This is a genomic window from Bradyrhizobium erythrophlei (assembly GCF_900129425.1).
Classification (GTDB): domain Bacteria; phylum Pseudomonadota; class Alphaproteobacteria; order Rhizobiales; family Xanthobacteraceae; genus Bradyrhizobium; species Bradyrhizobium erythrophlei_C.
The window spans coordinates 2,810,105-2,867,425 of sequence record NZ_LT670817.1; the positions used below are offsets into that span (position 1 = coordinate 2,810,105).

The following is a 57,321-nucleotide window of genomic DNA, read 5'->3' on the forward strand; positions in this document are numbered from 1 at the left end:
CGGAGATCAGCTTGTCGGAATCGTAACGCGCTCCAATCTCCTTCAGGCCGTTGCGGGACTGGCGCGCGACATCCCGGATCCGACTGCCGACGATGATCACATTCGCAACCATATCATCACATCTATCGAGAAAACTGACTGGGGGCCCTTTGGGCTCGGCGTCATCGTGCGTAACGGTAATGTTCATCTCAGCGGTGTGATTACCAACGAGCGTTCTCGGCAGGCAGCGATTGTTGCAGTGGAGAATGTTTCTGGTGTCAGGAAAGTTCACGACCACCTTTGCTGGGTCGAGCCCATGTCGGGAATGTACCTGAACTCCCAGGAAGATGAGACATTGTTGAGAGCGAACTGAGATGGTCTTGGCTTCGCTCGCCGTTCAGTTGCTCGCTCCGTCGACCGTCATGTTCGTTTGATGGGCAGAAAAGGACGTATTTCATGACCGAACATCATTATCATGCGGCGATCTGGATTGATCATCGTGAAGCTCGCGTGTTTCATTTCAGCCCGACCGACGTCGAAACACTTGTCCTGCACTCGGATAATCCGAGCAGACACATCCATCACAAGGCAAACTCCATCGGGAGCGGGCACGCAACGACAAGCCCCGACTATCTTCGCGAGGTAGCTGAATCGGTCGCTGATGCTGGCGCAGTCCTCATCACTGGGCCAGCGAACGCAAAGACGGAGCTGGCAGAATACATCCATTTGCATAATCCGAAGCTGGGGAAGGCCATTGCTGGCGTAGAAACTGTTGACCGTCCAAGCGATGCGCAGCTTGTCGCCTATGCGAGAAAATATCTCGCGGCGACGGACCGAATGCAGCCATAGAAGTTCGCATCAGAAGATGGTCGCAGACAGAATTAGACTGTGCGGCTTCGTGAAGGCACAATCATGACATCGGTTCCCCGACTTAGGTCTTACGACGGCTGGCAACTTCTCTCGAACGGCTTTCGGCCGTTTTTTCTGCTGGGATCCATCTACGCGGGTCTTGCGATCCTGGTCTGGCTCCCGGTCTTTATGGGCGAACTCACTCTGACTACGACCTTTGCGCCGCGCGACTGGCATGTCCATGAGATGCTCTACGGCTATCTTCCTGCGGTAATCACCGGGTTTCTGTTCACTGCGATACCGAATTGGACCGGGCGCTTGCCCATTCAGGGCGGACCGTTGCTTGGCATTGTCGCTCTTTGGCTCGCAGGCCGTGTGTGTGTGTGTGTGACGTTTTCGGCTGAGACCGGATGGCTGGCAGCAATGCTTGTCGACGCGAGCTTCCTGTTGCTTGTTGCTGCTGCTGCGGCTCGTGAAATCGTTGCGGGACGCAAGTGGAGCAATCTCAACATCGTGGTTCTGATCTTAGTTCTTTTTGTGGGTAATTTTGCCTTCCACCTCGAAGCGCATTTCAACGGTACCGCCGATACCAGCATCCGCATCGGCATCGCGGTTGTCGTGATGCTTATCTCGCTTATTGGCGGGCGCATCATTCCGAGCTTCACTCGTAATTGGCTCGCGCGCGAGAATCCTGGTCGTCTTCCGGCACCTTTCGCCCGTTTTGATATCCTGGTCGTGGCGATCAGCGTCTTAGTGCTTGGATTGTGGGTTATCTGGCCAGACGGCGCAGCAGTGGGATATGCCCTTGTATTGGCCGGCTGTCTGCATGTCATCCGCCTCTGCCGTTGGGCTGGCGATCGAACTTGGCGAGAGCGTTTGGTACTCATTCTGCACGTCGGCTACGCCTTCGTTCCGATTGGATTTCTGCTAAATGCGGCGTCTGCTTTTGGCATGGTCCCTGCGGGAGCCGGAATCCACGCCTGGATGGCGGGAGCCGCGGGTGTCATGACGCTTGCGGTGATGAGCCGGGCGACGCTGGGTCATACCGGTCAGAAACTGATCGCGTCCGCTTCGACCCAAGCCATATTTGCGGCGGTAATTGTCGCGGCTCTAGCGCGTATATGCGCGGTAGTCGAACCGGCTCATAGCGTACCGCTTCTTGATCTCGCGGCTTTCGCCTGGGCGGCTGCCTACGTCGAGTTCGCGATATCCTTCGGGCCAGTACTCATCAGCTACGATAAACGGTGACCGACCAGGCAGGACGTGACTGCATAACCGTGGCCTCTGCCGGGCATCGTTCAATTGTTGTAGAAGAGGGCAGTCATTGCCGCGTTTTCGATGCTGGCTGCGGTGCAGTGATGTCAATTGTTCGATTCTCCGACCTCCGATGGTAGCGGCACGTTGTTCTCAGGGATGGCTGGCGGATATTTGTACGGCCGACCAGTCCAGATGACGAACCACTGATTCGCGATCTTCCGCGACACGTGAGCAAAGAAGACTTGCGACTTCGCTTCTTCGATTCGATCAAGGAATTCTCGCATCAATTCATCGCCAAATTAACGGATCTCGATGGTCAGCGTGCGATCGCCTTTGTCGCCTTTGATGAAGCCAACAGTGAAACCCTCGGCGTCGTCTGGCTCTACTCCGATTCAATCCACGAGACCGGTTCGTACGCGATCCTGCTGAGATCTGATCTCAAGGGCAGGGGCCTGGGCTGGGCCTTGATGCAACTGATCATCGAGTATGCCAAATCCGATGGCCTGAGCCGCATTGACGGCCAGATCCTCCAGGAAAATGCGGTCATGCTAAAGATGTGCCGGGAATTAGGATTTAAGATCGTGACTGATGCGGAGGATCGCGGCGTGTGCGACGTCACGCTCATGCTTTAGAGCCTTCAGGCAGCGAGCAACAGTGACCACGTATGACGAGCGATTTGCTCGTCTTCTTGCGAGACTAGAACCTTTACGGAGCTGCGCGATGCGGCAAGGTTCTGCGTCGCGTCGAAGTTGATTCCAGCCCACGATAAACCAGCACAGATCGACGCGCGCACCGCGTCGTCGTTTTCTCCAATGCCGCCGGTGAAGACGATAACATCAACTCCGCCGAGAACGGCAATCATCGCAGCTATTTCCTTGCGGACGGAATAGCAGAACATATCGATAGCCAATCGTGCGCCCGGATTGGATGACGCTGCGTCATGGAGACTTCGCATGTCGCTACTAATGCCGGAAATTCCCGTCAACCCCGATTGGTGATCGATCAGGTCTTCCAGCATAGCCGCGTCGAGCTTTTTTTCACGCATCAGATAGACCAGAACACCCGGGTCGAGATCGCCACTTCGGGTGCCCATGATCACCCCGCCGCTGGGCGTCAAACCCATACTGGTATCGATCGATTTGCCATCCCTGACGGCGGTGACGCTGGCGCCGTTGCCGAGATGAGCAATGATGAGACGGTCGGGGACAGGGGATGTTAGCTGGTGCACGATCGATTCGCAGGAAAGGCCGTGAAACCCGTAGCGTTGGATGCCTTGCAATTGCAATTCCTGGGGGATCGGAAGCACGCGGGCAACGTCAGGCATTCCCGCATGAAATGTAGTGTCGAAACAGGCTATTTGCGGGAGTCCCGGAAAATGTTCCAGCGCGAAGCGGATGACCGACAAAGCGCCCGGGGTGTGCAGCGGCGCAAAAATAGCGGCGGCGTCCAACTGCTGAGTTACCGTCTCGTTGATCAGGCAGTGTTGGCGCAGCCTCGGTCCGCCATGCACGATTCGATGTCCGATAGCGGCGGGAGCAGGCATTTTTGAGCCATCAAGAATTTTTCCGATGAGGATAATCGCTTCCCGTTGGCTTGGAATGGACGTGGTATCGTACGTTAGTGTGCGGCCTTGCGAATCCCGCACGTGGAACTTGCTGGTTGCCTCGCCGATTGACTCCGCCGTGCCGGAGATCAGCGTCTCGGTCCGTGAGGAGTTGACGCGGTACAAGCCGAATTTGAGCGAGGAAGAGCCGCTGTTCAGGGAGAGGGTGATCACTTGTGGTTGCGTATTCGTCACGGCTTCTCCGGAATCGAAAGTGCTAACGCCGTCCAACGCCAGTCACGGACCTCAGGCATGTCGTCACCGTGCTCACTGATGTAGAGCTTGTGACGCTCCATGGCGGTCCAATAGCGTTCTGTGGCTTTTTCTATCTGTTCGCTAAGCCTCGGAATTCGCCGAATGGCGTCCAGCGCAAGCTGATAGCGGTCGAGATTATTCAGAACGACCATGTCGAAGGGAGTCGTGGTGGTGCCTTCATCTCTGAAGCCACGCACATGAATATTGTCATGGTTATGCCGTCGGTAGGTCAGCTTGTGGATCATCGCGGGATAACCGTGGAAAGCAAAGATCACCGGCCTGTCGGTCGTGAACAGCTCATCAAAATCCTGATCTTCAAGCCCGTGCGGGTGCTCGGATTGCGGTTGCAACACCATCAAATCCACCACGTTGACGACACGGATTCGGATGTCTAAAACATATTCTCGCAAAAGAGTGACAGCCGCCATTGTCTCCAACGTCGGCACGTCGCCGGCGCATGCCATCACCACGTCAGGGTCGCCAGCATCATTGCTGGCCCATCGCCAGATTCCAGCGCCGGCCGTGCAATGGCGCGTTGCTGAATCGATGTCGAGCCACTGCCACTCCGGTTGCTTTCCGGCGATGATCAAATTGATGTAATTGCGGCTGCGTAGACAGTGATCCGCCACCGACAGCAGGCAGTTTGCGTCGGGTGGCAAATATATGCGCACGACATCCGCCTTCTTGTTCGCGACGTGATCGATGAAGCCTGGATCCTGATGAGAGAAGCCATTGTGGTCCTGCCGCCAGACGTGCGACGTCAGCAGGTAGTTCAGCGAGGCTATCGGCTTGCGCCAGGGGATGCTCTTGCTGACCTTCAGCCATTTCGCATGTTGATTGAACATCGAATCGATGATGTGGATGAAGGCCTCGTAGCAGGAGAACAAGCCATGGCGTCCGGTCAGCAGATATCCCTCCAGCCAGCCTTCACACATGTGCTCGCTGAGCATTTCCATGACGCGTCCATCGATGCTGAGATCGATATCGACCGCCTCGACATCCGCCATCCACTCTTTGCCGGAAACTTCGTAAACAGCCTCCAGCCGGTTTGATGCCGTTTCATCCGGGCCAAACAACCGAAAATTCTGCTTCCCGAGATTGAGCTTCATCACGTCGCGCAGAAATGTTCCGAGCACCCGCGTTGCTTCCGACCTGACGCTACCGGGCTGGGGGACCGCCACAGCGTAGTCGTGAAAGTGGGGCATCGATAGCGGCTGTAGCAATTCACCACCATTGGCGTGCGGATTAGAACTCATGCGCCGGTGACCCGTCGGCGCCAGCTCGGCGAACTCCTCGTTGAATTTCCCTCGCTCGTCGAACAGCTCCTGCGGCCGATAGCTCTTCATCCAGTCTTCAAGTTGCTTCAGATGTTCGGGATTTTTGAAATCCGCGATCGGAACTTGATGCGCACGCCACGTGCCTTCAACGGGTTTGCCATCGACGAATTTTGGCCCGGTCCAGCCCTTTGGCGTGCGGAAAACGATCATCGGCCAGCGCGGGCGCTCGACGCCATCCTTTCCTTCACGGGAGCGGGCGATGCTTTGGATGTGACGAATTTGAGCTAAAATCCGATCGAGCGTCCCCGCAAGACTTTGATGCACTAGCGCAGGATCGTCACCCTCGACGAAATGTGGCTCGTAGCCGTAGCCACGCAATAGCGCGGTCAGCTCCTGATGGCTGATGCGGGCTAGCACCGTCGGATTGGCGATCTTGAACCCATTCAAATGAAGGATCGGAAGCACCGCGCCATCGCGGGCCGGGTTGAGAAATTTGTTGGAGTGCCAACTGGTAGCGAGGGCACCCGTCTCCGCTTCACCGTCGCCGATGATGCAACTGACGATGAGATCCGGGTTGTCGAACGCGGCGCCATAAGCATGTGCCAACGAATAGCCGAGTTCACCACCTTCATGGATCGAGCCGGGCGTCTCCGGGGACACGTGGCTCGGAATGCCGTGTGGCCAGGAAAATTGTCGAAACAATCGTTGCAGTCCGTTCCGGCTGCGCTCAATCGCGGGATAATGCTCGGTATAGGATCCTTCGAGATAGCTGTGCGCCACGATGCCAGGACCGCCGTGACCCGGGCCGATGACGTAGATCATGTTCAGGTCATTGTCTTTGATTAGCCGGTTCAGATGAACGTAGAGGAAGTTTAGTCCAGTTGTTGTGCCCCAATGACCGAGCAAGCGGGGCTTGATGTGTTCAATTTTAAGCGGCGTTTCCAGCAGCGGATTGTCCTGCAGATAGATTTGCCCGACCGAAAGGTAATTTGCCGCGCGCCAATAGGCGTGCATTTTGCGGAGGAGGTCTGGTGACAAAGGGTCTGGCATCACGGTTCCAATTGCTGTGTTGGTGGTTGGGCCACGCTAGAGTGTGTTAGCCGTCCAGGTGATCAAGTCGGTTGCGATGCTTCCGAAAGCGTCATCGAACGCGGCGACGGCGGAGGCCGGATCAGGTTTGTCGAGCTTTTTGCGTTGCTGAAACAGACGTGAAGCGACCACCTGTCCGTCCTTGTTTAATATCCTTGCTGAAAACCCTATCTCAGCGGTCAGTTCGGCCCCCGTGTTGATCTGGAAGCTTCTGACGTCGACGAGGATCTGAGGATTTATTCCGGGAGTGTCCGTCGAGCGTAACGGTGCGTGCGCGACGTCGTAGTTTTCGAAGCTTTGAATGAGCTTGACCTGTAACATTTTCGGAATGCTGTCGGCCCATTGTGCGTTCGCGAATTCCGGAAGCTCCTTGTTGGGCTCCAGCAGGAACCGCTGAGTGTCGAGTAAAAGGATCGCCGTTGGCGTTGGCATCACAAGCTGCTCCTTGAGCGGCGTTTTTGGCGACGCAAAGTCTGAGGGAATGCTAAGGTCGTAGATCGTCTTGGGGTTCGCCGGTTCGCCGCCTCCCGTCATCTTGACGAGGCCGGCCACGATAGAGTCGAGCCCACCAGTATTTTTGGCTAGTCCTTCGGTGAAGATTTTGAGGTTGGCGATCGTGCTCTTGAGGGGCTCCGCATTATCAGCCAGCACGGAATCGACTTGAGCGAGAGCATTGCGCGCAGCCTGCGTCATACTTTGGCCAGCCGCCGGATCGGCGATAAGCGTCTGCGTATCAGTCGACGCGCCGACCTCCTTGCCGCCCTCCAACGCGATCACGGGAACACCGGTCAGGCCCTGGAAATCCAGACCAACCTTTGTGTCTGCGTGCACCGGCGTGCCTGATGTCACGGCAATGGTCGCATCGACCTGGCGAGGACGGCCGGCCGCCAGGCCCAGGTTGGTGACCTCGCCGACACGGATTCCGTTGAACAGCACCGCGGCGCCAACCAGTAGTCCCGATACAGACCCGTCGAATTGAATATGATGAACCGTCCGCGCGCCCGTTCCGGCGGTATTGTGGAGCCAATAAACGAAGGCGAAGACTGCACCGATTGCCGCCAGAACGAAGGCGCCGACGACGATAAAGGGAGCGCGCGTTTCCATTGTCTCAGCTCGATTCTGGTTGCAGCATCAGGGAGCGTTTACCGTGGAAGTAGGCCTTGACCCACGGGTGATCGGAACGAAGCAGCTCAGCCATTGAGCCGATCGCAACGATTTTGCCGTCAGCGAGTGCGGCAACCCGATCGCAAACCGTGTTCAGGCTGGCAAGGTCATGGGTCACCATAAAGACGGTCAACCCGAGCGTTTCCTGCAACGTCCTGATCAGGTCATCGAAGTCACCCGCCGCAATGGGATCCAGCCCGGATGTCGGTTCGTCGAGAAATACGACCGCGGGATCGAGCGCGAGCGCACGCGCCAGGGCAACACGCTTTGTCATTCCGCCTGAGAGCTCCGACGGAAACTTGTCGCCGTCCTCCAGCGTCAAGCCAACCATCTCGAGCTTGGCGGTCGCGATCTCGTCCATGAGCGGTTCGGAAAGGACAAGATTTTCCCGAAGCGGAAATTGAACGTTCTGGAGCGCCGTCAGTGACGAAAATAATGCTCCCTGCTGGAACAGGATGCCCCACATGGCAGCGGTGTGGGTGTCGCGGTCATGGCGACGGTCAATATCGACTCCCATGACCTCGATATGGCCGCTCCGCTTTGGAATAAGCCCGATGATCGTTCGCATCAGGACGGATTTTCCACCGCCGGACGCGCCGACCAGGCCAAGGATCTCGCCCTTGCGAACATCCAGCGACAGGTGGTTGATCACGGTTTGTTGGCCGAAGCCCGCTACGAGATCGCGGACGCGGATCGACAATTGGTCTGCTGATCCGTTCATCGTCACATTCCAATCGAGGCAAAGAATACGGCGAAAGCTCCGTCGAGCACGATGACGAGAAAGATCGACTTCACGACGGAGATCGTCGTCTGCTTTCCAAGAGATTCCGCGCTTCCTTTGACCCTCAAGCCCTCGCTGCTAGCGACGATGCCGATCACCAGTGCCATGAATGGCGCCTTGATCATTCCGACTTCGAAATGCGTCACGGACACGGATTCTTGAAGTCGCGCAATGAATATCGCCGGGTTCATGCCTCCGTAAAACCACGCGACCAGCCCGCCACCGTAGAGTGCGGCCATCGAACCGATGAATGCGAGGATCGGAAGCGCCAGGATCAAAGCAACGATGCGGGGCAAGATCAGCACTTCAACGGGATCGAGACCCATGGTCGACAATGCGTCGATTTCCTCTCGCATTTTCATTGAGCCAAGTTCGGCGGTATAGGCACTGCCGGATCGGCCGGCGACCATGATGGCAACGATTAGGACGCCAATTTCACGAAGTACGAGTATGCCGACCAAATCGACGACGTAAGAGTCAGCGCCGAACTTGCGGAAATGGAAGATGCCTTGCTGAGCGATGATGGCGCCGATCAGAAACGTGACCAAGGCGATGATCGGAATAGCCTGCCAGCCGACCTGATGCAGGTGGTACACCAGAGACTTCAACCGAAGCGAACGCGGCCTTCGCAAGACGCCGAAACTGGCCGATCCCAAGGCCCCCAGCATCTGTAGAAATGCCGACACGTCTTCCGTGGCGCTGAACGTTGAGCGCCCGACAGCTTCCAGCCGCGCAAGGACCGGATTTGGAACGACTCGGCTCGCAGGCTTACTACGGTTGACCTGTCGAACGTCTTCGATGAGGCCTTCGTACCGACTCGCAATGCCAACGACTGTCGCTGGATGGCCAGCCTCTATAGCACCGCGTGACATCCTTTCGAGCAGCCATGCGCCGAGTGTGTCGAGTTCTCGCACATCGGCCATGTCGATCTTCAGCTTCTGTGTCTGTCGGAGCTTGGGCGAAGCGAAATTGACAAGATTCTCAAGAGCGGTTGCATGGGCAGCGGTCCAAGACCCGCTTGGACTAAGTACTAACGTTTCGTTTTGGGTTGCCGCACCCAGCAGGGGAACGGTATTCAATATCCTTGCCTGTAGAAGACTTCTGTGCAGCGTACCAATGCAAACACGCCCGGCCGGTAGTTCAGTATCCGAAAATAAATGTATTTACTCGGCACCTGAGTCTCCCGTTCAAGGTTCTGGGTGCGGCAACCACATCAAGTAAAATGATTGCCGAGATCCTGGAGGTTCACCCGATCTAGAGTCGAATTGCTTCCGGGAAGTGCCTGACATTCATTTACGTAGGCCGTTCGCGAAGTCGATTGATAAGCACTGAGGTATGTTTCGGTTCCATGGCAAGATGATTGTGGATGGCCTGTCAGGATCAATTAGCGTTGAAGGCCGACCGGCCGTGCGTAACAAAGGGCCGTCTATTTGACCTGTGCAATTTCTGGTCAAAATTGCTCACAAATCAAAATAGATAAATTTAGGCCACGTCGGTATGACCCGCGCTAGGTTTGGGCGGCTAGCTGTACGCGCGATCCCATACCGCTAAAGCGGTTTCTGGGTTCGCCTCATCCCATGGCCCGCGCATCCAGACGGCCCGTTCTTCATCGGTGGTCAGGATCACCGGCATGGCCTTGGGATGGATCGGCTCGACGATGGCGTTCGGCGCCGTCGTCAGGAAACCGTGGACGAGGTGAGGGCCGGGGACGGGCTTCGACTTGGTGCCGCGGTCGCCTCTGTACTCTGTCCAGATCCTGGCGAAAGCGAACAGCGGCCGCTCGTCATTGAGTGCGAACCACACCACGTCCTTTTTGCCAGTCGCGGGGTTCGGCTCGGGCGCGTATTCGGAGAAGCTGGATGCCGGCACCAAGCAGCGGTTTTCCGGCTTGAGCCAGCCTCGCCAGTGCGGCGAAGCGGTGTTGCGAATGTTGGTCACCGGCGCCCCGCCGAACTTCGGCGGCGGCGGCATTCCCCATCGCATCATGATCAGCTCGCGCTCGCCACTGGCGTTACGAACGACCGGCGCCGGATAGTCTGGAAAAATCCCTGGCATCGGCGGAAGGTTGCCAGCGCTATCGCGGGTGACACGGAACAGCCGGCGGATCGCGTCCTGATTCTTGGTGATGCTGTAGAGATTGCACATTGACCGAACCTGTAGGGCCAAGGGGTCATTCCGAACCTCAAATCCTAGTGGCATTGCCCACACTCGCAAGAGCCGCTGTAATGCCCTCTCATGAGCACCAAGTCGAGCGAGGTCATTTTCGGTAGTCGTATCCGCGGCGCGAGGATTCACGCGGATGGGGCCCGTGAAGCAGCCAGGAAGGCCGTCCGCGAGGCCGATCGCGCCGAGGCCGAAGCCTGGTCGATCCGAATGGAGGGCTATGGCGGACCGGCGCAGCCATCGCCTACGATCGCGCAATGCCTCAATGGCGGGCTCGGTTGGCTCGAGGTGGAATGCAATCGCTGTAAGACCCGCGCCAGCCTGCCGCTCGATGCCACCCGCCGGCCGCGCCATACGCCGATCTGGAAGCTTGAGGCCGCTCTGAAATGCCGATCGTGCAACAAGGGTCGCTATGCGCCGCCGGTGCACATGATCAAGCTGACCGAGGCGCGCGAGATCACGCCTTATCCTTGGGTGCATCCGGACGAGGAGAGCTGAGATCAAGGCCTTTTTCTTTTTGGGAGCGCCACGGAACGAACTCAACCTGGGAACCGTTGGCTTCTGTTCACGGAAAAAGGGGAGGGTAAGCAATGGCTCAGAAAGCCAATCTCACTCCTGTCGATAAGTATGAGTCGGATCGCCGGGAGGCCAAGAGGCTCGACCTGGAGAAGCATGCGCGATTGGAAGCAGGTTTGATCGATCCGGTGAGCGCCATTCAGCCCGCGCCAACCGCTGAGCATCAACACCGGGAAGGCCTATCGTTCTGGCAGGCGGTCAAGACGATGTTCAAGTAGACTCGTCGGGACGATGAGAGGTGAGGGCGCCGGTTCACGCCGGGCGGGTTTCATTGCATCTTTTTTAACTAAATTCGCTCAATCTCAATTTGCGAACTGGTGTGAGAATCAAGCCGTCATCGGACCGGACACCGATGGCGGCTTTTCTATTCCCCGCAGGAAATCCAATGGCTGCGCTTGTGGTGCATGCTTCAAAAGACGGCGAGAGCACCCGGACGCTCTTCACCAGCCCTGTGCTCACGGTGGCGAAGGCTCGCGGGTTGTTTAAGGCCGGATGGCAGGTCCACGTCGTTGACGCCAATGGCCGCGTCTTCGATCCTGATAAGTTCGACCACCTTCTGAGGTTCGATCCCCCTAAGCCGGCGATCAAATTCTGAGCCCGCCGGTTCACGCCGGCGGGTTTTGTTTTTGAGCGATTGATCGCCGCACGAGGTTGCGCCATGCGTTTGGGTGCATCCGGACGACGAGAGTGAGATAGCTTAGACTCAGCGCCTCCGTATTGGCCGCACGGCATTGCGGCTTTGTTGTCGCCGGCGCTCGCGAAATTGCTCGATCTCCCAAAATGCTATCACAATACATGCGCCAAGGCAGGTCGCGATCAGCACGAGAAGAAAGTCCAGATCGGCAAGCGTGCTCATAAACTAGAATCCTCTCAGCGCGAGCGAACCGCGTCGACTGCGTGAGCCAGGAACATGCTGATGCTGAAAAAGACACACAGTGCCGTGACTACCTCGGTCATCGCCTTGCTCTTCGGGAGATAGGGATTGTGACGCGCGTAACCTGATGTGGGTTCGCAATCCGCTGACACCATTAAATTGAATTTTATTCCGTGCGTTTTGGTCAGGCACACGAGCCAAACGGCATCAAAGGCATTTGACCGATCGTGAAGCCGCTACAGCTCGGGCTATGGCCGCCCGTGCGGACGGCCGAAGAGGATCTACGTCGCGCAATTGCCAAGATACTGGCCTTGAAGCACGTCGCGGATACTCCTAGCAGGCGACGGTCCTGATGCTTTGACCCGCCGGTTCACGCCCGGCGGGTTTTTCTTTGCCAGATAGGGCCCATGATCAGGCCAATCACCGCCCATAAAAAGAAACGGCCCCAGCGCAAGGGGTGAGCTGAGGCCGCCTTACTTGCAGTGTGTGCCGGGGGCGGCCCGGCACGCTTCTGATTTGGCTTTGCAATCAGTGCTGGCACCATTAAATTCTGGTTTAGTTGGTAGCCGACGACCACCATCCCGCCGTTGCGGACTTGGGATCCGAACGAGGAGAGGTGAGGGCGCCGGTTTACGCCGGCGGGTTTTTCGCGCCCCTGTGAACGGTTGCGCAGCAAGCCCATGTGACACTCACACATCCCAAGAATCGGCCCTGTGGGTACGCTGTGGATATGTGCTGCGGACAACGAGCCATGAAACGTTGCTGAGGAAAAGGCGCGGGCTAAGGTCCGCGCCCTTTCTCGTCCACCTGTACCGCGGGTTCCGTGTGCCGACGTCGCCGGTGTTCGGGTTCACGTTGCCCGCGGTCATAATTGGCCCGCAATGCTCGTGGAACGACCATCCATGGGTATTGCGTATGTGTCGCGAACGATATCGGCGTTTGCTGCGGCAGCGCTGCTGCTATCGAGCCTCTCGCTTGGCGGGTGCGCGACTTCAACTGCTGGCTCATCACTGATGGACGCGCGGGCTGAGACGCCGGCGTCTCCGAAAACGACCGGTTATCCGGCCGTGGAAGACGTGCCGCCGAGGCCCGAGAAGCCTGCCATGACGGCCGATGAACAGTTGAAGCTAAAGAAAGATATGTCTGCCACGCGCGATCGCCAGGCATCTCACGGTAAAGCCAGAGGGGGCGCCGCGCGCGCTCAACCCAAGAAGCCCACAACGCTGACACAATAAAGAGCGCGGGCTCAGGTCCGCGCCCACAATGCCGATAGAGGTATCGATCCCGCCGCTTCACCCCGGTGGGTTTTTCTTTTGCTCTTGTCGGCCCCGGCGATCTGCTGGCCCTCCCTCTCCGGCCGCTGGTTTCGAGGTGCGACCGATTCCGTCGGCCGGGAAAATCGAGCGGCCCACCGCCGTTCGCACCGTCCTTGAACGTCCATGGGGATGATACTCATAACAACTCCGGGTTTTCGGTGATTTGACGCCCTCAATCGCCAAACAGCTTCCCAAAGTCGCGCGAATGGCGATGGGCGCAACTGTGTTCCGAATAAGGATAGAGCTGATTTTCCGCCGGTGTTGGAATCTGGTCACACCATCGCGGTCGTGCAGGGGACGTCGCGGGCTCAGGTCCGCGCCCTATTTCAACTTCGTGCCGCCATGCTCATCTTAGCCCGCCGCTGCTTAGCCCGATCGAGCATCCCCTTGACGCTGTCCGGCTTCACGCACAGTCGCTCGGCTATTTGAGCGCGGGTGAGCCCCTGTTCGTGCAGCTTCAGCGCCCGATCAGCTTTGGAGGACGCGCCCCTTTCCGGAATGCCGTTCATCCAACCCTCGCCAGTTCATCGTTGAGGTGCCTTTCCACGTCCCATCGCAGGGCGCCATGCTCGTCTCCTAGTCTCGAATCGTTCATGGGGAATTCTACTGGCCGCCCAGCTGGTGCCAAGGCCAACCTGGGCTGGCGAGCCCCTGCGGTGGACCGGAACGCCCGGCGCCATGGTGGACAGCCGCAAATTCCCGGACGCACCAGCGGGCTTCCTGGAGTCCGGGAAGGGCTATTCAGCCGCCGGGCGCATCGTCGTCCATCTGAGCGCCTCGCCTCGCACGTGACCATGCATAATCCCATTCCGACCACGCCGCATACAGCAAGGGCCAGTTCTTTCCGTCGAGCAATTCCGGAGCGCGCGAAGCGACGAGGCCGTGCAGGCGATCAGCTCTCAGACCATTGCCTTCGTCGGCCGCGGCAACGAAAAGCCGAAAGAAATCGCCTTTGTAGGGCTCCTGATGGAAATAGCCGCCCTGCGTATCCTGAAACCGCAGCCGGTCGATGATCTGGTCTGCAATATTCTCGTGGGCCATGTCAGTTCCCCCCAACGCTGCGAGTAAGTACCAAGCAAACAGCGGTGGCAAGCCCTGCGGCGGCCGTGATCGGCCGGCCTCGGGAGCCCGCAGCGGCCGGACGCACCAGCGGGCTTCCCCGAGTCACGGCGAGGCATCCCAATTGGGTCTCAGTGTGCTTTTGGCTGCGGACCGGATGGCGATCCGGCCGCGTGGGTCGTCGGCGGCATGTTGGCGATCGATTGCTGCAGGGCGTTGAGTTTCTCGGTTAGGGCGGCGATCTGCTCGGCGAGCTTTTTCATTTCCGCCTGCTGAGCGACAAGCTGATCTTGAACGACCTGCAATTGGTCGACAGCCTGCTGCTGCGTGACCTGGAGACCCTTGGTCGTTTCTAGAAGCTCGTCCGAAGGCCGGCGACTCGCTGCTAAAGCGGCGGGAGCGGGAGGCGCCGGAGCGACGGGGCTTCCACCTGAGGCCCACAGGGTAATGCGCGGAGCTGGCCAGCACCGGTATCGACCGCAACATCCGGCTTAACAACGCGGCGCTAAGTCTTGGCCGGTTCGTCAAGTCCGGCGAGCTGGCCGAGGCGGAAGTGATCGACGCGCTGGTTGAGGCATCGATCTCCAACGGCTACGATCAGGAACACGGGCGCAGCGCTACGCTGGCCACCATCGCATCAGGTATGGGCGCTGCCGTCGCGCGGAAAATCGACAAGGCGGCGCCGGGGCCTGACCAGTCGGCGCAAAGCTCCCAATCATTCGAGGTGTTCTGGCACGGCATCGCCTACGACCGCGCCGCGCGCCCGTGGCTGGTCAAGACGCTGATCCCGGCGCAAGGCGCGGGCCTGTTATCCGGCCAATGGGGCACCGCCAAGACGTTCGTGGCGCTTGATCTCGCTGGCGCTGCAATGACGAAAGGGCTGTTCGCCGGGCGCGAGATCGACCGGCAGGGCGGCGTGCTGTTCATTGCAGCCGAAGGCGCGGGCGAGGTTTCGATTCGGCTTGAGGCCATGGCCAGCGGTTACCAGACCGCCGACACCGACGCGTTGCCATTCGCGTGGATCGAGGACACGCCGGATATCAAGAACGATGCGAGCTACAGGACACTGACCGAGATCGCCGTCAGCGTTGGAGTACAGATCAGGGAGAAGTTCAGCGTCGATCTCGTCCTGATTATCGTCGATACCATGTCGGCGGCGGCAAACTGGAAAGATCACAACGACGCCGCCGAGGGCCAGCTTGTCATGAACCGGCTCAATGAACTAGGGCGCGCCACTGGCGCGTTCGTGCTGGCGGTCGATCACTTCGGCAAGGACGCTTCCACCGGCACGCGCGGCACCAGCGCCAAGGAAGCGTCGGCGGATGTCGTGCTGGCCACGCTGGCGGATCGCGATCTCAACGGCACCTTGAGCAAGACCCGGATGGCCGTGCGCAAGTTGCGCGGCGGCAAGACCGGCGAGGAGTTTCCGTTCGACCTCAACGTCGTCCCGGCTGGCTTCGGCGAAACCACCTGCACCATCGGCTGGCGAGCTGTACAGGAAGCCAGCGACAGCGGCGCGACCAGTGAGAAGGTCCGCTGGCCAAAGGCGCTGAGGGTGTTCCGCACCTCTATGCAGGCCATGGTCGTCGAACATGGCAAGTCGATCACGCCATACGGCGGTGAGGGGCCGACCGTGATGGCCGTGGCGCTCGATGTCGTCCGAACCGAGTTCATCAAGGCGTACCCGGTCGGCGACGGCGACGCGCGCGAACAGAAAGCGGCCAAGCGGACTGCCTTCAACCGAGCGATCAAAGACGCGCGTGCGATGGAACTGATCATCTCCCGCGAGATCGTCGGCGTCGATCTGCTCTGGTTTGCCAAGGAATGAGGCCGCGAACGGTGCGAACTATTCGAACTATAATTCGCACAATTCGCACCTCAAGTGCGAACGATGCGAACGGGGGTGTAGAATACACCCGTTCGTTCGCACTTAGAGGCGTTCGCATGGCCAGCATGATCTCAGGGCAAATAGTTCATACCACCATCGGGACAGATTGGCAGCCTTAACAGATACCCTCATTTGGCAGGGTCCTAGGAAGGCCCCCCGGCAATCGAGGGTAGCGCCCGCCCGTGTTGGATCGGCTGGGTACGAAAATTTTCAAGGGCAATAAGAGGACGTTTCTTCCAACGCATCAACAAGCACAGGGATTTTCTAGAATGAGTACCGCAGTCCAAGCCGCCGAACACGTTTTCATCTCTATCTCGCGATTCCGCGATCTGGTCGCCATCGGCACCATCACGCGGGCGTCACCAAACGGCTACAAGCTCGCAAGGGTCCGCGAGGAATATTGCAAAAACGCACAAGCGGTAATGCAGGGGCGAGAAGCGGATGGCCCTGGCGGCCTGACGGAACAGCGCACGAGAATAGCTGCTGCGACCGCCCTCAAACTCGAAGCCGCGAATAAACTCGCGAGTGGTGAGACGGTCCCGATCACGAGTGCAACGGTCATCTATGGCGCGATTACATCGACGATCAAGGAGACCCTGCTGGGGCTGGCTGGAAAGATCGCCGACGGTCTGAGGCCGCACACGTCAAAGGATCGTTCTGAAATCTGGTCAATTGTGGATCGGGAGGTTCGTCAAACTCTGACGGTCCTGGGGTTGCCTCAAACATACGTGGACGCGCTCGTTAAAACGCAGGTGCCACCGGCATCGCCAATCCAACCGGATGAGGAAGTGTCATGACGGCGGAGATACAAATCGATGCCGTCGATCCACCGCTCACATCGGCACCCGTCGAATTTCCGCCCGACACGTCGCCCGATCTCTCCGTGCCGGTGGTCACCGAGTCGGTGATAATCGCCGAAATGCGTGAGACCATCGAGCGGCTAAAGGCAAAGGTCGCCCGGTACGAGGACCCGTTGGCCGAGCGGTTTGAACGTCTAAAAAACGCCGTGTTGGACTCAGGCGTCGCGCGCCAGACGCTGATGAATTGGGTGCGTGATAAGCTGGTAAACCATTATTACGACGGCCCTGATGAGGACCACCTCACGCTTTGGATCGACGTAATCCACGCCCGAGCTTTGCGTTTCGCCTTTGCTCCGACCATGGGCCGAAATGGGCCGTGAGTTTGAAGCAATCCCGCCTCACCGATGTTACATCACAATAACAGGAGACAGACATATGGCACTTTTCCGCTCAAACGATCCCGTCGCTCAGGCCGAGGCCGAGCGCGGCAAGTTGGTGCAACTGGCAACCGACGCTGAAAACACTTTCACCGCTGCCACCGACAAATCAAATACCTTGGCGCTCGACGGTGCCGACGATACTGTGATGAAAATTGCCGCGCTCGCTGTGCCGGCGACATCCAGCGCGATCTCGATTCGGTTTTGAAGCGCCTCGCAGCATTCGCCGAGTGGGCGCAGCCGTTTGTACCGGAAGCGGAAGGCGTGCTGAATTACACCATCGCCAGTCGATCACAGATTCCCGAGGCGCTCACGCTACTCCAAAAACTTATTGGCTATCATGCGCAATCTGTGATGGCTGGCACCGCACCGCCATCGTTGAAACGGGTGGCAGCTCCGTTCGTGGAACCGGTCAAAACGGTGCCAGTCCTCACCACCGTTTTCGCGATCAAGTCGATCAAGTGGACTGTTGACGGCAACGCGAGGATCACGCAACGCTTTAAAGATGTCCAAATGCCGCCGGCATTCGCAAAGGCCGCACTCGATAACAATGTAGCCGTGAGGCTCGACGATCCCCGCTGTAAGGATCGTAATTCGGTCGGCGGAAATCCTGAGCCGCTTCACGCTTTCGATTTGAACCAAGCGATGAGCGACAAGAGCGCGGGGCCACGGTTGGTTGAACCTATCCGTGCATCAACTCCGCAATTTGTTGAAACCATCGGACCACCCAAGAGAGTGAGCATGTCATGACAGCAATCATTGGCCCGCGTGGCTGGCGACAGGATCAAGTGCTTCACCGGTTTGACAGCTCGACCGCGCTCACACCACTCTCACACGATGCGACGGCTCGATCTGTTGACACCGTCTTGAGCGTTGGCAGTCCCGTTCAACGAGTTTACGGCGTCGAGAGATTACGTATCACGCCGGAAAGCGTCGATCTCAACCGCGTTCGGAATGGATCGGCACCACTGCTCGATTCTCATCAAGGTACTTCGATCAAAACGTCTTGCCGCGCACGAAATCGGCCACGCGCTGGTCACGCGCGCACTGGGCGATAGCTGCTGGTCGGTGAGCATTATCCCCGCCGAAGGTTATGAGGGCCGCTGCGTTCGATCAGGTCCGCCGTCCGATCTCACGTTGAGCGAAAACGGTATGGACAAGACGGAGGAAATTTTGACGGTTTGCGAACGTCTCGAAAGGCTCACACCAGAACTCGGATCAGCCCGCAGCGAATCCAGCGAATATTATATTCGGTCGCAAAACAACGTCATCGCGCTTGTCGCGGGCGAATGCGCGGAAACACTCCTGCACCCTGATCTGCCATCGCTCGGCGCAAATCATGACCACACCGAGGCCGACGGCATTTGCCCGTGTTGCCCTTGCTGCGCAACCTGCTGTCAAAGCACTGGTCGAATATTGCCGGGCCGAAGCAACGGCGATCCTGACGGCAAACCGCGACATGGTCGAGGCGCTGGTGAACTCTTTACGACCACACCGACCCGCGAACCCCCGTCAGACCGGCTTTGCAGCGGCCTTAACGCGCATCCAACTAGTCGGTGGTTTCGAGTGCGCTGACATAGCTTCGGCCGTGATCGGCCATTGCCAAATGATACCGCAGGCATTTATGCTCGCGGTGATTGAGGTTGAAAGCATGAGTGATTTAGACGATATTAAGTTGCAGGAGGAGAATGCGCTTTCGTTGCGGGTGCGCACCCTATGTCAGCTTTATGGGGGAAGTGCCGAAAATGTTGGTTCGGGCGAGTTCGCTGCGGACGAAGAAATGGGTCAATACGAGGTAACGCGGTATGAAAAGGGCCGCAAGGAGGCACTGGCGATAGCCATAAAGCTGACAGACGAATTCTATCGGGATGCTGCTCTACACGCAGCTCTCGACTATTGCATGAAGGCAAAGGACCTGCAATTTGCGACCATCATTGCCAAAGCAATTACAGTGGACATGATTCAAGAGCAGATTGTCGAAGAACATGGAGAGTATTTTGTATTGAACGAACGAGACGGACGGCTACACCCCACCGCTGCCGCCGCGTTGGGACCTCTCCTAAAATAGCAAAATGCACGCCCATTGCTGAACGTGCATCTACTACAGGGCTTTGAAAACTACGCTGCTGCGACAACCTTCTTCGTAGAGTCGTCGGTTATCCGCCGCCAACCGGACACGTCTTGGCGCACATTCATACCTAGCGTTTTCTAACAGATTGCGCCGAGTTGATTTGCGGTCGGCCTGACCAAGTTAGTGAGACTGTCGTCATCAGACATCTTTGATCCGCCATTTGCCATGATATTGGTGGGGACCTCGCCAGCCTTTTGTCAGCAGTCGTTGCATCCGAGAAAAATATGCATTGATTAGTCGGACGTATCCGTCCCACAAGCCGGGAGACAAAATCTCCTCATCGAACGACGTGTGGACGGACAAGCCGCAAGGGTACCTTGCCCAAGATTCAATGCCGTCTTCGAATTTTTTCAGAACCCAGATATATTTTGTCTTATAAGGGATCAGCGAAGCTTTTTCTTGCAAGGCGGTCAACGAATGGGATTTGAGGTCTTTCGCAAGTGCACCGTTCGAGACCCATTGCGGGTTCTCAAAAACGAGAAATGATTTGATCGCATTTTCCAGTGCAAAGCCTCCGATGAGGAAAATCGACTTGTTGGTGCCGTCCCACGTTTTACTTACGCCATGCCTATCTAGGCGAGAGTAAGTAAGCCTTCCACGGCGGCCGTATAGATGCTGGGCCTGTTCGTGCAGATTGTCTGCTGTAACGAGCCACGAATAGGGGTTCGCCATATCGACAAATTTTGTATTAACGTCGTCCACTCGACCGTCTCCTCTAGACAACCAATCACGCAAATAGAACAGGCGGAACGCCCTGATGTGGAAAAAGATAGATGATGGCTCGATAATCGATCCGAGCGGTAAAATCATTTACTTTAGTACCGAACGTTTTGTGGATGATATTTGCTTAGGCGACTGTTGCTTCGTCTGCGGGGCAAAGCCGGGCGAGAAGGAATTTAACAACGAGCATATTTTGCCGCAATGGCTACTTCGTCGCTATGATCTATTTGCCCAAACGATCACTCTCCCGAACGGCGAAAACGTTCGGTACGACCGATATACGATCCCTTGCTGCTCTGACTGCAACTCGTTTATGGGGACGCACATCGAGAATCCGGTGAGCGAGGTCGTGCAGGGCGGAGCCGAGGCGATCACCGACTTCATTACGAAGGGCGGCGGGCTAACAATATTCGTCTGGATGGCGCTTATTTTTTTAAAGACGCATCTGAAAGATCGCCTGCTTAGGGTTCATCTGGATGCTCGCAAGGGGGATGACCTGATCGCCGATAGGTACGACTGGGAGATGCTGCACCACATTCATTGCTTAGTGCGCGCTCCATACGTTGGATGTTCGGTGGAGATTGAAGCTATCGGATCAGTGTTGGCTGTTCCGGTGCGTGCTCAGGCGTCACCCGATATGCGCTTCGATTTTGGCGACCTATATTTAGCGCAAACAATGATGATACGACTTGGTGAGACCGCCATTGTAGCCGTGTTCAACGACTCCGGCGGAGCAATGAGCTATCTTTTTAAAAACCTTTTGGAGAAGATCACGGCGCCGCTGTCGGAGGTGCAATTGCGCGAAATCATGGTTGAATTCGCCTATCTAAATCTGCGCCTGACGGAACGGCCCACGTTCCACACCGAGTGCGATGGTTTGAGGGAGACTTGTCGGATCATTGGGCGCAGGCCAAAGCTCGGCCTATTAGATTTGGACAGAAGCGTTCGGGGTAAATTGATGTCCTCTGCGCTTGGGCACGTGCTGCCGCTTGTTAGCGTAGAGGGGCTGACGCCCGAGGAGGTATTGTCGAGCATTCAAGCCGGGAATTTCACATTTCTCTTCGACAATGATGGCGTGTTCGCTGCGGCTAAGTAAGGCGGGCGAGGCTGGCGCGTGCGAACCAACGCCACTGAAAAGTTCTTCGCATAGGCACACCGCATTCTTGGATCGAGCTTGCATCCCGACCTCTATTATCCCCTATTGTCTCACAGGTTGAAATCCGTGCAATATGCGCGTTCGTTTGGGGAATCAACCAGTAGTTAAGGGACGTGAGAAGCCAAGACCATGGCAAGGAAAACCACACTGAGCGTTATCAGCAACGGCAAAAAGAAACCGAACGACGGCCTCAAAAATCCACGGTCGAGCGGCAAGTACGACATTGAACTCGGCAAGCGCATTCGGCTGCGCCGGGTCGAGATTGATATCTCGCAATCGGGGCTTGCCGACAAGCTCGGCGTCACCTTCCAACAGGTGCAGAAATACGAGAAAGGCGTCAACCGGGTTGGCGCTTCTCGCTTGCAGCAGATCGCCACGGCGCTCGATGTCCCTGTGACGTTTTTCTTTGACGATGACGGTCTGGGAAAACGCGCAAGCGATGGCAAGCGCGAGGTCGAGAGCTTGCTGTTTGTGGACAGCGCTTTCAGCCTGCGGCTATTGCGGGCCTATGCCTCGATGAAAAACCAAACAGTGCAACGCCAGTTTGTGTCGCTGATAGAAAGCATCGCAGCCAAAGAATGATTCCGCAGCTTGCCCCGGGGCCGGGAGTCAGCCCATCGCGGCCTGCCATCCTTCGGCATCGTGTTCGCCCTTGGGCAGTTTGGTGATGTAGAGCGCGGCGTCGCGGAGCGTGACCAGAGGCTTGCCCTTCGGCAGCTCTATCGGATCGAAAAACTTTTGATCCCACGACACGGGTTCTAAATGTGCATCAGCTCGCGGGCAATTGCCGCCGCGCTCGCCGGAGTCAGCGGATCGGATTGGCTCTCAAACCTTTCTGAAACGCGGGCAACGATGTCATTCTCGGCGTCGCGGATCGCCGCCTCGATCACAGCAGCGTGACTTCGCAACGTCAGCTTTTGGAGCTGTGCAAAGAGCAGCTTGGCCCGTTCTTTTGGTGTCATGCCGTCCCCATGACCGGTTTCATTTTTCGAGAAAATCCCTTAGCCGCGCCAGCTCGATGACGTGGTCCGCCGACAATATCGCGCTAACCAGATCAGACTGCGGCGCGGTGTGGATTTCGTACAAATGATGCTGGGATTCGGTTGCGACATAAACCGTTCGATGCACTCGTCGAGAGTGCCGTCCATGATCATGTAGGGACGCGCGCCGAGGGCGGCGCTCACGCGCTCCTTGTTGACTGATGGCCATTTTCTGAGGGTTGCGGGGGCACTGAAATCAATTCGGGTATCGGACATGCTTAACCGGGTCACCTTTTCTTACATACGTCAATAGAAGCGCAGAACGTGGTGTTGGGCAAACGCTCGGCCGCAGCCAAGGTGGCGGCTTAGATCGCCGTGGCCGCCATCACCGTGGCAGCGGGATTTCGCGGCCATGGGCGGGGGGCGCTTAGGGTGATCTCGGTCCGAACGTCAAAGCGCCGGTTCGGAATCATTATTAACGGTTGCTCTATATCGTGCAGGTCGTCGCGGAACTCTTTCGCGTACCGCGACCATTGGTGATGCATGCAAGCTATCGAGATTACCGATCCGATAGAGGCCAGACGTTGTCGCTACGCTCAATACCGGGGCCAGAAGGCGACTGTGATGTTGAAGGGATTGCCGGTGACGGGGATGGTCCGTTCGGTAATGGAAGTTAAGTCAAGCAAACCCACGCGCTGGACCGTCACGGTGGTGCCTAAGCAGGGCATCGCGGCGTAGCCACCGCGAGTCTCATTGCGATACGCCGGACTCGTCGGCGTCATAGAACCGGATGCGCAGTGACCGGGTGTGCGCCTCGCAAACTCGACGGCCTTTGCGATCTGTGCCTGCTTCACGCGTGCATCGATACGGCGGCAAGTCACCATCGTATTGCGGCAAGGTCATTGCCTCGCACCTGCCGTTGAGCGTGTCGGCTAGGCCAGTGTCGGCGCTGATTTTGAATGGTGGTGTCATGTAGGTTAGCGCTTTGGCGGGCTGAAGGTTCCCGGTCAAGGGCGTAGCCAGTGCGAATCGCCAGAAATGACACCGCCAGCCGGTCGCCCATGGGCTGGCCCGAAGCCGGTGGCACATGTAGCCGGGTGGTGGGTCAGTTTGATTGTGGCAGAGTTCCGGGGTGGAAAACGGATGGCGAGGGAGCATAGCCTCGGCAAAAAGGCGGAACATTGTTCGCATTCTATGCCGCCAACCAATTCGTTAAGCATCGGCCCCAGTGCGCCACCAAGACGGAATGGCGCGACGGGATTCCGCGCACAGGTTTGGAGTCTCGTCAAGAAAAGTGCATGCTTGATAAGCATGGGGCTGCAAAATGGAGTTATTGAAATTTATCGGCGCCTTGGTCGCTCTTTTCGGCTTTCTGTACCTCGTTGCAGCCGCAGGTAACGACAACGCGGGGCGTCATCAGAACAATTTCGGCTGCGCTGTAATCATGTTCGCGGGGTTTCTAATTGTTCTGCTCTTAAAAATTCTAGGCAGTTTGTTTTGAACTTCCCATTGACCAGCCATCTGCCTTCGCCTGGCGTGTTAATAGCGAAGCTGTCTTTTGTACGGCTCCGCGCGGCGGTGAATTGGAGGAACTGAAATGCTCACGCTTTGGGACTTCCTAGCTCTTGCACTGATTGCGCTGCTCGTCGTCGCGGCCATCACACACGCCATCAGACAGGCCGGTAAGAAACCCACGCCATCGAAAGATGTAACCCTCGACGCCATGATGGCCCGCGTGGCCGCGACCGGATGGCACTTCGCCTTAGAGGGTAACGGCTACCGCATTTGGCACGTGAACGACTTCGCCGGCATCAAGCGCGAGCTCGTCGCCGGCACGGACTACAACTACGTGGCGGTCTATCTTCACGCGCTCGGTTGCCTGAATCGCGATGAAACATTTGCTGGCTGCAAGCCGCGTTACATCCCGGTAGATGCACATGATGATTTCGGCAAGCCCAGGGACCGCCTGGTGCACCGCGCCGAATGGCTATACCGCCGAGGCGCGCTGACTGACTTTGATATACGGCGCGTTGTTATTGACGTGCTCGTGCGCGACGAAGTGGACCACCCCGCATTTCACGCGCTGCTTCCGTTGGCTCGCGCTCTCCGGCCGCGCGGTCGGCGAAGCCGAGATGGCTGGACTGGTTGCCGCTCTCGACCCGCAGAGACTAACCTAACTGGTCAACCTCACTGCGCGCTATCCCGTTTCAGAACGCAATGCAATCTACCGTCGATCCGCTAATGTTGGTGCTTCAAACCAAATTCGACCAAGCGACGAATCGCTTTGGACAGGCGCGGCTTGTCCGGCTGCTTGGCGGCCCAAGCTTCAATTGCTGCCCGAACTCAGGTGATGCCCGAAATGCGAGGAGGGGCTTTTGGCCAGTGGCTGGACGCCCCCCTTTTTTTTAAACAATTAATGCCCGCTTCATTACATCATGTAGCATGGTTCGGCGATTGCCGAAGCTAGGCGATCAACGGGGACGATGTGATTGGAGCGGTGGCGTGTCCTTCGCGAATGCAGAAGACCGACGCCCATCGCATACTCGGCTTGAATCCGAATTCCCTAACTCGGAATGCGGCCGAGCAATTAGGAACAGGATCGCCACCAATTGGACCCGCATTTTGTCCGCATTTGATGCCAATAAGTCTTTAAATTCAGCGCGGTCGGGCAATTTTTCGGGCGAAAAAGAGAGGTCCGTTTTTTCGCGTCCCTCGCGCGCGAGAGGAAATTTTTTGCGAAATGATGCCACTGGTCGGATTATCAGATCCGCTCCAGTACGCGCCGCACCTGTACCGCCGACCACGTACCGCTACCGCGCGCCGTTGGAATGCCTTGTGCATTAAGCCCGGCTGCGATGGCGCGCAGGCTTGTTGCGCCGGCCGCCTGCAAGGCCTTGATCGTTGGTCCGATATCTGCGGCCCGGGCGTCGGCACGCTGCTGCAGCGCCACCGTAGACAGCGCGCGCATCTTCGCTGTTGGCTTCACGCCACGATTGCCGCCAAGCTTTGTGCCGCGCGCCTTGGCGGCGGCAAGGGCTGCCTTAGTGCGTCCGCTGATCATGCGGCGCTCTTCCTCCGCCACCATCGCCATAATTCCGACGGTGAGCCGGTTTGCGTTCGGCATATCGGCCGCAAGGAAGTCGACGCCGGCCTTATCCAATCCCAGCAAGAAGTGCGCATCGCGCGATAGGCGATCCAGCTTGGCGATGACGAGCTTCGCTCCATGAAGCCTGCAGGCTGCCAAGGCAGCTTCGAGCTGCGGCCGGTCGGCTCGCTTGCCGCTTTCAACCTCGACGAATTCCTTGATCAGCTTCCACTGACCGCCGTTGAGGAAGTCGGCGACGGATGTCCGCTGTGCTTCGAGGCCGAGGCCGCTCTTGCCCTGGCGATCAGTGCTTACCCTGAGGTACGAAATCCACTTGCCATCTGCCATTGCCGCCTCGTGTTACGTATCAGTCAACCTTCGTTGAGACGTTTGTAACACCAGCGGCGGGATGTCAAGCGCGCGCTCTTCAGTGAAATCGAGAGAAATGGAGCGCGAATATCCGTCTTGGAGCGACAAGGGCCGGCTTGAGCCAAGATGCGTGTTGGCGCTGCGGCGTTGCGGTGATGTCGTCGAATGCGCATTTTTTCTGCCGCATCCGTTTAACCGAGGCGCTTTACTGTCATCGACCCAGCCCGAAACTATCGTCAGCCGCTCGACCTCGTGGCGGCCGTCCGCGTGCGCTTCCTGCTCACTGGCGACCGATTCCATCGAAGATTGGAGAGGCACTCCGCCACGTCGGATGTCCCAACGATAGCGCCCCGCGTGGATTGTGCAGGGCCGGATTACAAGGTCATAGGTGCCGGGGCGTGATGTGTCATATCCACACAGGGCAGGGTCCCGACGGCGTTCCTACGGGCTGCCAGGCCCGTCACGCTACCAACGAGGGCGTGAGGCGAACCTGGCATCGCCCGCGACACCCGACCCATCGCTTGAGTTAAGCCGAATGACAACTGGATTGGATCCGGGCTTGCAACTCCGGCTATCATTGGGGATGCCTGTGTCCTGGCCTTCGGGACGCGTCGCTCGTCAATTGGTTTGGAATCTATACGCCCAAAATATAAATCCAAATCGGCGGTGCGACCCATCTTACGCGGGACAAAAAAACTGAAGGAAAAATTTCTGCCCTGTGCGCCCGGCGGTGGGATGGCGTAGCGTGCGTGAGGCGGTGGCTACCTCCCGAAATTGGTGGATCCGACCACTGGACAGGCCCAACATCGGCCGATCCGCCCCAAAGCCCGACCGCCACGCCGGAACGGCCAACCTGGTCATCTAGCCGAGGAATCGGCTAACCTGGGCCAATTCAAGAAACCGCTGGGAGAGTGGGATGCTGCTAACTTGGTCAACCTGGTCAACCTATTAGTACTAGACTCCCCCAACAGGGTGATGGGCGTATCCGTGGCACAGGCGCTCATCTCAGCACCCCCACGAACCTCCATCCGAGGTCAACCTTCTGGTTCGCCAAGTTGACCAGGGTTGACCACTCAAGGTGACGCCGCTGACCGCTATTATGGCATGCTTCGCCTAACCCGGATCGGCTGCTGGGATCCATCGAAAATAGCCCATGACGCGCTCGTCTCCGATGGTGACTTTCTTGTTGGAGGTGCGCTCCCAGCCCAACTGCTTCATCACGTTCGATAGACGCATGGACGTTGCCGTCGTCTGTTGTGCGATTGGAATATCCAGCACATATTCCAACAGGTCGGAACTGGCGACGCGCTCTTGGCCATCGATGGTGTGGATGATTTTGACGTCTTTCTCTCTCCACATTCCGTCCTTGAAGTATTTGTGGTCTGCGTAGGTCGGGATCTCGGCAAGCACGCTCTCCCATGGGTCCTTTACGCGCCGCTGTTCCTGTTCGATGCCGGCAGCGGCCCACATCGTCCTGTCGAGCACGACGCTCTCGCCCTTCGTCTGATACTTCGCGGCCTCTCCGATAAGCTGCAGTCGATCGCGTCGCAGCTTCTCGATATCGATCGCCTTCAAAACCTTTAGCGGCCAGAAACGTCGGTTGCCGGTTTGTGATTGCAGGTATTCGTCGGAGTTCGTGGTGCCAACCTCTATCGAGTGCCGCGGTTGTTTCGTAACGAAATGACCAAACGCCGGCCTTGCGATATCCGTCATCCGGCTTGCATACGCCTTGACGGTCTCGATCTCGGCCTTCTTCAAGCCTGCAAGGTCCGCGTTTTCGTGGATCCAAATCTCTGAGAGTTGCTCTTGCACTTCGCGGCTGGAGAGCCCGATGATCTTCTCGTCCGAATAATTCTCGTCGCCGGCTATAACGCGCCACGCCGTTGACTTGTTGAAGCCTTCCGGCGACTCCAGCACGGGGATCGTGTCGACCTTGCAACCGGGCTCCCGCGCCCGAGAAACTAGGGCAATCATGGTCTTGCGAATGAATGCGCGATTGAGCGGGGTGTCTTCGCAATTGAAGTAGTCGACGGCCATGCGGTCGAGCCGCTCGACGCCGTCCCATTCCGCTTCCGCTTTGTCGATCAGGTCGCACACCGGATTGAAACAATTTTCTAGTGCCAACGATTTGACCGCGTCGCGCGTCGCCTTATCCTCAAGGTCGAAACCAAAACGGTCAGACATCAATTGACGCAGGGCGATGATGCCGTGATCGCTGGCTTCGCCGACGATTGATTGCAGCTCATGCTTCACCGTATCGTCGCGATATCCAAACAACACCTTGTTGTGGAATGTGTCGAGGCTGCAAACAACGCCGAGCTCCGTGATCGCAAGCCGCGCATTGTGCATCGACGGCCTTGGTGAACCATCTTTGCGCCGTTCACGCCAGTCCGGTTCTCCTTCTCTCCGTCTGACTTGCTGTTGCGTCGGCTCGTGGGATCGCAAAATCATCCGCTCGACGGCACGACGCCTCTGAGCATCATCGGACAGCTTGGTTACATGCCGGTTGCAATCCAGATCGCACATGAGCGCCGCGGCGATTTGCTCGCTTGTGAACCTGCCATCGTTCTTCAAGATCGAGGCGAGAGCAAATCCGACCTCGCTCCAGGACTGGTACGGCTTTGCGACTACCAGACCGGCTTGCTCCAGGTCGAATTTCAGGTCTTGAAGGTTGCCACGGTGAGCGACAATCATCCTGCCCTTGGTGTTGAAATCTGGTGGCAGGTTGTCGATGCTCTTGAGCCACCCCGCGTGGTCTTCGACGTCAGACCAGTCGATATCTTTGGAGATGCTCTTGTCGCCGGATCCGTTAGCAATAGCGCCCGGCTTAAAGTCTCTGACAGCCTCTTGTATAGCTTCTGGTTCGACAAGATCCCCTGTCCAGGCAGTTTTGATTGCGACCAACTGGGGTACCGCCGAGCGTCCGCGCCCAAGTTTCTTTGCTGACGGCCAATTGAGCGTGCCAGCGATACGGAAAAGGCTCGAAGTATCCTTGGTTCTAGAATCTGCGCCCACGGCATCGCCGAGTGCAACCGCCAGCGGCTTTGCCTGTGCTTGGGAGAGCGGCCGGGCCAACGGGAACACCGGCTGATAGTTTCCCGCGGACGTCTCAATGACATATGGCGATGCCAACGGAAGACCATCCAGTCCGGTACCATCCTTGCCGGTGTCAGCATCAAGATCGCCGACGAAAGCCAAGGCGGCAACGACGTTCTCTTCGCTGCCCTTGCTCCAGTGCGGCATATCTTTTCGAAAAATAGCCCACGGTACGTACAGGTTGAGATCGGGATGGGTCGACCAGCCGATGACGGCGTTCACATGGTTCTCCACGTCACCGATGGCGAATTTTTCGGTGAATACGTTACCCTTCGCGTCGATCCGGGTAAGTGTGAGGACACCATCGACGTCCGCGGCCTTTGCCAGTGCATGCAGCATCTGGATATGGGATACGATCATGCCGTCGCTGGGTTGGGGGGCGACGCCGATAGCCCTGCAGACCTCATTGATCACCAAGTCGAGAAAAAACGGATCCGCAGAACGTTGCACCATCGATTTGATTGCGGTCTCGATAAGGGCATCTGCCTCGGCACTGATGCGGTTGAAGACCTCGTGGTCGTCATCATTCTCCAAGGCGGCTCGATGCACACCGCGGGCCTCAGCCACGATAGCCATGGCTCGGCCTTCCGCGGCGTAGACCTCGAACGGATCGAGGTTGTCCCGAATCTGATTGCAGTTTGAAGCTTCGCTCTCGATTGTGGTCATGTCGAATAGTGATCCTGTTCGCTGTTGCCTGGAAACGCCTGCTGCGTTTGCTGGACATTGTTCGAGGTGCCGGCACGCGCGTCGCGCTGCCGGATAGTGCAGGGCTGATTTTCGTTCAATTTTTCAATGCTCAATCACGTCAACGGCTGAAGTGCTGCCGCGCGTGGCTCACCGGGCGTTAACCCTTGGTGATCGCCGCCCGTAGGCGGTCTGGTCTTCGATTGTCACGGCAACGGTGCCCCGCCGCCTTCGACCAGATTTGTTAGAGATCAGAGCCGTGGCTCGGAACATGAAGCTGATATTGAACGACGCGCTATGAATTGCCAGGGGCGCATTCGAGGATGATTCGACGTATCCACCGGGAAATCCGCGCGTTGCGTTTTCGGGTGTCGGGGTAGCTGTCGCGGCGTACCGGGATGCTGGTGTCATCGGCGAAGGACGCCGGGCGTATCCGACGTTGATGCCAGTTCTTCATAAGATTTCCCTCTCTCATTTGATGGCGCGACAAGACATGCGGAAGCATTCGCGCAACACACGTCGACGCCGCGGATTTTGATTTCTAACGACCTCTAAGGGTACAGGGCGGAACCGGCCCGTAGGCCGATCGCAATAGTGATGTCGGATTCATCTGACAACCTAGTGAAGGCGGGCAGCACCGTCGCCGTAAGCGTCGCGCATTTTTTGCGCCTGCTCGAGGTTGCTACAATTGATAAAAGCCGTTCTGATTTCATCGGCCCGACCAGTCCGGACGATGCGCTTCAGCAGCTTTTCGCCCTTGACGATCAACAGACACTTGCCATGATCGTCGGCATACGGACTGTCCTCGTCAATCCACGAGGCAACTTCAACGTGAGCTTCCTTAATTAACGTAGCAAGTTCTTTTGGGGATTGTGCATTCATCGGATCACCCTCAGTCCGGCGATAACCGTCAGCACGGCGATCAAGTTAAGAATGTAGGGGGTAAAAAACTGCGCGATATGCGCGGCAAGCCTGCGCGAAACAAGCGACGATGTTGCGTTTGACATTTATGTTCTCCGGAACCGTCTCTGCGATTTTGTTCCTGACCAGGGAAATCGCAGGAGGCGGTCTATTTGCGTTCATGATCGGGGCACGCCCTGTAGGCGTACTAGGTCGGCATTTTGGGATTTGCTTTGCTTTCTGTTTGTTTTCCCCGCGCACTAGTCCGCGTGGGCGAGCACCGCGGCGTACCGCGGATGCTGATGGTGTCATCGGCGAAACACGCCGGGCTTATTCAAAAGCCACGGCTTCGCGCAGCAGGAATGATCTGCTGTTTGCGTTTCTGTGAATGATGGAGGATAAGCCGATGAACGACTTGAATGCTGAGGAGGAGTCGCTGAACGACTCGTCACTCGCTAAGCGAACACCTTACCCGATGTCTGCAAATCTGTCCAGCGCCGGCGCGAGCGCATCTCACGACAGCGGCCGGCTGTTGCGCGGGCGACACATACACACCGCAGAAGGCGTGGTGTCGTTTTACAGCGCGAAATCGCGCCGGGTTTCTTGGGTTGTATCAGGCGCTCGTTAGGCGATGAGCGGGAGGTTCGTCTGCTTTGTAGCGGGCGACTTCTCGCCGGACGTCTTCTTTGGCGGCAACACGTAATTCGCCCACGCCTCCAGCACCTCGATCCGGCGCTCCACCATCTCACCAGTCCAGTAGGATCGTTCGGACTCGTCGCCGATGCGATGCGACAGGCAATGCTCCAACACCTCGCGACGGAAGTTGTGCTCCCTGCTTTCACCGCCCCAGTTGCGGAACATGGTCCGACAGCCGTGCATCGTCGCCTTAAAGCCGGCGCGCTTGATACAATTGGTCAACGCATTCGGTCGGAACGGCTGGTGCTTATCGGCATGGTCGGATGGGAACACGTATCGGCCGACCTTTGGCATCGACTGGATGATGGCGATGGCCTGATCCGTCAGCGGCACCAGATGGGGCCGGGGCTCATTCCCGCCCTTGATCTTCATCTTCTCGGCCGGGCAGAGCCATTGCTTCTTTTCGAAGTCGATCTCGGTCCACTCCATCAACCGGATCTCCTGTGATCTGGCGACCGTAAGGATGCCCGTCTCGACGCAGCGCGCCACGGGAGCACCGTCATAGTGCAACGCATGCAGCAGCGCCGGTGCCTTTGCGTAGGGCACTGAGGCGTGACCCTTCTTCTTGTTCAGTTTGCGGGCCGACGGCAACACGAGCTTGAGGTTCCCGCGCCATGCAGCTGGGTTGTCTCCGACGCGATGCTTCTCCACCTTGGCGGCATCCATTAGTTTCTCGATGCGCTGGCGGGTTCGGTCGGCGGTGATCGGCTTCTTCCACCAGATTAACTTCAGGGCTTCGATGACGTGAGTGTTCTCGATCTCGTGAAGCCGCAGCTTGTGCAATGATGGCACGTCGGCGATAGCCCGCCGCCATTGCCGCGGTTCCTCCTTGGACATACCGACGCACCACCCCGGATACTTCTCCTCGGCATATTCCTTGAAGGTCTTGCTGCTCTTGGTCTCCGCCTGCTTCTTGTGGCGGGGATCGATGCCGTCCTTCTTGAGCGCCAGCTTGTATTCGCGGGCCTGGTCACGAGCCTTGGTCAGGCTGAGATCGTCCAGCTTGGCGAAGTCCATCGACGCGCGCTTACCGTCGGGGGCGGTGAACCGAAAAGCCCAGACGCGGTTCTGCTCGGTGCGGACGATCAGGTAGAGGCCGCCGCCATCGCGGTGGTCGCCGCATGGCAAGGATTTAAGTTGGTTGGGATTGAGTGGCATCCTAGACTCCGTCGCGGACGCCATGTCCGTGCCTGGAGATCTATTCCACCGTCACGGATACTTTGCAATTCAAAACCGGTTCCGTTTGTCGGATTTTTGTCGTTTCAATCCGGCGTAAGTGATCGAGCCTGAACGGCGGTGACCGGAAACACTGGGTTTTAAAGGATAACTTGAAGGTGACGAACGATGACGAACGCACAAACCCCCCATTTTATGGATACATGATCCGTGACGGCATTCGCTGAAGCCCGGTAAAAGCAGGGGCTCGCAGATCATGGCTGCATTTACCCTCACATTTTTCCACCAATCACCGGCATAGCCTGCAGCCACCCCTTCAAGTCATCCCGGAGGATGATGCTCCGCGTCCCGTGCTTTCCGGGGCATGCGGGCCACGCTAATTGCTGAGGATGACGCGATGCTGCCGCCGTGCCGGATGGTCGGCGCCGACCAGTGAGTTTGCGTCAGTTGCGATCACGGCCTCCGGCAAGGGCACCGGCTCGAGGCCGGCAAAACGCCTGTATAGCGCGCCCATGATCGATCCGTAAGCGGCGGCGACAATCATCAGGAGCGACGCCGGCGCGAGCGGCACCATTGGCGAGAGCAGATAAGCGCAAAGTGCGGCCATCAGGCCACCGATCGCCGCGTACGCCAATGCGCGATGACGGCGGAGCGCCCGCGCAATGTGATGCATGCAGAGCACGAAGATCGCCGACGGCAAGATGCTCGCAACCAGGAAGGTCAGAAACAGCTGCGCCGGGAGCGCCGCGGCGATGACGGGATTGGAACCGGAACTCATATAGTTCACGAAGCCGGGCAACAGCGAGGCCAGGGAGATGGACAGAATCGTCGTCAACACTGCCGGCATCATGGCGGCAATCACAATCGCTGCCACTGAAGTGCGAACGCGTGTCGGGCCCTCGAATGCCAGCGACATGGCAAGGCCCTCGTCCGATAATGGCGGAAAGCGCCTCGCCGGAGCAAGGCCCGCAAATTGGCCATAGAGAAAGCCGGCGATCATTCCCGCAATAATCGGCAGCAGACCGATGGTCAGCAGAATGCCGACGCCGGGCGAGAATAGGCTGTTGCGGATTGCGATCGCATAGCCGGCCGCGGCCATGGCGCCGCCCATCAGTGTATAGGCAATCCGGCTGGAGATAGCGCATTGCCGCAACATCCGGTGACCGACAAACAGCAAGGCACCGTCAGCCGCGAGACGCGTCATGTACAGCATCAGGACCTGGTCGGGGGTCGGAAGGTCGTTTGGCTGGTCGGCCTGGGCCGCGAGCAATGTCATGGCCGTCAGCAGGGCATGCACCATCGCAAGCGGGATCAGCGCAACCAGTAATGCGCGGGCGGAATTATTTACGACATACATGCGTGAGCCCCTAAATGGCTACACGCTACACGCGGGATGTTACCAACGGCTCAGGACAATGCATCAAATTGTAAAGGCGTTGGTCACGCCATATCTGCATCAGCCAATGTCCGAGTTCGGTGGCAAGGCGGAAAGCATATGCTCACAGTGAGTTCTTCGAGGTGTTCCTGGCCGCTCACTTGAAGGGGATGGCGTACATCAAGCCGCCCTTGCTCCAGGTCGCGTTCAGGCCACGCTCGAGCTTCAACGGGCTCGCCTGGCCCACATTGCGCTCGAAGATCTCCGCGTAGTTACCGCTCGCCTTTATGGCCTGCACCATCCACTTGTTGTCGAGACCAAGGCGCGATCCCAGGTCTCCAGAGCTGCCGAGCAGACGCTGGATGGCCGGCACATTGCTGGATTTTGCCATTTCGTCCACATTGGCTGAGGTTACGCCGAGTTCCTCTGCCTCGACCAGGCCATAGTGAAGCCACGCAATAATGTCGGTCCATACCTCGTCACCATTGCGCGTGAACGGTCCGAGCGGCTCCTTGCTGATTGTCTGCGGCAGGACGACGTAATCGGCAGCGTTCGGCGCAGCGGTCGCAACCGCGCCGGCCAGCGCCGAGGCGTCTTGAGTCATCGCGTCGCAACGACCGCCGAAGAAGGCCTGGTACATGGTATCGACGCGATCGAATACCAGCGGCTTCCACTCGATGCCGTTGGCCCGACCGTAGTCTCCGAGCGTCACCTCATGGGTCGTTCCTTGTGCAACGCAGACGGTGGCGCCATTCAATCCCTTGATATCCTTCACGCCGCTATCTCGCCGGACCACAAAGCCCTGGCCGTCATAGAAATTGACCGGTCCCTGTCGCAGGCCGAGGGTCACCCCTCGCAGATAGGTTTGCGTAGAATTTCGGTAGAGCACGTCGATCTCACCCGACTGCAAGGCGGTGAACCGGTTCTGGGCCGTGAGTGAGACGTAGCGCACCTTGGTGGCGTCGCCGAGAACCCCTGCCGCTAACGCGCGGCAGTAGTCGACGTCGAGTCCCCTGTAGTTGCCTTGGGAGTCTGGCGCGGAGAATCCGGCAAAGCCGGCACTGACGCCGCACACCAGCGTGCCGCGCTGCTTGACCGTGTCGAGCGTCCCGGCGGCTGCCCCCGAAATCCAGGCAGCGAGCAATCCCATAGCAATGACGATTCTCTTCATTTCTGCTGCTCCTCCTAATGACCAATGGTCTTCAATGCGCCGTCTACGGCAGAGCCGAGCCTGTCGACGATCATGTCGATGTCGTCTGATGTCGCAATGTAGGGCGGTGCGAGCATGACATGGTCGCCGCTGCGGCCATCCATCGTCCCGCCGGCTGGATAACAGGCGAGGCCACTTTCGAACGCGGCGGCCTTGATCCGCTGGTTGAGTTTGAGGCCGGGATCGAAGGGCGCGCGGCTGCCGCGGTCGGCGACCAGTTCGATGGCCTGGAACAGACCGCGCCCGCGGATATCGCCGACATGCCGGTGATTGCCGAAGCGCTCGGTCAGGCGACGCTCGAGATGGCGGCCGAGATCCGTGACCCGTTCGAGCAGTTTTTCCTCGCTGATGATCCGCTGCACCTCGAGGGCCGCCGCGCAGGCGATCGGGTGGGCGAGATAAGTATGCCCGTGCTGGAAGGATCCCGAACCCCGCCGGATCGCGTCGATGATGTCGGCGCTTGCGAGCATCGCGCCGATCGGCTGGTAGCCGCCGCCAAGGCCCTTGGCGATAGCCTGGATGTCGGGCGCAATGCCCTCCTGTTCCCATGCGTGAAGCGTGCCGGTGCGGCCCATGCCGCACATCACCTCGTCGAGGATGAGCAGGGCGCCGTGGCGGTCGCAGATCTCGCGCACCGCCCTGAAGTAGCCTTCGGGCGGTGGCACGCAGCCGGCAGTAGCTCCGACCACGGGCTCGGCAATGAAAGCGGCCACCGTGTCGGGGCCGAGGCGCCGGAACTCAGCCTCGAGTTCGGCAGCCAGCCGCGCCGTAAACCCGGCTTCGGATTCATCGTCCCGCCTTTCGTGATACGCAAATGCAGGTGTCACATGGCTGAAGGCGGCCGACAGCAGGGGCGCATATGGTTCGCGGCGCCAGGCGTTGCCGCCCGCGGCCAGCGCGCCCAGCGTATTGCCGTGGTAGCTCTGCCGGCGGGCGATGAAATGCTGGCGCTGCGGCTGGCCGCTTTCGATGAAATATTGCCGCGCCAGCTTGATGCTGGCTTCGATCGCTTCCGATCCGCCGCTGACCAGGTAGACGTAACCGAGGCCGCCGGGCTCATCGCCGACGAGCAGATCGGCCAGCGCCTCGGCCGGCTCCGACGAGAAGAAGCCGGTATGGGCATAAGCGAGTTTCGAAGCCTGTCTGGAAATAGCCTCGATCACGCGCGGATGTTGATGTCCGAGACAGGAAACGGCGGCGCCGCCGGAACCGTCGAGAATCCGGCGCCCATCCTCGGCAATGAGCCACACGCCTTCGCCACCGACCGCCAGGGGAGGCGTTTCGCGCAGGCTTCGATGCAGCACGCGGCTGTGTCTGGTGCCCATCCCATTCAACCTTTCTCGGCAACGTATTGCGACATCGCCGCGAGGCGAGCTTCGGTTTCCTTGAGGCGGCGTTTCGCGGCCGCGCCGCCGAGCGCAAATGTGACGGCGGCAAGCGACTGCGCGATCGCAATCGCACCGGTCAGGCTCGGAAAGAAACCGGGCGAGGCGGCCGCCTCGAACAGGAGCAGGTGATCGGCGCCCTCCGCCATGGGTGCGGCGATCGTGTCAGCGATCGCAATCAGCGCCGCGCGGGAACGATGCGCCGCGCGCGCCGACAGTACGCTTGCGGTCGAATAGGGCGCAAAGCCGACGACGATGACGGCGTCGCCGGCACCAAATGCCCCGAGGTCGAGATCCTCCGGACCCGACCCGCCAACCAGCTGCACCGCTTCGGGCCGGAACAGGCGAAGCTGGTAATTGAGCAGTTCCGCCACGCTGCGGCAGCTTCGAAAGCCGGCGATCCAAATCCGCTGCGCTGTACACAGGGTCTTGGCAGCCGCTGCCACGCTGCTTGAGGAAATGCGGACAAGGCCTGCCGCTTCGGCTTCGAGCTTGTCGGCGACCAGCGAGACATCGGAATTGGGGCCGTGGCGCCGTCCCTTGGTTCGGCCCGAGAACGGAGAGGGCTGCGCGGGCCGGCGCGCCTCGGTAAGGGCGGCGCGGAGTTCATCCCACCCCGAATAACCCAGCGCCTGCGCGAGCCGGGTGAAGGACGCGGGATCGGCACCCGCGACGGCGGCCAGTTCGCGCATCGAACGCGTGGTGGCGTCGTAATCGTTGGCGGCAACGAAGCGCCCGACTTCCCGCAGCCGCATCGGCAGCGAGGGCAGGGCGCTGCAGAGTTCATTGAGCGGCGAAGACTTCGGATGCGGCTGGGTCATGAAACATACGTTGCATAAATGTCGATTTTGTGCAACATATGAAACGTGCCGCCCCCGAGCGCATGGCCGAAGATCGCTGCTGACAGAAGGATCCTTGTGCTGTGACGACCGCCACGTCCGGATCCGTTCGCCGCAAGCCGTCGCGCTTCTCGCTGCGCAACGAGCGCGTCGCCGGATATTTCTGGCAGGTCGTGGTGGTGGGTCTTGCGATCGCCGTGGTGTTCTGGCTCTGGTCCAACGCGGTTCACAATCTGTCGGTGCGCCGCATCTCGACCGGCTTTGCCTTTCTGGGCCGCGAGGCCGGGATGCCGATTGCCGATGCCTGGATCTCCTACAGCCCCCAGAACACCTATCTGCGCGCATTCATCGTCGGCCTCGTCAACACGCTTCGTATTGCAATGATCGGTATCGTGCTCGCGACGGTGCTCGGAACGCTGATCGGCATCGCGCGGCTGTCGTCCAACTGGCTGCTGTCCCGCCTGGCGGCGGTCTATGTCGAAGTGTTGCGTGATATTCCACTGTTGCTCCAGCTTCTGTTCTGGTACGTGCTGATGCAGGGGCTTCCAGCAGCCCGCGCCGCATGGATGCCGATCGGCGGCGTATTTTTGTCGAACCGCGGTCTGATGCTGCCCTCGATACCGATCGAGGCGGGAAATCTCTGCGTGATCGGTACCGCCGCGCTCGGGCTGATCGCGTCGTATGCGCTGCGCCGGCGATTTGTGGCGCGGCAGCTGCTCGATGGGACGCCGCGTTCACTCTGGCCTTACGCGCTCTTTCTGATGGTCGGACTGCCGGCGCTGGTGTCGTGGGGACTGAGCATATCCTGGACCATCGCGATGCCCGAGTTGCGTGGCTTCAATTTTGTCGGCGGATTGACGTTGTCGCCGGAGTATTTCGCACTGCTGGTCGCGCTCGTCACCTATACCTCGGCCTTCATCGCCGAGATCGTGCGGAGCGGCATCCAGGCCGTTCCGAAGGGGCAGTGGGATGCCGCCATGGCGCTCGGTCTGCGCCGTGGTTTCGTCCTTCAGCACATCGTCATGCCGCAGGCACTTCGCGTCATCATACCGCCGATGACCAGCCAGTATCTGAACCTGACCAAGAATTCGTCGCTGGCCGTCGCGGTCGGTTACCAGGACATCGTGTCGATCGCCAATACGACGCTGAACCAGACCGGCCAGGCATCGAATCGATCGCGCTGATCATGGGGGTGTTCCTGACGATCAGCCTCGGCATCAGCCTGTTCATGAACTGGTACAATGCGCGCATCGCGCTGTCGGAGCGCTGATCGATGACGTCGCTGACGGGTGCGCGGCAAGATACGCTTCCCTCCGGCCGGTCGCGATCGCGCAGGACCGGAAGCGGCGGCGCGATCGGTTGGCTGCGCGCCAATCTGTTTCCCTCGATACCCTCGACCGTCATCTCCCTGCTGCTGATCTTCCTGCTCGCGAAGGCGAGCGTGAGCTTCGTGCAGTGGGGCTTCTGGAACGCGATCTGGACGGTTCCCGGCGATCAGACCGGCGCCTGCCGAGCCATCCGCGGGCTTGGCGCCTGCTGGGCCGTCATCCCCGAAAAGTATCGCTTCATCCTGTTCGGCACTTATCCCTTCGATCAGCAATGGCGCCCCGCGCTTGCGGTGCTGACCTTCATCGCACTCTTCCTCGTATCGAGCCGCCGCAGCTGGTGGCGCAAGGAGCTTGTGCTGGCGTGGGCTACGGCACTCGTCGTGATTGGCCTGCTGATGTGGGGCGGCGTCTTCGGGCTGACTTACGTGTCCCAGGATCGCTGGGGCGGGCTGCCGGTGACGCTGATCCTTGCGACATTCGGGCTGGCCTTCGGTTTTCCGCTCGGAATTGTCGTCGCGCTCGGCCGGCGTTCAAGGCTGCCCGCGATCCGGTCGCTTTGCGTGCTCTATGTCGAACTCGTCCGTGGCGTGCCGCTGGTCAGCCTGCTGTTCATGTCGAGCGTCATGTTTCCGCTGTTCTTGCCCGATGGCTTCAACATCGACAAACTGCTGCGGGCGCAGGTTGCCTTCGTGCTCTATGCCGGGGCCTATCTGGCGGAAGTCATTCGCGGCGGCTTGCAAGCGGTTCCCAGCGGTCAGCACGAAGCGGCCGACGCGCTCGGCCTGTCGTATTGGCGGAAGAACGGGCTGGTCATTCTGCCGCAGGCGATCCGGCACGTCATACCGCCATTGGTGAACACGTTCCTCGCGTTCTTCAAGGATACCAGCCTGGTCCTGATCATCGGCATCTTCGACCTGCTGACGACGGCGAAGACCGCGATCGTGGATCCCGCCTGGCAATCGTTCAGCGTCGAGGTCTACCTGTTCGTGGGCCTGATTTATTTTGTCTTCTCCTTTGCCATGTCACGCTACAGCCGGCGCCTCGAAAGCGAGGCCAAATCGGCCTGACCGCGCTTGCCGTCCGGTGCTGTGAAGCGAAATGCCCAGACCCTTTCATCGCCATCGCCCACGTGAAGATAGAGGCCACCGCCATCGGCGTGGGCTCCAGCTTTCCTGGTTTTAATTTGGCTGATGTTGAGCGGCACGTTACGGTCTCCCAGATACGTGCCGGGTCGGGCCCCGATGTTTTTGTGGTTTATCACCGTCGCCGATTATTTGGAGAGGTAGGGCCGTTCGACTACCAGTTTACGACCGGTTCTCGCCCGCGCACAGACGATGGTGAGTGATGCTAGACGACAAGTTATGCAGCTAAGCATATGGGAAATAAGATGATTTCCACCAATCGACGACAGCGGATGACAGCGGGTGATGCGCCCAAAATGGGTGCGTGATCCGTGACGGCATTCGGTAAGCTGATCCGGACCACGGCGTTTCGGTTGACGCTGGTCTATCTGTTCTTGTTTGCGCTGTTTGCCGCGTCGCTGCTGGGCTATTTTGCCTGGAACACGCGCCGGCTGATTACCGAGCAGATTACCTCGACGGTGAACGTGGAAACCGGCGAGATCAGCGACATCTTCGGGCGGCGCGGATTGCGCGGACTGGTTCTCACCATCGAGAACCGGGCGTTGCGGCCGGGTGCCAACCTCTACCTCGTGACCACGCCGACCGGGCAGGGCATCGCCGGCAATGTCGGCTCGCTGGCACCGGGTGTGATGGCCACCACCGGCTGGTCCGAAACCGCCTATCGGCGGCTGGACGAACAGGACACCGCCGATCATCGCGCGCTGGTGCGCGTCACCGAACTGAGCAGCGGCTTCCGGCTTTTGGTCGGGCGCGATCTGGAGGAACGCAGGCGGCTGTTCGGCATCATCGCGAAAGCCGCGCAATGGTCGGTGCTGGTCGTGGTCGTACTCGGCCTTGGCGGCGGCATCTTTGTCGCGCGGCGCGTGTTGCGGCGTATCGATGCCATGACCGGTACCACCCAGCGCATCATGGCCGGAGATCTGAGCGGGCGGCTGCCGGTCGGCCGCAGCGGCGACGAACTCGATCGCCTCGCGGAAAATCTCAACGCCATGCTGGAGCGGATCGAAGCCCTGATGATGGGCTTGAAGGAAGTTTCCGACAACATCGCCCACGATCTGAAGACGCCGCTGACACGATTGCGCAATCGTGCCGAAGAGGCGCTGGCGAAATCCGGCAGCGAGACCGAATACCGCGGTGCGCTGGAACGAACCATCGAGGAGTCCGATGGTCTGATCCGGACCTTCAATGCGCTGCTAATGATCGCGCGCGCCGAATCCGGACAGGCGCGCGGCAACATGGACGACTTCGACGCCGCCGAAGTTGCCAATGGCATTCACGAACTCTACGAACCGCTTGCCGAAGACGACGGCATGACCTTGCACGTCAAGACGGCGCCGGCACCGCTTCACGGCAACCGTGAATTGATCAGTCAGGCACTGGCGAATCTGGTCGAGAATGCGATCAAATACGGCAAACCCGTCGCGGCCGCGCAGCCGCTGGGTGCCGACGCGGTCGCCGGCACCGCCAGCAGAGAGATCCTGATCGAGGCGCGGCGCGATGGCGATCAGGTGCTGCTCAGCGTCACCGACCACGGGCCGGGGATTCCGCAGGCCGATCGCAAACATGCGGTGGAACGATTTGTGCGGCTCGAGGCCAGCCGCACCCAGCCGGGTTCCGGTCTTGGATTGAGCCTGGCATCGGCCGTGGCGACGCTGCACGGCGGTGAACTCAGGCTCGGCGATGCTCACCCCGGACTTAACGCGACCCTGGCGATCCCGGCGCGCGCGGGCGTCAGTGACAGGCTTGCGGCTCAAACGCCGGATGTGCCACAGAAGGTGGCATGATTCCATCCGCGAAGGGCGACGCGGACCAACATCGTCTGGCCGCGCGGTTTGTGGGCGGGCCGCATGTGTCCGCTCCCGACAAAGCAGAGCAGCGACTGACAGACTGGCTGACCGATCTTGCATCGGAGCAGGCGGCCACGATTGATCATTTGCTTGCCCGATTCCCCCTCGCCAGGACCATTCTGTTGGGGATCGCAGAAGCCTCTCCCTATCTTTTCGATCTCGTTCGCGCCGACGGCGCCCGCTTGATCCGGCTGCTTGAATGCGAACCGGAGCCGCATCTGGCCCGGTTGATTGAAAAAACCTGTCGCGAGGTGTCGAATGCATCAAGCGAAGCCGATGTGATGCAGACGCTCCGCCGCATGAAAGCGGAAGCCGCCCTGCTGATTGCGCTGTGCGACATTGGCGGCGTTTGGCCGGTGATGCGGGTGACCGCGGCGCTGACCGATGCTGCGGTCGCCTCGGTGCAGGCGGCGTTGCGCTATTTGCTGCGGCAGGAAGCCGCGCGGGGGAGGCTGTCGCCGCCGAACCCCGACCGCCCCGAGGACGACAGCGGCCTGGTGGTGCTCGCCATGGGCAAGATGGGCGCCGGCGAACTGAACTACTCCAGCGACATCGACATCATCGTTTTTTTCGATTCCACGGCGCCGACGGTTGTGCCTGACATCGAGCCGCAACCGTTTTTCGTGCGCGTCACCCAGGCGCTGTCCAAGATGCTGCAGCAACGTACCGGCGACGGCTACGTGTTCCGCGTCGATCTGCGGCTGCGGCCCGACCCGGCCTCGACGCAGGTGGCCATCTCGATCGCCTCGGCGCTGCACTATTATGAGCGGGAAGGTCGGACCTGGGAGCGCGCCGCCATGATCAAGGCGCGGCCCTGCGCCGGCGACGCCAGGGCCGGGGAGGCGCTGGTGGCGGAAATTGCGCCGTTCGTCTGGCGCAAGCATCTCGATTTCGCGGCCCTTGCCGATGTCCACGACATGAAGCGCCAGATGCAGACCTTTCGCGGTCAAAGCGAGACCGCGGTCGAGGGCCACAATGTCAAAATCGGCCGCGGCGGCATCCGCGAAATCGAATTCTTCGCCCAGACCCAGCAGTTGATTGCCGGCGGCCGGCATCCCGAATTGCGGGTGCGGCCGACGCTGGAAGCGCTGAATGTGCTGGCGTCGAGCAACTGGATCACCTTCGAGGCGCGCGACGAACTGACGGCGGCCTATGAGTTCTTGCGCCGGGTCGAACACCGGCTGCAGATGGTCGCCGACGAGCAGACCCATACTTTGCCTGACGATGTGGAGGCGGTGGAGCGCTTCGCGCGTTTCTTTGGTTATGACAGCCGCGCGGCTTTCGCCGGCGACCTGCTTGGCCATCTCAATGTCGTGCAGGGGCATTACGGCAAGCTGTTCGAGGGCGATCCGGCCGGCACTGCGCAACTGCCGCCGGCGGATTACAGCGCCGGTCCCGATGCGCCGCGCCTGCTCGAACACCTGGCCACGCTCGGCTTCGAGAACCCGATCACGGTGGCGCAGACCCTGCAGCAATGGATGGCCGGCGACTATCGCGTCTTCAGGGTGCCATCGACGCGGAGCGCGTTCGTCGAATTCGTTCCTGCGCTGATGGTCGGCCTCGCGCATGCCGAAGATCCTGACAACGCGGTGATGGCCTTCGACCGTTTTCTGCAGGCGCTGCAGCGCGGCGCAAGGTTGATTTCGCTGCTCAGCCAGAATCGCGAACTGGTCGCCCTGGTTGCGCTGATACTCGGCGCCGCGCCGCGCCTCGGCGACATGCTGGCGCAGCAGCCGCAGATCATGGACGGGTTGATCGATCCGCGCTTCTTCGGCGCGATGCCGGACCAGCGCGAACTCTCCGCGCGCCTTGCGGCGACGCTGGCGGATGCGACCTCCTATGAAGAGTTTCTCGACCGCCTGCGGCTGTTCGGCAAGGAAAGCCTTTTCCTGATCGGCACCCGAATCCTGTCCGGCACGGTTTCCGCCCAGCAAGCCAGCGTCGCCTTCGCCGACGTCGCCGAGGGCATTGTCCATACCGTGCATGGCCTGGTGACCGAACGGTTTGTGGCCCAGCATGGCCGGATCAGGGGGCAGGAGACCGCGATCCTCGCCATGGGCAGGCTCGGCAGCCGCGAGATGACCGCCTCGTCCGATCTCGATCTCATCCTGCTCTATGATTTCGATCCCGAACATCCGGACTCCGACGGCGCGCGGTCGCTGCAGGGCGCGCACTACTTCGCCCGCTTCACGCAGCGGCTGATCAGCGCGTTCACGACGCGGACGAATTACGGCGTGCTCTACGACGTCGATATGCGGCTGCGGCCTTCCGGTCGCGCCGGTCCGGTGGCGTCCCACATCACGTCCTTTGCCGAATATCAGGAGCGCGAGGCCTGGACCTGGGAACACATGGCGCTGACCCGCGCCCGGGTGATTTCGGCGTCGCCCGAATTTCGCGTCAAGATCGAACGCATCATTCGCGAGGTGCTGACACGGCCGAGGAACGCCGCCGGCGTCGCCAACGATGTGGCGGATATGCGCCGCGCGGTTGCGCTGGAGAAGGGCGAGGATGATATCTGGGACCTGAAACATGCCGCGGGCGGCATGGTCGACATCGATTTCATCGCCCAATATCTCCAGCTCGTTCACGCCGCCGACAAGCCCGATATTCTCGATGTCCGCACCTTGCAGGTACTCGACAATGCCGCGCGTCTGGGTGTGCTGCCGCAGTCGGCGGCCGAAGTCCTGCGTCCGGCGACGCGGCTTTATCACGACCTGACGCAGATCCTGCGGCTCTGTGTCAGTGAAAAATTCAAACCGGAAACCGCCGGAGAAGATCTGTTGCGGGTGATGGCGCGCGCCGGTGACGCCCCGGACTTCTCGTCGCTCGAGGCGCGGGTCAAGGAAACCCAAAGCGAGGTGCGCCGGGTGTTTCGGGCGCTGGTCGGCTAGGGCGGCCAGGGCATTTTCCAGTTCGGCGGCTTCATCCCTCGGGACGCGCGCAATTGCGCGCTCCTCAGGATGAGGTCCCTCATGGCCTGCCAAACCCTCATGGTGAGGAGCGCGGCAACGCCGCGCGTCTCGAACCACAAGGCCATGGGATGCGCCGTCAGATCGCAGAAGCCTGAATCTGGACCGGCGTCGACTTATAGGACGGCGTTCCGGATTTCGCGTCATAGTGCCCGAGAGCCACCAGCACATTGGCCTCGGGGTAATACGCAGCGACTGAACCTTCGGCAATTTTGTAGGCGACAGCCGTCAGGCCCCGCATGATGCGCCCGCCTCCGGTTGAATCGATTCGGGTATCGACGGAGACGTCGACGCGATCGCCGTGCTGCAGCCCGCGCTTTGCGAGGTCGCGTTCGTTGACGAAGATCACGTCACGGCGTCCCTTGATTCCCCGGTAGCGGTCATTCAGTCCATACAGCGTCGTATTGTACTGATCGTGGCTCCGGATCGTGGTGAGCGTCAGCGCATTGCCGCCGGGCGGGTCTTCCTCGAGGCCAGGATAGACGATGAAATTGGCTTTCTTGTTTGGCGTCAGCCATACGCGTTCGGACGCCGCGATATACAGGCGGAAACCGCCGGGACGTTTGATCCGATCGTTGAAGTCCGCGAATTCGGGAAACACGCTTTCGATGCCGTCGCGGATCTTGCCGTAGTCCGCGATCATCTCGCGCCAGCGCACCTTGGTATTGGGCAGCGTCGCCATCGCCATTTCCGCGATGATCGCCGGTTCGGATTTCAGGTGTTCCGAGGCGGGCTTGAGCCCGCCGCGCGAGGCATGCACCATCGACATCGAATCCTCGACCGTGACCGATTGCTGTCCGCCGGCCTGCATGTCGATTTCGGTGCGTCCCAGGCACGGCAGGATGAAGGACTGTTTGGCGAGCAGCAAATGCGTGCGGTTGAGCTTGGTGGCGATATGGACGGCAAGGTCGAGGCCGCGCATCGCCTCGAAGGTGACCTCCGGGTCCGACATGGCGACCGCAAGGTTGCCGCCGAGACAGACCAGCGCCTTCGAGCGCCGGTCCCTGATGGCCTCGATGGTTTCGATCGCGCCGTGGCCCTTGGTGCGCGGCGGCTCGAAGCCGAAGGTGCGGACGATGCCATCCAGCAACGCCTCATTCGGGCTTTCGGTAATCCCGACGGTCCGGTCGCCCTGGACGTTGGAGTGGCCGCGCAGCGGCGAGATGCCGGCGCCCTTGCGTCCGATGTTGCCGCGAAGCAGCAGAAGGTTGACGATTTGCTGCACGTTGCCGGTGCCGTGGCGGTGCTGGGTGATGCCCATGCCATAATTGACGATGACGCGCTTGGCCTTGGCGTAGGTGTTGCCGATATCCTGGATGTCGGAGCGCGGCAGGCCTGAGGCCTTTTCGATCGCGTCCCATGAGGTGGCATTGATGTCCGACAGCAAGGCCTCGACGCCGCTGGTGTGTGTGGCAATGAATTCGCGGTCCAACACGCCGGGGCCGCCTTCGGCCAGGCTTTTGGCGTCGAGCTCGACCACGACTTTCATGATCCCCTTGAGCACCGCGACATCGCCGCCGACCCTCACCAGATAATAAGAGGACGCGATCGGCGTGGAGGCGCGCGTCAACATTTCCACCGGGCTCTGCGGCGCCGTAAAGCGTTCCAGCCCGCGCTCGCGCAGCGGGTTGATCGCGATGATAGGAACCCCGCGTTTGGACGCTTCGCGCAATGTCGACAGCATGCGCGGATGGTTGGTGCCGGGATTGTGGCCGATGCAGAAGATGCAGTCGCTGTAGTCGAAATCCTCCAGCGTCACCGTGCCCTTGCCGACACCGATCGATTCCGGCAGGCCGACGCTGGTCGGCTCGTGACACATGTTCGAGCAATCGGGGAAATTGTTGGTGCCGTATTCCCGCACGAACAGCTGATACAGGAAGGCGGCCTCGTTCGACGCTTTGCCGGAAGTGTAGAATTCCGCCATGTTGGGATCGGGCAGGGCCCGCAGCGCGGCCCCGATTTGGGTAATCGCGTCTTGCCATGAAATCGGCAGATACCGATCGGTGGCGCGGTCGTAGACCATGGGATGGGTGAGACGTCCCTCGTTCTCGAGGTCGAAATCCTGCCAGTTCCAGAGTTCGCTGACGGTATGGGCGGCAAAGAATTCCGGGGTGGTCCGTTTCGCCGTCGCCTCCCACGACACGGCCTTGGCGCCGTTTTCGCAAAATTCGAACGACGAGGTGTGTTTGGGATCGGGCCACGCGCAACCCGGGCAATCGAACCCATGGGGTTGATTCATGGTCAAGAGCCCGTGGGTTTCGTTGACGACGGCCATTTGCCCGCGCAGCGCGTCCGCGACCGCCTTGAGCGCCCCCCAGCCGGCAGCAGCACCCCGGTAGTCTTCAATACCCTTGAGCTGCTCTTTCTTCCGCGTAAGTAAGTCCGATGGCATGCAACACCTGAAATCTCGTCGGCGAAAAGTGATGGGTTGAACAAGAGGTAGGGAGCCGACACCCGGCCGGTGATCAACAATTCGCGATGACAGGCGAGGCAATTTTCGCCGTCACGGTGGCTCCAGCGGGGATCCGGTACGCCGCGGCCTGTCGGTTTAATCGCCGGCGTCTCTGGAATAGGGGGTTCCCGCTTCCGCGGGGATGACGGTTGCGGAAGCAATTTTCAAGCATCAAGACCGTCATTGCGAGCCAACGGGTCGCGCGAACGCGCGCATATTCGGTCGTCATACGCGGGCTTGACCCGCGTATCCATCTCTTGAAAAGAATCTCGCGAAGTGGATGGATTGCCGGGTCAAGCCCGGCAATGACAGCAACCAGCGTCCGCGATGAGAGCGCTCCTTCGTCCCGTTCGCCGGCCCCTTAAACACAGCTTCGCGGCCTCGCCGCATGTGTTGCGCGAGGTGTGGCCTGCTCGTTCCGCCCTCTGCAATCAGAGGGCGCAGGGAATGCCGGATGCCCGATGCACCCGCAGCCTCGTGTGCGCTATGGGTAGTAAGTATGCACACGAGTATTCACAGCGAGTCACCGGAATCACCCGGCATTCCCCGCGCAATGGTTTACGGCTTATACCGCGCTCTCCCCGGTGATCGGCTTTCTTGCCACCGTCGCCGGCGGAGTTGCCTCCACCGACTTGACACCAGCGTCGGGGTGTCAGGACCACACGTCTTCGCCGTCCGCCTCAAGTACCCTCGTCAGGAGCGCCATCCGCGTCCACCGCATCCCGCCCCGCGCTGGTGACGTTGCGCAACGCCCCTCTGAGTGGGACAGGATGGCGGCGAATATAGAAGTGATTTGGGTCGGGCGGCAAGCGATATTTCGGAAATTCAGAATTAAGCCCTGGCGCGCCATTGGCTTGGGCCTGCACGGGGCATAAGGTTCCAGCGGCGACCTTTACGACGTTGACGATTTCCCCCACCATCTCGTCAAGCTCAGGTTAAACGAAAGCAAAGACAACGACATGCACGACCAGTTCAGCAGCGCCCAGCAGATCCGCAAACCCGCCGTGGTCTCCAAAGGCGGCATCGTCGCCGCGCAATCACGCAAGGCGGCCGAAGTCGGCGCCGAGGTGCTGGCAGCAGGCGGGGACTGCGTGGATGCGGTGGTCGCGACCACGTTCGCGCTGGGGGTGCTGGAGCCCTGGATGAGCGGCCTCGGCGGCGGTGGGGCGATGGTGCTCTACCGCGCACGTGAAAACCGCTATGAGGCAATTGATTACGGCATGCGAGCGCCCGAAAGTCTTCGCCCCCAAGACTATCCGCTAACGCAGGACGGTGCAGCCTCCGACCTCTTCCCCTGGCGGCGAGTAAAGGACGACCGCAATCTTCATGGTCCGGGCTCGATCGCCGTCCCGGGCGTGGTCGCGGGAATGGAGGAAGCACACCGCCGCCACGCCAAATTGCCGTGGGGGGAATTGCTCGGCCCGAGCGTTGATCTCGCCGGCGCAGGTCTCCTGGTGGACTGGTGGACCACGCTGATGATTTCGAGTTCGGCGGCAGACCTGCGGCGCTATCCCGCGAGCGCGGCCACTTATCTCCAGGACGGTTTCCCACCGAATGCGCAATGGGGTATCAAGTCCGGCGTGCGCCTGCCGCAGGACAGACTCCGGTCCACGCTTTCATACTTGGCGGCGGAAGGTCCTCGCGATTTCTACGAAGGCGATTTGGCGGGCAGCATTGCGGCCGATGTTCAGTCGGGGGGCGGTGCGCTTTCGGCCGAGGACCTTGCTTCCTTTCGCGCTCATGTCCGCGAGCCGCTGGTAATTCCCTATCGCGGCGGCACGGTGTACGCGACACCCGAACTCACCTGCGGCCCGACCCTGGCGCATACTTTGCGCCGGCTTCAGGAGGGGCTGCACCCCGCGCGTGGCGGGCCGGATGCATTGGCCTACACCGCCTATGCTCTCGCGCTGCAATCCGCGTACCGGGAACGCCTGCAAGATATGGGCGATGCCGACGGCAGGCGCGCGCTGGATGCCGAGCATCTGGCGCCGGCCTGCACCACGCATTTTTCGGTGGTGGACCGCGAGGGCAACATGGCGGCGGTGACGCAAACCCTGTTGTCGACTTTCGGCTCCAAGTACGTGCTGCCTCAAAGCGGGGTGACGATGAACAACGGCATCATGTGGTTCGACCCCACGCCCGGCGGGCCCAATTCGTTGGCGCCGGGCAAGCGTTGCCTGACCAATTACACCCCGGTGCTGGCGCAGGCCGGCGATGGCCGGCGGCTGGCGCTCGGCGCCTCGGGCGGACGGCGCATCCTGCCGGCGGTGACGCAAATGCTGTCCTTCGTGATGGACTATGGCATGGATCTGGACGCTGCGATCCACCAGCCACGCATCGATGCCAGCGAAGGCGCGGTGGTGATCGGCGATGTGCGTCTGCCTACGCGCGCGCGAGCGGAGTTGCGGGCACGGTTCGATTACGAAGAAGCGCGCGTGCAGACCCTGCCGATGAAGTTCGCCTGTCCGAGCGTCGTGCTGCGCGAAGGCGAGACCAACAGCGGCGCCACCGAAGTGTTCCAGCCGTGGGGCGACGCGGTGGCGGAGGTTTAGGCTGAACTTGCCTAAGGCTGCGTCCGCGCGGCCCTGAGCGCTGCGACGGCATCCCGCACCTGCGGATCAAGTCCCGAGCCGCCGGCGTCAAGGTGCGCCAGAATCGCGGTGCGCATCCGCGGATCCCAGAATTTCCGGATGTGTTCGGCGATGCCCGGCACCGCCTTGTCAGGGCGCTGGCTCTCAAAGAATTTGCCGATTTGATTGGCCATGTAGATCAGCCGGTCAGGCGACATGGACGACTCCCCGGGCCGTGCCCCCCAATGTAATTCGGCCGGGATGGGTGAAGACCTCGAACCCGTCGGCCCGCGCGATCGCTGCGAGCGTAATGCCGGCCGCATCCGCCGTCCGCACCGCCAGCGCGGTCGGCGCGGAGACGGCGACCATCACGGGCGCCCCCATCGCCGCCGTTTTCTGCACCATCTCGACCGACACCCGGCTGGTCAGCAGCACCATGCCCTCGCTTGCGCAAACGTTGTCCTGCGCCACCGCGCCGGCCAGCTTGTCGAGCGCGTTGTGGCGGCCGACATCCTCGCGCAGCGCGACGATGCCGCGCGCCGGCGTCCAGAACGCGGCGGCATGTACCGCGCGGGTTTCGATATTGATTGCTTGCAGCGGCGGGATGCCTTGCATCGCCGCCATGATTTGCTGCGGCGAGAATGATCGGCCCGGCGTCACGATCGCGGCGGGGCGAACCGCTTCAGTGATGGAGTCGATGCCGCATAATCCGCAGCCGGTGGGTCCCGCGATATGCCGGCGCCGCTCGCTCAGCCGATCCGCCTTTGATGGCGCCAGCCACATTCGCAGTTCGACGCCGTCATCGAGCGGCAGAACCTCCAGCGATTCGATATCGTCGGGTGACTGGACGATGCCTTCGCTGAGGCTGAATCCGACGGCGAAATCCCTCAGGTCCTGCGGGGTAGCCATCATCACGGCGTAGGTACCGCCGTTATAGGTCAGCGCGACGGCGGTTTCTTCCGGAATGGTGCGCGCGCCTTCGCTATGGCCGCCGTTGCGCCATACCTTTCGACCAACTGCGCGTGCCGGACCGTGCATCCCGTTATTCCGCGGCTTCCACTATTGGCGCAATGCGCCGGCTATGGCGGGCCTGCTCGTCATAGGCTTTCTGCCATTCGGACGGCCCGTTCGACGGCGATATCTGCACCGCCGTGACCTTGTATTCCGGACAATTGGTCGCCCAGTCGGAATAATCGGTCGTGATGACGTTGGCCTGGGTGTCCGGATGATGGAAGGTGGTGTAGACCACGCCCGGCGCGACCCGCTCGGTGATCAGGGCGCGCAACGTGGTTTCCCCGGCGCGGCTCGTCAGCCTTACCCAGTCGCCGTCGCGCACGCCGCGCTGCTCGGCATCGTGGGGATGGATCTCGAGCCGGTCTTCCTCATGCCAGATGATGTTGTCGGTACGCCGGGTCTGGGCGCCGACATTGTACTGGCTGAGAATGCGCCCCGTCGTCAGCAGCAGCGGGTAGCGCGGGCCGGTGCGCTCGTCGGTTGCGATATATTCGGTGACGACGAATTTGCCCTTGCCGCGCACGAAACCGTCGATATGCATCACCGGCGTGCCCAGCGGCATTTCCTCGTTGCAGGGCCACTGCACGGACCCGACTTCGTCGAGCTTGGCATAGGAAACGCCGCTGAAGGTCGGCGTCAGCGCCGCGATCTCATCCATGATGTCGGAGGGATGGGCGTAATTCATCTCATAACCCATTGCTTTGGCGAGACGGATCGTCACTTCCCAGTCGGCCAATCCGTTGCGCGGCGTCATCACCTTGCGCACCCGCTGGATGCGGCGTTCCGCGTTGGTGAAGGTGCCGTCCTTCTCAAGGAAGGTCGACCCCGGCAGGAACACGTGGGCGTAGTTCGCCGTCTCGTTCAGAAAGAGATCGTGGACGATGACACATTCCATGGCCGACAACGCTGCGACGACGTGTTTGGTGTTCGGATCGGACTGCAGGATGTCCTCACCCTGGACATAGAGACCCATGAAGCTGCCTTCAATGGCGGCATCGAACATGTTGGGAATTCGCAAGCCCGGTTCCGGGTTGAGCTTGACGTTCCACATCGCCTCGAACGACTCGCGCGCCGCATCGCCCGAGATGTGCCGGTAGCCCGGCAATTCGTGCGGAAAGGAACCCATGTCGCAGGCGCCCTGGACATTGTTCTGACCCCGCAGCGGGTTCACGCCGACCCCGTTTCGTCCGATATTGCCGGTCGCCATCGCCAGATTGGCGATCGCAATCACCGTGGTCGAGCCCTGGCTGTGCTCGGTGACGCCGAGGCCGTAATAGATCGCGCCGTTGCCGCCGGTGGCGAACAGCCGCGCCGCGGCGCGCAATTCCTTCGGATCGACGCCGGTCGCGATCGCCGTGGCTTCCGGGCTGTTCTTCGGCAGCGCGACGAAGGCCGCCCAATCCTCGAACTCGCTCCAGTCGCAGCGTTCGCGTACGAAGGCTTCATCGACCAGGCCTTCGGTAACGATCACGTGCGCCAGCGCGGTGAGCACCGCGACATTGGTGCCGGGCAGCAGCGGCAGATGGTGCTGCGCCTCGATATGGGCGGAGCGCACGATATCGGTGCGCCGGGGGTCGATCACGATGAGCTTGGCGCCGGCGCGCAGCTGCTTCTTCATGCGCGAGGCAAACACCGGGTGCGCGTCGGTCGGATTGGCGCCGATGATCAGGACGACGTCGGTATGCTCGATCGAGTCGAAGTCCTGGGTCCCGGCCGAGGTCCCGAAGGTGGTGGCGAGGCCGTAGCCGGTCGGCGAATGGCAGACGCGGGCGCAGGTGTCGACATTGTTGTTGCCGAAGCCGGCGCGGATCAGCTGCTGCACCAGATAGGTTTCTTCGTTGGTACAGCGCGACGAGGTGATGCCGCCGACGGAATCGCGGCCGTATTTGGCCTGGATCTCCTTGAACCGGGCGGCGGCGTAATCGAACGCCTCGTCCCACGACACTTCGCGCCAGGGATCGCTGATCTTTTCGCGGATCATCGGATGGAGGATGCGCTCCTTGTGGGTGGCATAGCCCCAGGCGAAGCGGCCCTTGACGCAGGAATGGCCGCGGTTGGCCTTGCCGTCCTTGTACGGCACCATGCGCACGACTTCCTCGCCGCGCATTTCCGCCTTGAAGGCGCAGCCGACTCCGCAATAAGCGCAGGTGGTCACCACGGAGTGCTCGGGCTGGCCGATTTCGATCACGGATTTTTCCGTCAGGGTCGCGGTGGGGCAGGCCTGCACGCAGGCGCCGCAGGACACGCATTCCGAGCCGAGGAAGCTCTCGCTCATCCCGGGCGAGACCCGGCTGTCGAAGCCGCGGCCGGAAATGGTCAGCGCGAAGGTGCCCTGGACTTCCTCGCAGGCCCGCACGCAGCGCGAGCAGACGATGCATTTTGAGGGGTCGTAGGTAAAATACGGATTGGATTCATCCTTCGGCATCCAGGCCGCGTTGGCCGCGCCGCCCGACCTGGCGAAGACGTGGTTTTCGCCCTCATAGCCGTAGCGCACATCGCGCAGGCCGACCGCGCCGGCCATGTCCTGCAGTTCGCAGTCGCCGTTGGCCGCGCAGGTCAGGCAGTCCAGCGGATGGTCGGAGATGTAGAGTTCCATCACGCCCTTGCGCAGCTTCTTCAGCCGCTCGGTCTGGGTGTGCACCACAAGGCCCGGCATGGCCGGCGTGGTGCAGGAAGCCGGTGTGCCGGCGCGGCCTTCGATCTCGATCAGACAGAGCCGGCAGGAGCCGAAGGCGTCGACCATGTCGGTGGCGCAGAGTTTCGGGATTTGCGTGCCGGCTTCCATCGCCGCGCGCATGATCGAAGTGCCCTCGGGCACCGTGACGCTCTGGCCGTCGATGGTCAGCGTCACCATCGTCGCGGATCTGGCGCGGGGGGTGCCGAAATCGGTTTCCTGGATCAGCGACATGGCGATCGTCCTTCTATTCCGCAGCCTGCAGGCGCACGGGTGCGGGGCCGAAATCTTCCCGGAAATGTTTCAGCGCGCTCATGACGGGGTAGGGGGTGAAGCCGCCCAGCGCGCAGAGCGAGCCGAACTTCATGGTGTTGCAGAGGTCTTCGATGACGGCGATGTTCTCCGGCACGCGCTCGCCGGCGCGGATCTTGTCGATGGTCTCGACGCCGCGGGTCGAGCCGATCCGGCACGGCGTGCACTTGCCGCAGGATTCGACGGCGCAGAATTCCATCGCAAAGCGCGCCTGCCGGGACATGTCGACGCTGTCGTCGAACACCACGATGCCGCCATGGCCGATCAGGCCGTCGCGGCCCGCGAAGGCTTCGTAGTCGAACGGGGTATCGAACAATGCGCGCGGAAAATACGCCCCGAGCGGCCCGCCGACCTGCACCGCGCGAACCGGGCGTCCCGTCAAGGTGCCGCCGCCGATGTCATCGACGAGTTCGCCGAGCGTGATGCCGAAGGCGGTTTCGAAAAGGCCGCCATACCTGATATTGCCTGCGAGCTGGATCGGCATGGTGCCGCGCGAGCGGCCCATGCCGAAATCGGCATAGGCCTTGGCGCCGCCGGCGAGAATGAAGGGGATCGCGGCGAATGACAGCACGTTGTTGATTACGGTCGGCTTGCCGAACAGGCCCTTATGCGCTGGGAGCGGTGGCTTGGCGCGGACGATGCCGCGCCGGCCTTCGAGGCTTTCCAAGAGCGAGGTTTCCTCGCCGCAGACATAGGCGCCGGCGCCGACCCGGACCTCTAAATCGAAGCTTTGGTCGGAGCCGCAGATCCGCGTGCCGAGATAGCCGCCGCGTTTTGCCGCCGATATCGCCGCGTTCATGGCCTTGACGGCGTGCGGGTATTCCGAGCGGATGTAGATGTAGCCTTTGCTGGCGCCGACCGCGACGCCCGCGATCGTCATGCCCTCGATCACCACGAAGGGATCGCCTTCCATGATCATGCGGTCGGCGAACGTGCCGCTGTCGCCTTCGTCGGCATTGCAGACGATGTATTTCCGCTCGGCGCCCGCCTGCGCCACGGTCTTCCACTTGATGCCGGTCGGAAACCCGGCGCCGCCGCGGCCGCGCAACCCGGACGCGGTGACGTCGGCAAGGATCGCCTCTGATGTCAGCGACAGCGCCCGCTCAAGCCCCTTGTAACCGTCATGAGCCCGGTAATCCGTCAGCGAGCGCGGATTGATCACACCGCAGCGCGCGAAGGTCAGCCGGGTCTGGCGCTTGAGCCATGGAATGTCTTCGGCGAGGCCAAGCCGCAGCGCATGCGGGCCGTCCGATATCATCGCCTCGAGGATCGATGCGGCGTCCGCCTCGGTCACCGGGCCGAATGCGACGCGGCCCTGCGGCGTCGCGACCTCGATCATCGGTTCCAGCCAGTACAAGCCGCGCGAGCCGGTCCTGACAATCTCGATGGAAAGGCCGCGCGCCTCGGCGGCTTGCTGCAGGGCCGCCGCCACCTCGTCGGCGCCGACCGCGATCGCGCCGGCATCCCGTGAAACGAAAAGGCGCATCGTCATCGCTGCGCCTCCGCTACCAGAGCGTCGATGCGCGCTTCATTGAGTCGCCCGACCAGGCGGCCGTCCAGCATCGCCGACGGCGCCGTCGCGCACAGGCCGAGACAGTAGATCGGCTCCAGCGTCGTCAGCGCGTCGGCGGTCGTGCTGCCGATGGTAATGCCGAGTTTTGCTTCCGCGCGCGCGGCGAGCGCATCGCCGCCGGCGGCCTGGCAGGCCTCGGCGCGGCACAGTTTCAGCACATGCCGGCCTGCGGGTTCGCGGCGGAAGTCATGGTAGAACGTGAACACGCCGTGGACCTCGGCCCGCGACAGGTTGAGCGCCAATGCGATCATGGGAATGGCCGGCTCCGGCACATAGCCGAATGCTTCCTGCAGCGCATGCAGGATCACCAGCGTCGCACCTTCAAGATGGGTGTGCTCGGCGATAATCTCGGCGCCGCGTGCAGCATCCCACGGCTCGTAAACTGGTGTCATCCGCGCTCTCTCGCCTGGCGTAAGGTGAAGCGCAGATAGAGTTGGAATCGATCCAGAAATCAATAAAGCCGTCTCATGCTGCGATCCGGAAACGCGATCAATAGGAGAATGAAATCAGACGATATGGAACGCGAATGAGCTGAGGTGAGCGAGGCGGTGCTCGGCAGACGCGAGTTTTTGCGTATTTGCCATTCGGGTATCGTGATATTCATTGTCCTGGATTGCAGTCCGCGAGGGTCCGTTTTGATCGACAAGCTTGAACTCCTGCTCGCACTGGCAAAGGAGCGTCACTTCGGACGCGCCGCTGAAGCCTGCGGCGTCACCCAGCCGACGATGTCGACCAGCCTCAAGCAGCTCGAGGAAATCCTCGGTGTCATGCTGGTGCAGCGCGGCTCGCGGTTTCAGGGTTTTACGCCCGAAGGCGAGCGGACGCTCGACTGGGCGCGGCGCATCGTCGGCGACGCCCGCGCGATGCGCCAGGAGATCAACGGACTGAAGGACAAGCTCTCCGGCGAGATCCGGATCGCGGCGATCCCCACCGTGCTCGGCATGGTGGCGGCGCTGACGACGCCGTTTCGGGCGCGCCATCCGGATGTGCGTTTTCGGGTGGTGTCCTGCACCTCGGCTGATGTGCTCGGGCTCCTGGAAAATCTCGAGGTCGATGCCGGCCTGACCTACATCGAGAACGAACCGATCGGCAAGGTTCGCACCATACCGCTCTACAACGAGAGCTATCGGCTGCTGACCGCGCCCGATGCCATGTTCGGGGACCGCGACCAGGTGACCTGGCAGGAAGTCGGCCAGGTGCCGCTGTGCCTGCTGACGCCCGACATGCAGAACCGGCGCATCATCGATCGCGCGCTGCGCTCGGTCGGCGCCGAAGCGACGCCGACGCTGACCTCGAACTCGCTGCTGGTGCTTTATACCCATGTCAAGACCGGGCGCTGGGCCAGCGTGATGCCGGCCAAGCTCGCCGAAACGCTCGGGCTGGCCGATGCCGTCCGCAGCATTCCGATCGTGGATCCCGTCGTCAACTACAGCATCGGAATGGTGATTCCGCAGCGCGATCCGATGACGCCGCTGATTGCCACGCTGGTTCAGATCGCGCGCGAGGTCGCGCCGACGCTGGCGACCTGAGCGGCGAATCTTAGAGGCTAATCAGGCGGCAACCAGGATCTTCGCCCTGGCCTTCCGCGCATCGCGCGGCAATGACACGCAGACGACGGTGCCGGTGCCGAGCTTCGAGCGCAGCCGCATCGATCCGCCGTGCAGGCTGGTCAGCGATCGCGCGATCGCCAGCCCGAGCCCCGAGCCGTGGTAGGTCTTGGTGAGCTGGCTCTCGACCTGCTCGAACGGCCGGCCGAGCCGCAGCAGGGAATGCGGCGCGATCCCGATGCCGGTGTCGGCGATCATCAGCACGATCGAATCGCTGAGCACCCGGCTGCGGACCACCACCTTGCCGCCGTCGGGCGTGAATTTGACCGCGTTGGACAACAGGTTGACGATGATCTGCTTGATCGCGCGACGATCCGCCACCACGGGAATGGTGCCCTCGATATCGGCGTCGAGCGACAGGTTCTTGTCGTCGGCGCGGCCGGACACCACGCGCAGCGATTCCGCCAGCGTCTTCGACAGATCGAGCGGCTCCATGTCGAGCTTCATCCGGCCGGCTTCGATCTTCGACATATCCAGGATGTCGTTGATCACTTCGAGCAGATAGTGACCGCTGGTGAGGATGTCGTGGCAGTATTCCTGGTATTTCTCCGAACCGAGCGTGCCGAACATGCCGCTTTCCATGATCTCGGAGAATCCGATGATGGCATTGAGCGGCGTGCGCAGCTCGTGGCTCATATTGGCGAGGAATTTGGATTTGGTCTGG

Annotated in this window: 53 protein-coding genes and 2 pseudogenes (2 of these 55 only partly in view); 24 read left to right on the forward strand and 31 right to left on the reverse strand. The window is 60.4% G+C overall.

The genetic code is table 11. The features are described from left to right. From B5527_RS13040 to B5527_RS13055, 4 genes and pseudogenes are all read left to right on the forward strand, one after another. A protein-coding gene (locus tag B5527_RS13040) for a CBS domain-containing protein (protein ID WP_079601653.1) crosses the window boundary here: on the forward strand, positions 1-352 show its 3' end. It extends 377 nt beyond the left edge of the window; only the last 352 of its 729 coding nucleotides appear in the window; its start codon lies beyond the left edge, outside the window; the stop codon is at positions 350-352. An 83-nt stretch (positions 353-435) separates the two neighbouring features. Beyond that, a complete protein-coding gene (locus B5527_RS13045; protein WP_079601654.1) occupies positions 436-828 on the forward strand; it encodes a translational machinery protein in 393 nt (130 codons plus the stop codon). A 63-nt stretch (positions 829-891) separates the two neighbouring features. Then, positions 892-2,076, forward strand: coding sequence for an NnrS family protein (locus tag B5527_RS13050; RefSeq protein ID WP_079601655.1), 1,185 nt, complete (start codon positions 892-894; stop codon positions 2,074-2,076). Positions 2,077-2,222: 146 nt separating this feature from the next. After that, a pseudogene (locus B5527_RS13055) lies at positions 2,223-2,717 on the forward strand (GNAT family N-acetyltransferase); the annotation flags it as partial. A 5-nt stretch (positions 2,718-2,722) separates the two neighbouring features. On the opposite strand, the gene B5527_RS13060 reads toward B5527_RS13055, so the two are convergent. The 6 genes from B5527_RS13060 to B5527_RS13085 all read right to left on the reverse strand — a co-directional run bounded on the left by B5527_RS13060 (position 2,723) and on the right by B5527_RS13085 (position 10,399). Beyond that, positions 2,723-3,883 (reverse strand): acetate/propionate family kinase, encoded by a 1,161-nt coding sequence (locus tag B5527_RS13060; protein WP_172842551.1) that lies wholly within the window; start codon positions 3,881-3,883, stop codon positions 2,723-2,725. Then, a complete protein-coding gene (locus tag B5527_RS13065) occupies positions 3,880-6,270 on the reverse strand; it encodes a phosphoketolase family protein (protein WP_079601656.1) in 2,391 nt (796 codons plus the stop codon). Before B5527_RS13065 ends, B5527_RS13060 begins: the two co-directional genes overlap by 4 nt. A gap of 36 nt (positions 6,271-6,306) precedes the next feature. Next, positions 6,307-7,413, reverse strand: coding sequence for an ABC-type transport auxiliary lipoprotein family protein (locus B5527_RS13070; protein ID WP_079601657.1), 1,107 nt, complete (start codon positions 7,411-7,413; stop codon positions 6,307-6,309). Positions 7,414-7,417: 4 nt separating this feature from the next. Then, the gene (locus B5527_RS13075; RefSeq protein WP_079601658.1) at positions 7,418-8,194 is read right to left on the reverse strand and encodes an ABC transporter ATP-binding protein; all 777 of its coding nucleotides are present in this window, start codon (positions 8,192-8,194) and stop codon (positions 7,418-7,420) included. Positions 8,195-8,196: 2 nt separating this feature from the next. Beyond that, on the reverse strand, positions 8,197-9,333 hold the full coding sequence (locus B5527_RS13080; protein ID WP_079601659.1) for an ABC transporter permease: 1,137 nt from the start codon (positions 9,331-9,333) through the stop codon (positions 8,197-8,199). Between the two features lie 442 nt (positions 9,334-9,775). After that, complete coding sequence (locus B5527_RS13085) at positions 9,776-10,399, reverse strand: SOS response-associated peptidase (RefSeq protein ID WP_079601660.1); 624 nt, start codon at positions 10,397-10,399, stop codon at positions 9,776-9,778. Positions 10,400-10,489: 90 nt separating this feature from the next. Here B5527_RS13085 and B5527_RS13090 point away from each other — a divergent pair, with 90 nt between their 5' ends. From B5527_RS13090 to B5527_RS13100, 3 genes are all read left to right on the forward strand, one after another. Beyond that, entirely contained in the window at positions 10,490-10,915 is a 426-nt protein-coding gene (locus B5527_RS13090; protein ID WP_079601661.1) for a hypothetical protein, read from the forward strand. Positions 10,916-11,007: 92 nt separating this feature from the next. Beyond that, on the forward strand, positions 11,008-11,211 hold the full coding sequence (locus B5527_RS13095; RefSeq protein ID WP_079601662.1) for a hypothetical protein: 204 nt from the start codon (positions 11,008-11,010) through the stop codon (positions 11,209-11,211). A 167-nt stretch (positions 11,212-11,378) separates the two neighbouring features. Further along, a complete protein-coding gene (locus B5527_RS13100; protein ID WP_079601663.1) occupies positions 11,379-11,588 on the forward strand; it encodes a hypothetical protein in 210 nt (69 codons plus the stop codon). A gap of 108 nt (positions 11,589-11,696) precedes the next feature. On the opposite strand, the gene B5527_RS45300 is transcribed toward B5527_RS13100, so the two are convergent. Continuing rightward, entirely contained in the window at positions 11,697-11,849 is a 153-nt protein-coding gene (locus B5527_RS45300) for a hypothetical protein (protein WP_172842552.1), read from the reverse strand. Positions 11,850-12,237: 388 nt separating this feature from the next. Next, a complete protein-coding gene (locus tag B5527_RS43780; RefSeq protein ID WP_154072198.1) occupies positions 12,238-12,549 on the reverse strand; it encodes a hypothetical protein in 312 nt (103 codons plus the stop codon). Positions 12,550-12,769: 220 nt separating this feature from the next. Here B5527_RS43780 and B5527_RS13105 point away from each other — a divergent pair, with 220 nt between their 5' ends. Continuing rightward, entirely contained in the window at positions 12,770-13,102 is a 333-nt protein-coding gene (locus B5527_RS13105) for a hypothetical protein (RefSeq protein WP_079601664.1), read from the forward strand. 407 nt (positions 13,103-13,509) lie between these two features. On the opposite strand, the gene B5527_RS13110 is transcribed toward B5527_RS13105, so the two are convergent. The 3 genes from B5527_RS13110 to B5527_RS47090 all read right to left on the reverse strand — a co-directional run bounded on the left by B5527_RS13110 (position 13,510) and on the right by B5527_RS47090 (position 14,505). Continuing rightward, positions 13,510-13,692 carry a hypothetical protein gene (locus B5527_RS13110; RefSeq protein ID WP_079601665.1) on the reverse strand — a complete coding sequence of 61 codons (183 nt, stop codon included), beginning with the start codon at positions 13,690-13,692 and terminating at the stop codon, positions 13,510-13,512. 232 nt (positions 13,693-13,924) lie between these two features. Next, positions 13,925-14,224, reverse strand: a complete 300-nt coding sequence (locus tag B5527_RS13115) for a hypothetical protein (protein WP_079601666.1) — start codon at positions 14,222-14,224, stop codon at positions 13,925-13,927. 149 nt (positions 14,225-14,373) lie between these two features. Beyond that, positions 14,374-14,505: a hypothetical protein gene (locus B5527_RS47090; protein ID WP_276329329.1), complete on the reverse strand. Its 132-nt coding sequence runs from the start codon at positions 14,503-14,505 to the stop codon at positions 14,374-14,376. A gap of 290 nt (positions 14,506-14,795) precedes the next feature. Here B5527_RS47090 and B5527_RS13120 point away from each other — a divergent pair, with 290 nt between their 5' ends. The 6 genes from B5527_RS13120 (at position 14,796) to B5527_RS13145 (ending at position 19,435) form a co-directional block, all read left to right on the forward strand. Next, positions 14,796-16,070, forward strand: a complete 1,275-nt coding sequence (locus B5527_RS13120) for an AAA family ATPase (RefSeq protein WP_079601667.1) — start codon at positions 14,796-14,798, stop codon at positions 16,068-16,070. A 329-nt stretch (positions 16,071-16,399) separates the two neighbouring features. Next, positions 16,400-16,927 carry a hypothetical protein gene (locus B5527_RS13125; protein WP_079601668.1) on the forward strand — a complete coding sequence of 176 codons (528 nt, stop codon included), beginning with the start codon at positions 16,400-16,402 and terminating at the stop codon, positions 16,925-16,927. Then, positions 16,924-17,310: a hypothetical protein gene (locus tag B5527_RS13130; RefSeq protein WP_079601669.1), complete on the forward strand. Its 387-nt coding sequence runs from the start codon at positions 16,924-16,926 to the stop codon at positions 17,308-17,310. The genes B5527_RS13125 and B5527_RS13130 overlap by 4 nt, the downstream gene beginning before the upstream one ends. Before the next feature lie 55 nt (positions 17,311-17,365). Continuing rightward, a complete protein-coding gene (locus tag B5527_RS13135; protein ID WP_079601670.1) occupies positions 17,366-17,575 on the forward strand; it encodes a hypothetical protein in 210 nt (69 codons plus the stop codon). Continuing rightward, positions 17,572-18,117: a hypothetical protein gene (locus B5527_RS13140; RefSeq protein ID WP_079601671.1), complete on the forward strand. Its 546-nt coding sequence runs from the start codon at positions 17,572-17,574 to the stop codon at positions 18,115-18,117. The genes B5527_RS13135 and B5527_RS13140 overlap by 4 nt, the downstream gene beginning before the upstream one ends. Positions 18,118-18,706: 589 nt before the next feature. Further along, the gene (locus B5527_RS13145) at positions 18,707-19,435 is read left to right on the forward strand and encodes a hypothetical protein (protein ID WP_079601672.1); all 729 of its coding nucleotides are present in this window, start codon (positions 18,707-18,709) and stop codon (positions 19,433-19,435) included. 201 nt (positions 19,436-19,636) lie between these two features. Here B5527_RS13145 and B5527_RS13150 read toward each other — a convergent pair whose 3' ends face one another. Beyond that, the gene (locus B5527_RS13150; RefSeq protein ID WP_079601673.1) at positions 19,637-20,200 is read right to left on the reverse strand and encodes a hypothetical protein; all 564 of its coding nucleotides are present in this window, start codon (positions 20,198-20,200) and stop codon (positions 19,637-19,639) included. Positions 20,201-20,255: 55 nt separating this feature from the next. Here B5527_RS13150 and B5527_RS13155 point away from each other — a divergent pair, with 55 nt between their 5' ends. Together B5527_RS13155 and B5527_RS13160 are read left to right on the forward strand one after the other, a co-directional pair. Continuing rightward, positions 20,256-21,314, forward strand: coding sequence for a hypothetical protein (locus B5527_RS13155; protein ID WP_079601674.1), 1,059 nt, complete (start codon positions 20,256-20,258; stop codon positions 21,312-21,314). A 189-nt stretch (positions 21,315-21,503) separates the two neighbouring features. Further along, positions 21,504-21,956, forward strand: coding sequence for a helix-turn-helix domain-containing protein (locus B5527_RS13160; RefSeq protein ID WP_079601675.1), 453 nt, complete (start codon positions 21,504-21,506; stop codon positions 21,954-21,956). Positions 21,957-21,983: 27 nt separating this feature from the next. Here B5527_RS13160 and B5527_RS43785 read toward each other — a convergent pair whose 3' ends face one another. After that, on the reverse strand, positions 21,984-22,127 hold the full coding sequence (locus B5527_RS43785; protein ID WP_154072199.1) for a hypothetical protein: 144 nt from the start codon (positions 22,125-22,127) through the stop codon (positions 21,984-21,986). Positions 22,128-22,132: 5 nt separating this feature from the next. Then, positions 22,133-22,336, reverse strand: a complete 204-nt coding sequence (locus tag B5527_RS13165; protein WP_079601676.1) for a hypothetical protein — start codon at positions 22,334-22,336, stop codon at positions 22,133-22,135. A gap of 1,342 nt (positions 22,337-23,678) precedes the next feature. Here B5527_RS13165 and B5527_RS43790 point away from each other — a divergent pair. Further along, entirely contained in the window at positions 23,679-23,855 is a 177-nt protein-coding gene (locus tag B5527_RS43790) for a hypothetical protein (RefSeq protein ID WP_154072200.1), read from the forward strand. Positions 23,856-23,951: 96 nt separating this feature from the next. Further along, the gene (locus B5527_RS13185) at positions 23,952-24,596 is read left to right on the forward strand and encodes a hypothetical protein (RefSeq protein WP_079601679.1); all 645 of its coding nucleotides are present in this window, start codon (positions 23,952-23,954) and stop codon (positions 24,594-24,596) included. Positions 24,597-25,115: 519 nt separating this feature from the next. On the opposite strand, the gene B5527_RS13190 is transcribed toward B5527_RS13185, so the two are convergent. From B5527_RS13190 to B5527_RS13225, 10 genes are all read right to left on the reverse strand, one after another. Next, a complete protein-coding gene (locus B5527_RS13190) occupies positions 25,116-25,787 on the reverse strand; it encodes a recombinase family protein (RefSeq protein WP_079601680.1) in 672 nt (223 codons plus the stop codon). 12 nt (positions 25,788-25,799) lie between these two features. Continuing rightward, the gene (locus B5527_RS43795; RefSeq protein WP_154072201.1) at positions 25,800-26,108 is read right to left on the reverse strand and encodes a hypothetical protein; all 309 of its coding nucleotides are present in this window, start codon (positions 26,106-26,108) and stop codon (positions 25,800-25,802) included. Positions 26,109-26,921: 813 nt separating this feature from the next. Then, positions 26,922-29,570: a VapE domain-containing protein gene (locus B5527_RS13195; protein WP_079601681.1), complete on the reverse strand. Its 2,649-nt coding sequence runs from the start codon at positions 29,568-29,570 to the stop codon at positions 26,922-26,924. 636 nt (positions 29,571-30,206) lie between these two features. Continuing rightward, positions 30,207-30,470: a hypothetical protein gene (locus B5527_RS43800; RefSeq protein WP_154072202.1), complete on the reverse strand. Its 264-nt coding sequence runs from the start codon at positions 30,468-30,470 to the stop codon at positions 30,207-30,209. Then, on the reverse strand, positions 30,467-30,595 hold the full coding sequence (locus B5527_RS47095; protein WP_276329330.1) for a hypothetical protein: 129 nt from the start codon (positions 30,593-30,595) through the stop codon (positions 30,467-30,469). Before B5527_RS47095 ends, B5527_RS43800 begins: the two co-directional genes overlap by 4 nt. A 517-nt stretch (positions 30,596-31,112) precedes the next feature. Then, a complete protein-coding gene (locus tag B5527_RS13205; protein ID WP_172842553.1) occupies positions 31,113-32,342 on the reverse strand; it encodes a tyrosine-type recombinase/integrase in 1,230 nt (409 codons plus the stop codon). Between the two features lie 394 nt (positions 32,343-32,736). Beyond that, positions 32,737-33,717, reverse strand: coding sequence for a hypothetical protein (locus B5527_RS13210; protein ID WP_079601684.1), 981 nt, complete (start codon positions 33,715-33,717; stop codon positions 32,737-32,739). Between the two features lie 175 nt (positions 33,718-33,892). Next, positions 33,893-34,906, reverse strand: a complete 1,014-nt coding sequence (locus tag B5527_RS13215) for an amino acid ABC transporter substrate-binding protein (protein ID WP_079601685.1) — start codon at positions 34,904-34,906, stop codon at positions 33,893-33,895. Positions 34,907-34,920: 14 nt separating this feature from the next. Beyond that, a complete protein-coding gene (locus tag B5527_RS13220) occupies positions 34,921-36,270 on the reverse strand; it encodes an aspartate aminotransferase family protein (protein ID WP_079601686.1) in 1,350 nt (449 codons plus the stop codon). 5 nt (positions 36,271-36,275) lie between these two features. Continuing rightward, positions 36,276-37,151: a MurR/RpiR family transcriptional regulator gene (locus tag B5527_RS13225; RefSeq protein WP_079601687.1), complete on the reverse strand. Its 876-nt coding sequence runs from the start codon at positions 37,149-37,151 to the stop codon at positions 36,276-36,278. 101 nt (positions 37,152-37,252) lie between these two features. Between B5527_RS13225 and B5527_RS13230 the strand changes: the two are divergent. The 4 genes and pseudogenes from B5527_RS13230 (at position 37,253) to B5527_RS13245 (ending at position 44,377) form a co-directional block, all read left to right on the forward strand. Beyond that, positions 37,253-38,439 (forward strand): annotated as a pseudogene (locus tag B5527_RS13230) (amino acid ABC transporter permease). Positions 38,440-38,442: 3 nt separating this feature from the next. Next, complete coding sequence (locus B5527_RS13235; RefSeq protein ID WP_079601688.1) at positions 38,443-39,564, forward strand: amino acid ABC transporter permease; 1,122 nt, start codon at positions 38,443-38,445, stop codon at positions 39,562-39,564. Positions 39,565-39,950: 386 nt separating this feature from the next. Beyond that, positions 39,951-41,423, forward strand: coding sequence for a sensor histidine kinase (locus B5527_RS13240; RefSeq protein WP_079601689.1), 1,473 nt, complete (start codon positions 39,951-39,953; stop codon positions 41,421-41,423). Further along, entirely contained in the window at positions 41,420-44,377 is a 2,958-nt protein-coding gene (locus tag B5527_RS13245) for a bifunctional [glutamine synthetase] adenylyltransferase/[glutamine synthetase]-adenylyl-L-tyrosine phosphorylase (RefSeq protein ID WP_079601690.1), read from the forward strand. The genes B5527_RS13240 and B5527_RS13245 overlap by 4 nt, the downstream gene beginning before the upstream one ends. 157 nt (positions 44,378-44,534) lie before the next feature. Here B5527_RS13245 and B5527_RS13250 read toward each other — a convergent pair whose 3' ends face one another. Beyond that, positions 44,535-46,847 carry an FdhF/YdeP family oxidoreductase gene (locus B5527_RS13250; RefSeq protein WP_079601691.1) on the reverse strand — a complete coding sequence of 771 codons (2,313 nt, stop codon included), beginning with the start codon at positions 46,845-46,847 and terminating at the stop codon, positions 44,535-44,537. A 1,019-nt stretch (positions 46,848-47,866) separates the two neighbouring features. Between B5527_RS13250 and B5527_RS13255 the strand changes: the two genes are divergently transcribed. Beyond that, positions 47,867-49,459 carry a gamma-glutamyltransferase family protein gene (locus B5527_RS13255; RefSeq protein ID WP_079601692.1) on the forward strand — a complete coding sequence of 531 codons (1,593 nt, stop codon included), beginning with the start codon at positions 47,867-47,869 and terminating at the stop codon, positions 49,457-49,459. An 11-nt stretch (positions 49,460-49,470) separates the two neighbouring features. Here B5527_RS13255 and B5527_RS13260 read toward each other — a convergent pair whose 3' ends face one another. Genes B5527_RS13260 through B5527_RS13280 form a run of 5 tightly spaced genes read right to left on the reverse strand, consistent with a single transcriptional unit; the run spans position 49,471 to position 55,442 of the window. After that, entirely contained in the window at positions 49,471-49,695 is a 225-nt protein-coding gene (locus tag B5527_RS13260; protein WP_079601693.1) for a formate dehydrogenase subunit delta, read from the reverse strand. Beyond that, on the reverse strand, positions 49,685-50,515 hold the full coding sequence (fdhD, locus tag B5527_RS13265) for a formate dehydrogenase accessory sulfurtransferase FdhD (RefSeq protein WP_079601694.1): 831 nt from the start codon (positions 50,513-50,515) through the stop codon (positions 49,685-49,687). The genes B5527_RS13260 and fdhD overlap by 11 nt, the downstream gene beginning before the upstream one ends. Before the next feature lie 4 nt (positions 50,516-50,519). Next, on the reverse strand, positions 50,520-53,399 hold the full coding sequence (gene fdhF, locus B5527_RS13270; protein WP_079601695.1) for a formate dehydrogenase subunit alpha: 2,880 nt from the start codon (positions 53,397-53,399) through the stop codon (positions 50,520-50,522). Positions 53,400-53,412: 13 nt separating this feature from the next. Next, positions 53,413-54,969, reverse strand: coding sequence for a formate dehydrogenase beta subunit (locus B5527_RS13275; protein WP_079601696.1), 1,557 nt, complete (start codon positions 54,967-54,969; stop codon positions 53,413-53,415). Continuing rightward, positions 54,966-55,442, reverse strand: a complete 477-nt coding sequence (locus tag B5527_RS13280; RefSeq protein ID WP_079601697.1) for a formate dehydrogenase subunit gamma — start codon at positions 55,440-55,442, stop codon at positions 54,966-54,968. Before B5527_RS13280 ends, B5527_RS13275 begins: the two co-directional genes overlap by 4 nt. Before the next feature lie 243 nt (positions 55,443-55,685). Here B5527_RS13280 and B5527_RS13285 point away from each other — a divergent pair, with 243 nt between their 5' ends. Continuing rightward, complete coding sequence (locus B5527_RS13285; protein ID WP_079601698.1) at positions 55,686-56,579, forward strand: LysR family transcriptional regulator; 894 nt, start codon at positions 55,686-55,688, stop codon at positions 56,577-56,579. Positions 56,580-56,600: 21 nt separating this feature from the next. Here the strand turns inward: B5527_RS13285 and B5527_RS13290 are convergent, their stop codons facing one another. Then, on the reverse strand, positions 56,601-57,321 hold the 3' portion of the coding sequence (locus B5527_RS13290) for a PAS domain-containing sensor histidine kinase (RefSeq protein WP_079601699.1). It continues 1,604 nt past the right edge of the window; the window shows 721 of its 2,325 coding nt (coding positions 1,605-2,325); its start codon lies beyond the right edge, outside the window — the gene reads right to left on this strand; it ends in the stop codon at positions 56,601-56,603.

Excerpts from the sequence above, each read along its gene's own strand:
- B5527_RS13260 (WP_079601693.1), bottom strand. The coding sequence starts at position 49,695 with ATGTCGCCTGACCGGCTGATCTACATGGCCAATCAAATCGGCAAATTC.
- B5527_RS47090 (WP_276329329.1), bottom strand. The coding sequence starts at position 14,505 with ATGAAAAAGCTCGCCGAGCAGATCGCCGCCCTAACCGAGAAACTCAAC.
- B5527_RS13070 (WP_079601657.1), bottom strand. The coding sequence starts at position 7,413 with ATGGAAACGCGCGCTCCCTTTATCGTCGTCGGCGCCTTCGTTCTGGCG.
- B5527_RS13050 (WP_079601655.1), top strand. The coding sequence starts at position 892 with ATGACATCGGTTCCCCGACTTAGGTCTTACGACGGCTGGCAACTTCTC.
- B5527_RS13255 (WP_079601692.1), top strand. The coding sequence starts at position 47,867 with ATGCACGACCAGTTCAGCAGCGCCCAGCAGATCCGCAAACCCGCCGTG.
- B5527_RS43795 (WP_154072201.1), bottom strand. The coding sequence starts at position 26,108 with ATGGAATCGGTCGCCAGTGAGCAGGAAGCGCACGCGGACGGCCGCCAC.
- B5527_RS13090 (WP_079601661.1), top strand. The coding sequence starts at position 10,490 with ATGAGCACCAAGTCGAGCGAGGTCATTTTCGGTAGTCGTATCCGCGGC.
- B5527_RS13160 (WP_079601675.1), top strand. The coding sequence starts at position 21,504 with ATGGCAAGGAAAACCACACTGAGCGTTATCAGCAACGGCAAAAAGAAA.
- B5527_RS13280 (WP_079601697.1), bottom strand. The coding sequence starts at position 55,442 with ATGACACCAGTTTACGAGCCGTGGGATGCTGCACGCGGCGCCGAGATT.
- B5527_RS13245 (WP_079601690.1), top strand. The coding sequence starts at position 41,420 with ATGATTCCATCCGCGAAGGGCGACGCGGACCAACATCGTCTGGCCGCG.
- B5527_RS13125 (WP_079601668.1), top strand. The coding sequence starts at position 16,400 with ATGAGTACCGCAGTCCAAGCCGCCGAACACGTTTTCATCTCTATCTCG.
- B5527_RS13215 (WP_079601685.1), bottom strand. The coding sequence starts at position 34,906 with ATGAAGAGAATCGTCATTGCTATGGGATTGCTCGCTGCCTGGATTTCG.
- B5527_RS13100 (WP_079601663.1), top strand. The coding sequence starts at position 11,379 with ATGGCTGCGCTTGTGGTGCATGCTTCAAAAGACGGCGAGAGCACCCGG.
- B5527_RS43800 (WP_154072202.1), bottom strand. The coding sequence starts at position 30,470 with ATGAATGCACAATCCCCAAAAGAACTTGCTACGTTAATTAAGGAAGCT.
- B5527_RS13195 (WP_079601681.1), bottom strand. The coding sequence starts at position 29,570 with ATGACCACAATCGAGAGCGAAGCTTCAAACTGCAATCAGATTCGGGAC.
- B5527_RS43780 (WP_154072198.1), bottom strand. The coding sequence starts at position 12,549 with ATGGGCTTGCTGCGCAACCGTTCACAGGGGCGCGAAAAACCCGCCGGC.
- B5527_RS13110 (WP_079601665.1), bottom strand. The coding sequence starts at position 13,692 with ATGAACGGCATTCCGGAAAGGGGCGCGTCCTCCAAAGCTGATCGGGCG.
- B5527_RS13250 (WP_079601691.1), bottom strand. The coding sequence starts at position 46,847 with ATGCCATCGGACTTACTTACGCGGAAGAAAGAGCAGCTCAAGGGTATT.
- B5527_RS13225 (WP_079601687.1), bottom strand. The coding sequence starts at position 37,151 with ATGACCCAGCCGCATCCGAAGTCTTCGCCGCTCAATGAACTCTGCAGC.
- B5527_RS13085 (WP_079601660.1), bottom strand. The coding sequence starts at position 10,399 with ATGTGCAATCTCTACAGCATCACCAAGAATCAGGACGCGATCCGCCGG.
- B5527_RS13115 (WP_079601666.1), bottom strand. The coding sequence starts at position 14,224 with ATGGCCCACGAGAATATTGCAGACCAGATCATCGACCGGCTGCGGTTT.
- B5527_RS13130 (WP_079601669.1), top strand. The coding sequence starts at position 16,924 with ATGACGGCGGAGATACAAATCGATGCCGTCGATCCACCGCTCACATCG.
- B5527_RS47095 (WP_276329330.1), bottom strand. The coding sequence starts at position 30,595 with ATGTCAAACGCAACATCGTCGCTTGTTTCGCGCAGGCTTGCCGCGCAT.
- B5527_RS13185 (WP_079601679.1), top strand. The coding sequence starts at position 23,952 with ATGCTCACGCTTTGGGACTTCCTAGCTCTTGCACTGATTGCGCTGCTC.
- B5527_RS13155 (WP_079601674.1), top strand. The coding sequence starts at position 20,256 with ATGTGGAAAAAGATAGATGATGGCTCGATAATCGATCCGAGCGGTAAA.
- B5527_RS13165 (WP_079601676.1), bottom strand. The coding sequence starts at position 22,336 with ATGACACCAAAAGAACGGGCCAAGCTGCTCTTTGCACAGCTCCAAAAG.
- B5527_RS13220 (WP_079601686.1), bottom strand. The coding sequence starts at position 36,270 with ATGGGCACCAGACACAGCCGCGTGCTGCATCGAAGCCTGCGCGAAACG.
- B5527_RS13045 (WP_079601654.1), top strand. The coding sequence starts at position 436 with ATGACCGAACATCATTATCATGCGGCGATCTGGATTGATCATCGTGAA.
- B5527_RS13095 (WP_079601662.1), top strand. The coding sequence starts at position 11,008 with ATGGCTCAGAAAGCCAATCTCACTCCTGTCGATAAGTATGAGTCGGAT.
- B5527_RS13210 (WP_079601684.1), bottom strand. The coding sequence starts at position 33,717 with ATGTATGTCGTAAATAATTCCGCCCGCGCATTACTGGTTGCGCTGATC.
- B5527_RS13235 (WP_079601688.1), top strand. The coding sequence starts at position 38,443 with ATGACGTCGCTGACGGGTGCGCGGCAAGATACGCTTCCCTCCGGCCGG.
- fdhD (WP_079601694.1), bottom strand. The coding sequence starts at position 50,515 with ATGCACGGTCCGGCACGCGCAGTTGGTCGAAAGGTATGGCGCAACGGC.
- B5527_RS13205 (WP_172842553.1), bottom strand. The coding sequence starts at position 32,342 with ATGCCACTCAATCCCAACCAACTTAAATCCTTGCCATGCGGCGACCAC.
- B5527_RS13075 (WP_079601658.1), bottom strand. The coding sequence starts at position 8,194 with ATGAACGGATCAGCAGACCAATTGTCGATCCGCGTCCGCGATCTCGTA.
- B5527_RS13065 (WP_079601656.1), bottom strand. The coding sequence starts at position 6,270 with ATGCCAGACCCTTTGTCACCAGACCTCCTCCGCAAAATGCACGCCTAT.
- fdhF (WP_079601695.1), bottom strand. The coding sequence starts at position 53,399 with ATGTCGCTGATCCAGGAAACCGATTTCGGCACCCCCCGCGCCAGATCC.
- B5527_RS13145 (WP_079601672.1), top strand. The coding sequence starts at position 18,707 with ATGACCACACCGAGGCCGACGGCATTTGCCCGTGTTGCCCTTGCTGCG.
- B5527_RS13190 (WP_079601680.1), bottom strand. The coding sequence starts at position 25,787 with ATGGCAGATGGCAAGTGGATTTCGTACCTCAGGGTAAGCACTGATCGC.
- B5527_RS45300 (WP_172842552.1), bottom strand. The coding sequence starts at position 11,849 with ATGAGCACGCTTGCCGATCTGGACTTTCTTCTCGTGCTGATCGCGACC.
- B5527_RS43790 (WP_154072200.1), top strand. The coding sequence starts at position 23,679 with ATGGAGTTATTGAAATTTATCGGCGCCTTGGTCGCTCTTTTCGGCTTT.
- B5527_RS13105 (WP_079601664.1), top strand. The coding sequence starts at position 12,770 with ATGGGTATTGCGTATGTGTCGCGAACGATATCGGCGTTTGCTGCGGCA.
- B5527_RS13275 (WP_079601696.1), bottom strand. The coding sequence starts at position 54,969 with ATGACGATGCGCCTTTTCGTTTCACGGGATGCCGGCGCGATCGCGGTC.
- B5527_RS13135 (WP_079601670.1), top strand. The coding sequence starts at position 17,366 with ATGGCACTTTTCCGCTCAAACGATCCCGTCGCTCAGGCCGAGGCCGAG.